The organism is Mesonia aquimarina, from assembly GCF_003667275.1.
GTDB lineage: Bacteria > Bacteroidota > Bacteroidia > Flavobacteriales > Flavobacteriaceae > Mesonia > Mesonia aquimarina.
In genome coordinates this window covers 115,343-173,013 of record NZ_RCNV01000006.1, presented here as the reverse complement: position 1 = coordinate 173,013, position 57,671 = coordinate 115,343, and the positions used below count along the sequence as shown (strand labels likewise).

Below are 57,671 nucleotides of genomic sequence, written 5' to 3'. Positions count from 1 at the left end.
TAAATCGGCGATATTAGTACCAATTGCTTTTTGAAAGGAATAAACCTGAGACGCTTGTGCAGCATCGTACGCTCGTTTATAAAACTCAAGTGCCTGTACATGATCACCATTTTTATTATGCAATAAACCAATATTACTCAATACCACAGCAGTATTTTTGGCTATTTCTTCATTATCTGATGCTGTAATTATTTCCAAAGCTTCCCGGTACTTTGTTAATGCTTCTCCGTAGTTGGATAAACTGGCGTAAATTAATCCAATCCCGTTTTTAAGATACCATAATTTATCAGGTAAATTTTCTTCTTCTGCAATAAGCGCTGCTTGTGTATAGATTTCTAAGGCTTGGGCATAATCTTGATCTGCCTTTGCTTGCATGCCTTTTTTAATAAGTGCCATACACTTTTTATCGGCTGTTAACTCTTCCTTTTCTTGTGCCACCACAGAAAGAGAACAAGCTATTAAAAAAAAGAATAATAAACATCTATAAATGTGAAGCATAAAAACACCTTGTGTGAAATTCAATAAGCTAAAAGTAACAAAAATACTTGTATAAATAAATTGTAGTACTAGATTTAAAAAGGTTCAAGTACTATTTATACATTTAATCATACATAGGACCATCCACTTTTTATACTTAAAAAAATTTGATTATCCGTAATTTGTAATAATTGTTATTATCGTCATTCCGGACTTAATCCGGAATCTCATATTACATTGAAAAACAAAATCTTGAGATGAGACCTTAAAATCGAAGATTCAACGGAGTTAATCAAGTTCAGGGTGACGAGACTTCATTATGATTCATTACGCATATTCAATAAAAAAATTTATAAATAATTATAGTATTGTAAAAAATATGCTTATGTTTGTCTCACTATGACACAAAAAAATTTACATCATCATTTTCATACTTGCACTCAAGCGAGGTGAAGATGTTATGACGTAACTTAATATCAGATACAAACCCGTTTGAGTAATTCAAACGGGTTTTTTGTTGCCCCCTTTTGGATTGCTCAAACATTTAATCAACGATTAATGAAACGATTAAAAATTGCAATTCAAAAATCAGGAAGGTTGCATGAAGCTTCCTTACAAATGCTTGCTAAAGCAGGAATCAGAGTAGACAACGGAAATGATCGCCTAAAAGTTGCCGTTAAAAATTTTCCTATTGAAATTCTTTATTTACGCAATGGCGATATTCCGCATTATTTAGCAGACGGAACTATTGATGCAGCCATTATCGGTGAAAATGTCCTCATTGAACAAGATCTACAACAAAGTATTGTTCAACGTTTAAATTTCTCTAAATGTAGATTATCGATAGCGATCCCTAACGAGCTAACATATAATGGAATCAAAAGCCTTGAAGGGAAAAAAATCGCGACCTCCTATCCAAAAACGGTTCACAATTTTTTAACTCAAAAAAACATCAAAGCTGAATTGCACCAACTCAATGGCTCGGTAGAGATTGCTCCCAACATGGGTATGGCAGATGCAATTGTAGATATTGTATCGACAGGAAATACTTTATTTAAAAATAATTTAAAAGAAGTAGAGCAAGTTTTAACCAGTGAAGCTGTATTAAGTATTTCGCCAAAACTATCTCCAAAACTTCAAGATATAGTAGAAAAACTTCTTTTTAGATTACGAGCAGTCTTACAAGCTAAAAATACAAAATACATTCTGTTAAATGCTCCCAATGATAAAGTTCCGCTTATTATAAATGACTTACCCGGAATGAAAAGTCCTACTGTATTACCACTTGCTGAAAAAGGATGGAGCTCCATTCATTCGGTCATTCACGAAGAAACTTTTTGGGAGGTAATCGATCAACTTAAAAAGAAAGGTGCAGAAGGAATTCTAATTTGTCCTATTGAAAAAATGGTTTTATAAACTAAACACGATAACAATGAAAATATTCATAAATCCAAAACCGGAAAAATGGGAAGAGCTTTTAAGACGGCCTTATACCACAACTACTGAGATAGAGAACAATGTACAAATAATTTTTAATGAAGTACAGCACAAAGGGGATATTGCGGTTAAAAAATACACTTCTTTTTTTGATAAAGTAAAATTAGACCGTTTAGACCTTAGCTTACAAGAAGCTGATGAACTTTCTACAAAACTATCGCCTGAGCTCAAAAAAGCTATTCTACAAGCCTATACTAATATTTATAAATTTCATAAAGCACAAGAAGCAAAACCGTTTGAGGTTGAAACACAACCGGGAATTACATGTTGGTTAGAAAAAAAGCCTATCGCAAAAGTAGGTCTTTATATTCCTGGAGGATCAGCACCCTTGTTTTCTACCGTATTAATGTTGGGAGTGCCCGCACAATTAGCAGGTTGTCAAGAAATTGTATTATGTACACCTCCTAACCAAAATAAATCAATACATCCGGCTATACAGTTTGCCGCCAAATTATGCGGTATAACACGAATTGTTAAAGTAGGAGGAATTCAAGCAATTGCAGCCTTAACATTTGGAACAGAAACTATTCCGAAGGTATATAAAATTTTTGGTCCCGGAAATCAATTTGTGACCCAAGCAAAACTAAAAGCATTTCAAAATGGTATTGCAATCGATATGCCTGCAGGTCCATCAGAACTTATGATTGTAGCCGACAACACAGCTAATTCCAGTTTTGTAGCGGCAGATCTATTGTCTCAAGCAGAACATGGTCCTGATAGCCAAACCTTATTGGTAAGTAATTCTAACGATTTTATTCAGGAAGTAAAAAATGAAATTAACCGACAGTTAGCCTCCTTAAACCGAACAAATATTATTAGAAAAGCATTACAGCATACAAAGTTCATTTACCTAGAGAGCCCTCAAGCAAGTTTAAACCTTATTAATGTCTATGCGCCTGAGCACCTCATTATTGCAAGAAAAGATAAGGCGTTTTTCAAAGAGGGAGTACAAAATGCCGGATCGGTTTTCTTAGGAAACTACAGTCCGGAAAGTGTAGGTGATTACGCTACCGGAACTAATCATACCTTACCAACCAATGGTTTTGCGAAACAATATAGCGGAGTTTGTTTAGATAGTTTTTTAAAAAGTACAAGCTTTCAAGAACTCAGTTCTGAAGGACTTCAAAACATTGGTAATACAGTAGAGCTAATGGCGCAAGCAGAAGGACTTGAAGCACATAAAAATGCTGTAAGTATCCGTCTTAACAAATTAAAATCCTAAATATATGTCTTCTATCAATCTTCAACAATTAGTTCGGAAAAATATTCAGGAACTGACTCCTTATTCAGCTGCTAGAAATGAATATCAATCAACCTCCAACAGTACGCTTTTTTTGGATGCCAATGAAAATCCCTTTGAAACTGCTTTTAATCGATATCCGGACCCTAATCAAACTAAGCTAAAAAATAAACTTTCCCGTCTAAAAGGAGTCTGTACCGATCAAATTCTCTTAGGAAATGGCAGTGATGAATTATTGGATCTAATCATTAGAGCTTTTTGTGAACCCCAGCAAGATAACCTCATCATTACACCTCCTACCTATGGAATGTATGAAGTTTTAGCACGAATCAATAACGTTTTTGTAAAAGAAGTACCCCTAAACTCATCTTTTAAGTTAAAAACAGAAAAAATAATACAAGCTGCAACTCATCAAACAAAATTAACCATTTTATGTTCCCCTAATAATCCTACAGGAAATACCCTAGCTAAAGATGATATTGAAATACTCTTACAACAACAAAAGGGATTACTCATCATCGATGAGGCCTATATCGATTTTTCTGATAAAGAAAGTTGGTTAACAAAATTAAATGATTTTCCTAACTTAATTATCATTCAAACCTTATCAAAAGCTTATGGTATGGCCGGAATCAGGTTAGGGATTGCGTACGCTTCACCACAAATTATTGCAGTCTTACAAAAAATTAAGCCTCCATACAATGTAAATAGCTTAACTCAAAAAAAAGCCCAGAAAAAAATTATAGCACAACATAAATTAAAAAAAGAAATCTATTTACTCACAACTGAAAAGCAACAAATGATTGACCGATTAAAAGCAATCTCATTTGTGGATCATATCTATCCATCAGATACCAATTTTTTACTTGTAAGAGTAGACAATGCTGTCTTGCGATACCAGCAACTTATTAAGTACGGTATTGTAGTTCGCGATCGAAGTAAAGAAAAACATTGTAACAACTGTTTACGAGTAAGTATTGGAACCCCTAAAGAAAATGCATACCTCCTAAGTATTTTAAAAAATTTGCAGGAACAATTATGAAAAAGATATTATTTATAGATCGTGACGGAACCTTGATTAAAGAACCGAAAGATTATCAAGTAGATCATTTTAATAAACTCTCCTTCTATCCTTTTGTGATGACTTATTTGGCAAAAATAGTTTCAGAAATGGATTATGAACTCGTTATGGTTACGAACCAAGATGGTTTAGGTACAACGTCTTTTCCTGAAAATGATTTTTGGCCTATACAGAATTTTATTGTTGAATGCTTTAAAAACGAAGGAATCACGTTTAGGGATATTCTTATTGACAGCTCTTTTCCCAAAGATAATAAAATGACTCGTAAACCCAATACCGGAATGCTTACCGAATATTTAAATAATTCTGAATATGATCTCAAAAATTCCTTTGTTATTGGAGATCGCTTAAGTGATATGGAATTAGCGGGAAACATAGGTGCCAAAGGAATTTTACTAGATGGGCGTTGGACTAAAAATCAATCAAATAAGACTAAGCTTGATCCGAATATTATACTAAAAACCAGCTCTTGGAGAGCGATCTATGAAAAGCTTTGTAAAAAATTTAGAGAGGCCAGTATATCCCGCACTACTCACGAAACTAAAGTTTTAATAACGATAAACTTAGACGGAAAAGGTAAAGCTGACATCCACACGGGGATCTCCTTTTTTGACCATATGTTGGAACAATTAGCGCGCCATGCACAAATTGATTTAAAGATTGACGTTTGTGGTGATTTACATGTCGATGAACACCATACCATTGAAGACACGGCAATAGGATTAGGAGAAGCATTTCAGAAAGCTTTAGGTAACAAAATTGGCTTGGAACGTTATGGATTTATGCTCCCCATGGACGAATGCTTAGCACAAGTAGCCATTGATTTAGGAGGACGAAGTGATTTTGTTTGGAAAGCTGTGTTTAATCGAGAGATGATCGGAGGCATGCCTACAGAGATGTTTTCTCACTTTTTTAAATCATTTGCAGACGCTGCTAAAGCTACTATTCACATTAAAGCAGAAGGTACAAACGAACACCATAAAATTGAAAGCATATTTAAAGCCTTTGCCAGAGCTATAAAAAGTGCCATCCGTCGAGATTCTGAAAACATGATACTTCCTTCTACCAAAGGAATGTTATAACATAAAAACAAATGAACATTGTAATTATAGATTATGGAGCCGGAAATATTAAAAGTATTCAATTTGCTATCAGACGTTTAGGCTATAATGCGATATTAAGCAATAACACAAGCCTTATTCAACAAGCAGATAAAGTGATTTTCCCCGGTGTAGGGCACGCCAATAGTGCCATGAAAAAATTAAAAGACAGTAAACTAGACCAGATCATACCAAACTTAACTCAACCGGTTTTAGGTATCTGTTTAGGTATGCAGCTCATGTGTAAGTATACCGAGGAAGGAGCTGTAGATGGGTTGGGTATATTTCCTATTTCAGTGTACCGATTTCCCCAGAAAAGTAAAATTCCTCATACCGGATGGAATACTATAGAGAAACTTCGGTCACCCTTGTTTAATAGTATTCAAGAAAAAGAATATACATATTTTGTACACAGTTTTTATGCTCCTATTTCTGATTTTACCATAGCACAAACAGAATATATTATTCCTTTTTCAGCCGCCTTACAAAAAGGAAATTTTTTAGCTACTCAATTTCATCCGGAAAAAAGTAGTAGCCCCGGAGAACGCATTCTTAGTAATTTCTTAAACCTTAATAAATAATAGATATGAAAATAATTCCAGCAATTGATATTATAGCGGGCAAATGCATACGGCTTTCCCAAGGAGATTTCTCAAGCATTAAAACATATAACGAAAACCCTGTAGATTTTGCTAAAAAAATAGAAGACTGCGGTTTGACGCATTTGCATTTAGTAGACTTAGACGGAGCAAAAAGCGGTAGTGTAAAAAACATTGCTCTTTTAGAAAAAATAGCTACACAAACCAATCTTTCTATAGAGTTTGGCGGAGGTTTAAGCTCTGATAGCGATCTGGAAAGTGCTATGAATGCAGGAGCAAAACAACTGATAATAGGCAGTATGGCAGTAACTAAACCTAAAAAAGTACAAGATTGGATAACAAAATATGGTTCGGAAAAAATCATTCTAGCTGCTGATACGAAAAATGGAAAAATTGCTACCAGTGGATGGCAAAATCAAGCGGAACAGGAATTGCTGAATTTTATAAAAAGCTATATAAAAAAGGGCATCCATACCATTCTATGCACAGATATTGCTAAGGATGGCATGTTAAAAGGACCTTCTGTTTCTATATACAAAGAAATACTAAATACGTTTAGCAAGCCCGTAAATTTATTAGCTTCCGGTGGAATTTCAACCATCGCAGATCTTAACACATTAAAAAAAATAGGTTGTGCAGGAGCTATCGTAGGGAAGGCAATCTATGAGCAACACATCACTTTAAAAGAATTAAAAGAATTTCAACTACAAAACAATGCTTAGCAAACGTATTATACCTTGTTTAGATATAAAAAACGGAAGGACGGTTAAAGGCGTTCGTTTTCAAGAATTAAGGGATGCAGGAGATCCTATAGAGTTAGCTGAGTTTTATACAAAAAATGGAGCTGATGAATTAGTATTCTTAGATATTAGTGCTAGTGAGGAAAAACGAGCTACACTAGCTTCGCTTGTAGAACAAATAGCAGCCGCTATTAATATTCCATTTACAGTAGGAGGTGGTATTTCTAGTATACAAGATGTACAAAGTTTATTAAAGAACGGCGCTGATAAAGTATCTATTAATTCCGCGGCTATTCAAAACCCTGAACTCATAAAACACTTGGCTGATAAATTTGGTAGTCAATGCATTGTAGTTGCCATTGATGCTAAACAAATTAATGGAGAATGGTGGGTTTATTCATTAGGGGGAAAAATCAAAACGAGCTTAAATTTATATAAATGGGCTCAACAAGTTCAACAACTAGGAGCCGGAGAAATCCTGTTCACCTCCATGAACCATGATGGCACCAAAAATGGGTTTGCAAATGAAGCTCTACAGCAATTATCAAAAAAAGTTAGTATCCCGGTTATTGCCTCAGGAGGGGCCGGTACTCGTGAACATTTTTTAGAGGTATTTCAAAATGGAAAAGCTGACGCAGCTTTAGCTGCTAGTGTTTTCCATTTTAAAGAAATTGATTTACCCAATCTAAAATCATATTTACAAGAAAATAAGATAACAATCAGATAAAAACCATGAACGCTTCCGTTATGAATATAAACTTCAATAAAAATAAAGAATGTTTAATTCCTGCAATTATTCAGGATAAAACTACAAAAAATGTATTAATGCTCGGCTACATGAATAAAGAAGCTTATCAAAAGACGTTAACGACAAAACGTGTATGTTTCTATAGCCGAAGCAAAAAAAGACTATGGACAAAAGGAGAAGATAGTGGTAATTTTCTTATCCTGGATACTATAAAAGTGGATTGCGATAATGATGCTTTATTGCTTACAGTAAATCCAACTGGTCCTGTTTGCCATAAGGGAACCGATACGTGTTGGGGAGAACAAAATAAAGCAAAAGACGATTTCAATTTTATTAACACCATCGAAAAAATTATTTACAATCGTAAAGAAAGCTATGCTGTAAACTCTTATGTAAGTGGATTGTTTCAAAAGGGAATAAATAAAATCGCTCAAAAACTTGGCGAAGAAGCTGTTGAAGTGGTTATTGAAGCAAAAGATGATGATATAGAATTATTTAAAAATGAAGTTGCTGATTTATTTTTTCATTTGATGATTTTATTGGAAGCTAAAGAAGTTAGGTTTCAAGACGTTATAAATGTTTTAAAACAACGACATACACAAAGCTAAATAGATTACATCTATTCAATTACTTTCTTCTAGCTTTTAATCGGATAAGCTAAAAAAGGCTAGCACTTATAAATAAAAGTATTTTATTATTTATAACAACACAACTCCTTGTGCTAGCCCAAATTTTATTTAAAAAACCGCAGAAGCTATTTTTTGAATATTATCACTTTTTCCCATCGAGTAATAATGTAATACTGGAGCTCCGTATTGAATAAGTTCTTTACTCTGTTTTATACACCATTCAACCCCTACTTCACGTATTGCAGCTTTAGACTTACATTTTAAAACCTCTTGGGTTAATTCATCCGGCAAGTCTACATGAAAGCGATGTGGTAGCACCGATAATTGACGCTGAGAGGCAAGTGGTTTAAGCCCAGGAATAATGGGTACATTAATCCCCTCTTCCCTACACTGTTCTACAAATTGAAAATATTTTTGATTATCAAAAAACATTTGAGTCACCACATAAGAAGCTCCTGCTGCTATTTTTTTCTTTAATTGCTGAATATCCTGCATTAAGCTAGGTGCTTCCATGTGCTTTTCGGGATAACCGGCTACTCCAATACAGAAATCAGTTGAACAGTTGTTTTTTAAATCTTCATCAAGATATTCTCCTGCATTCATTCCGACAATTTGATTTACCAATTCTTTGGCGTAATGATGTCCTTCTTTTTCAGGATTAAAATAAATTTCATTTTTCACCGCATCCCCCCTTAAAGCAAGGACATTATCAATTTCAAGAAAATTTAAATCGATTAAAAAATTTTCAGTGTCTTCCTTGGTAAAACCACCACAAAGAATATGCGGGATAGCATCAACGCGATAGCGATTTTGGATTGCCGCACATATTCCAACCGTTCCCGGACGTTTGCGTACAATTTTCTTTTGAAGTAAGCCCCCAGGTTGTTCCTTATAAATATATTCTTCCCGATGATACGTTACATCAATAAAAGGAGGTGCAAAATCCATTAACGGATCAATATGATCAAACGTTGACTGTATACTTTGCCCTTTTAAAGGGGGTAAAATTTCAAAGGAAAACAAGCTAGTATTCTTAGCTTTTTTGATATGCTCTATAACTTTCATAAGCTTTTTTTAATTTTTATGATATTAAAGGACTAAGCCATTTTCTGGCTTCATCGATAGAAATTCTTCTTCGTTTCGCAAAATCGATTACTTGATCTTCTTTTATTTTCCCTAAGCCGAAATACCGAGAATCTTTATTTGCAAAATAATAGCCACTTACAGATGCTGCAGGCCACATAGCAAGACTATCTGTAAGTTCTACTCCAATTTTTTCTTTTACACCGAGTATCTCCCAAATCGTTAATTTTTCTAAGTGATCAGGACAAGCAGGGTATCCCGGAGCCGGACGAATGCCTTTATATTGTTCTTTGATTAATTCATTATTAGTTAAAAATTCATCGCTAGCATAGCCCCAGTCTTTTTTACGAATACGCTCATGCAAATATTCCGCAAAAGCTTCTGCAAACCGATCGGCCAAAGCTTTAACCATAATGCTGTTATAATCATCATGTACTTTTTCGTATTCCTCCGCCAACGCTTGGGTTCCAAAACCGGTACTCACACAAAAGCAGCCTATATAATCCTGTCTTCCTGTTTCTTTTGGAGCAATAAAATCTGCTAAAGCAATATTTGGTTTTCCCGATGCCTTTTTGCTTTGTTGACGTAAAGTCCTAAACACAAATCGATCACCCTGTTCAGAAAATACTTCAATATCATCATCATTAATTGTATTTGCCTTAAACAAGCCAAAAACGGCTTTAGCTTTTAATAACTTTTCGTCAAGAATTTTATTTAAAACAATCTTTGCATCAGCAAAAAGTTCTTTAGCTTGTGCTCCCACAACATCATCTTCTAAAATAGTTGGATATTTTCCATGTAGATCCCAACTTCTAAAAAATGGTGACCAATCTATATAATCTAAAAGTTGATGAAGATCAAAATCTTCAATAACCTGCACTCCTAATGCATTAGGTATAGAAATTTCAGCTTTATCCCAGTCTAATTTCCACCTATTCTCACGTGCTTGATCAATTGTTAGAAACTCACGCTTTTTACCTCGGGTTAAAAAGCGATCTCTAAAGTGTGTATAGTCGATTCTGATTTTCTCCTTATAAGCAGAAGCAGAAGTAGGGTTTAATAAATCACCTACTACCGTAACAGCACGAGATGCATCATTTACGTGAACTACGGTCTCGTGATATTCCGGTGCAATTTTTACTGCTGTATGCGCCTTACTAGTGGTAGCTCCTCCGATAAGTAAGGGGACACTAAAATTTTGCCGTTTCATTTCTTTGGCTAAAAACACCATCTCATCAAGAGAAGGCGTAATAAGTCCGCTCAAACCAATAATATCAACTTCACGTTCTATTGCCGTTGCGATTATTTTTTCAGGAGGCACCATCACTCCCAAATCTATAATCTCATAATTATTACAGGCTAGCACTACACTTACAATATTCTTTCCTATATCATGAACATCTCCTTTTACCGTAGCCATAAGTACAAGGTTGCTTTTAGCTTTTTCAGAAGCAGGAGGAGGGTTTTTCAACTTTTCTTCTTCTATATAAGGGAGTAAATAAGCCACTGCTTTTTTCATTACACGTGCCGATTTCACCACTTGAGGCAAGAACATTTTTCCACTGCCAAATAGATCGCCAACCACATTCATGCCTGTCATTAAAGGTCCTTCAATAACTTCAAGTGGTTTTTCGGCTGAAAGACGAGCCTCTTCTATATCTTCAAGAATATAACCATCTATTCCTTTTACTAAAGCTCGTGTTATTCGATCTTGTAAGGGTTCTTCTCGCCAAGACAAATCTACTTTTCTTTCTTTAGAGGATGTCTTTACATTCTCCGCAAAACTCAATAGGCGTTCGGTTGCATCATCCCTTCTATCCAAAATTACATCCTCTACATGATCCAGTAGTTCCTTAGGAATATCATCGTAGACTTCAAGTAAACTTGGATTAACAATTCCAATATTCATTCCGGCTTTAATCGCATAATATAGAAAAACAGAATGCATCGCTTCTCGAACAGTATTATTCCCTCTAAAACTAAAAGAGACATTACTAACCCCTCCACTAATACTAACATGAGGTAAGTTTTCTTTTACCCAGGTGGTAGCTTGTATAAAATCTAAAGCATTTCGTCGATGTTCTTCCATTCCGGTTGCGACAGGGAAAATATTCAAATCAAAAATGATATCTTCCGGAGGAAAATTGACTTTATTGAGTAGAATATCATAACTACGTTGAGCTATTTCAATTCTACGATCGTAATTATCAGCTTGTCCAACTTCATCAAAAGCCATGACAATTACTGCGGCTCCATAACGCTTTATTTTCTTTGCGTGCCTTATAAATTTTTCCTCTCCATCTTTTAAACTGATCGAATTTACCACAGATTTACCTTGAACAACCTGTAAGCCTGCTTCTATAATCTCCCATTTAGAACTATCTATCATAATAGGCACTCGAGCAATATCAGGCTCTGCAGCTATAAGATTTAAAAAAGTCACCATTGCCTTTTTTCCATCAATAAGACCATCATCCATATTGATATCAATCACTTGTGCTCCTCCTTCAACCTGATCTCGAGCAATACTTAGCGCTTCATCAAATTTCTCTTCATTAATTAATCGCAAAAACTTTCGAGAACCCGCTACATTTGTTCGTTCACCTACATTAATAAAATTACTTTCAGGAGTAATAACTAAAGGCTCTAAACCACTAATTTTTAAAACTTTACTTTCATTCATAATAATATATTATACGCTTGTTCCTTTTGCTAAAGGAGTGGAATACTTTCTAGGTTCATATTTTTCTACAAGTGTGGCTATAGCTTTAATATGTTCAGGCGTAGTACCACAACAACCTCCTATAATATTGATTAGACTTTTATCTAAATAAGTTTTAATTTGTGTTGCCATTTTTTCAGGACTTTCATCATATTCTCCAAACGCATTGGGTAAGCCTGCGTTTGGATATGCAGAAATCGCAAATTCAGATTTTGCTGATATGGCTTCCAAATGGGGTGTCAACTGATCCGCGCCTAAAGCACAATTAAAACCAACTGAGAGCAATGGAATATGAGAAATCGATATTAAAAAAGCTTCGGCAGTTTGCCCGGAAAGTGTTCGACCGGATGCATCTGTAATTGTTCCGCTTACCATTACGGGAACAGTTATATTACGTTCTTCTCTAATTTCATCAATAGCGAATAATGCAGCTTTAGCATTAAGCGTATCAAAAATTGTTTCTACCAATAATATATCAACCCCGCCATCTAACAATGCTTCGGCTTGTTGTTTATATGCTATACGTAACTCTTCGAAATTAATAGCGCGGTAACCAGGATCATTAACATCGGGAGACATGCTCGCGGTTTTATTAGTAGGCCCCATAGCCCCCGCAACAAAACGTGGTTTATTGGGGTTCTCCTTTGTAAATTCAAGCGCTACTTTTTTTGCAATCTTAGCTGATGCATAATTTAATTCATAAACCAATTCTTCCATAGCATAATCAGCCATAGCTATCGTAGTGCTGCTAAAGGTATTGGTCTCTACAATATCAGCTCCTGCTTCAAAATATTTTGCATGAATCGCGGAAATGGCTTGGGGTTGCGTTAGGCTTAACACATCATTATTACCTTGTAAAGCTGTTTCCCAATTCTTAAAACGTTCACCTCTAAAGTTTTCTTCTGTAAACTTATAGTCCTGAAGCATCGTTCCCATTGCTCCATCTAGTACCAAAATACGTTTTGATAATTCCTTGTGAATAGTCTGCATTTTTTAATTTTTTATTAAATTGGTTTTTGCTCTACTTCTTTTATCTCATTTAATTCAAGCGAATAATAAATTTTCGCTGTTTTTTTTAATATAGCTGCCGCTGAACAGTAGCGAGACAACGATAATTCTATTGCTCTTTTAACTTTTATAAGGGGGATATCCCCTTTGACTAAGATTAACAAATGAATTGAAGTAAATACATTTGGAATTGATGGAGAACTACGCATTCCTTTGACATGCATTTCCAAGTCATCTACCTCATAACGTTGTTTATGAAGAATAGAGGTAATATCAATCGCACAGCACCCGGCAATTCCTCTTAAAAAAAGACCCATTGGGCTAGACTGCTTCTCTTCTACTTCACGGTTATTAGAAACCCATACCTCATTTCCATATTCATCAAGTGTTTTAAAGTATCCCTCTTTTATCGATTTCTTTAATATAATTTGCATAATGGCTTGTATTAAGTATTTAACGCTTGTAATAAGTCCTCTTTTATATCATTAATATATTCTAAACCTACGGAGACCCTGATTAAACCGGGAGTAATTCCGGCATCTTGACGTTCTTCTTCTGAAAGTTTACTATGGGTGGTTGAAGCAGGGTGGGTAACTATTGTTCGCGTATCACCTAAGTTGGCACTTCGAGAACATAGCTTCAATGCATTTACAAACCGACGTCCTGCTTTTATGCCTCCTCTTATTTCAAAGGAAACGACACATCCTCCAAGTTTCATTTGCTTTTTTGCTAGCTGATAATTGGGATGTGAATTCAAAAAAGGATAACGTACCTGCGTTACTTTTTGATGTTTTTGTAAAAAATGCGCTATTTTTAATGCATTCTCACAATGCTTTTCTACACGTACCGATAAGGTTTCCATACTTTTTGATAAAACCCAAGCATTAAATGGAGACATAGCAGGTCCGGTGTTTCTTGAAAACAAGTAAATTTCACGAATAAGATCTTTTCTTCCTACACAAACTCCTCCTAAGACTCTTCCTTGTCCGTCAATTAACTTTGTAGCGGAATGAATAACCAAATCTGCTCCAAAAGCTATAGGCTGTTGTAAATAAGGAGTAGCAAAACAATTATCGACAATAAAGATTAACTGATGCTTTTTTGCTAATTGTCCTAAAGCAGATAAATCCAAAACTTCCAAGCCCGGATTGGTGGGGGTTTCCACAAAAAGCACTTTTGTTTTCGAGGTAATCATCTTTTCTATTTCATTCGGATCAGCAGTACTCGAGAAATAATTATGATGAATATTCCATTTTGGAAAAAACTTTGTAAAAAGACTATGCGTAGAACCAAATAATGATCTGGCGGCAAGTACATGATCTTCACTATCCAATAAAGCTGCCAGTGTAGAAAACACAGCAGCCATTCCGGATGCAAAAGCGTAGCCATCTTCTGCGCCTTCCATACGGGCTACTTTATTGATAAACTCAGTAGTATTAGGATTGGAAAAACGGCTGTAAATATTACGCTCCTTTTCTTCCGCGAAAGATGCACGCATGTCTTCAGCATCTTCAAAAACATAGCTGGAAGTTAAATAAAGTGGACTAGAATGTTCTTGATACTGCGTTCGCTCTAATTGTGTTCGTATCGCTTGAGTTTCAATATGATCTTTCATAAATTAGATGTTAATTCAAGTGTCCTGAAAGTTTTAATAAATCAGTATATATTCCGCGAGCGGTAACTTGTGCTCCGGCTCCGGCTCCTTGTATTACTAGAGGTAACTCGCCATAAGATTCCGTATAAATCTCAAATAAAGAATCTGCTCCCTTTAAAGCTCCTAAAGGACTATCTTTTTTAGCCTTAACGAGTTTTACTTGTAAACTGTTTGCACTTACATCTAATTCTCCTATATAACGTAATACTTCATCTGAAGCTAAAGATTGCTTCAATCCATAAAAAGTATCATCTAAGGAAGTTATTCTTTGTTGAAAACTTTGTAAAGAGGTTTTTCCATTTAAAGAAGAAGGAACTAAGCTTTCTACCGCTACATCTTCTAAATTTACACGAAGCTGTAGTTCTCTGGCTAAAATTAAAAGTTTACGCGCTACATCTGTACCGGAAAGATCTACTCTTGGATCAGGTTCGGTATATCCTTTTTTTTCAGCTTGCTCCAATACTTCACTAAAGCATTTATTTTCAATGGAAAAAACGTTAAACAGGTAACTCAAAGATCCCGAAAAAACCCCTCTTACTTTGTTGATTTTCTCTCCGGAATGATGTAATAGGCTCAAGGTTTCTACAACCGGTAGTCCAGCCCCTACATTAGTTTCATAATAAAATTTCTTCGCATGTATGCTAAGTTGTTTTCGTAAATTATCATAAAAAGACTGTTCTTTCGTATTCGCTACTTTATTCGCTGCAATCAAATGAAAGCCATTTTCAATAAGATACTCATATTCCAATACAAAATCTGAAGAAGCTGTGGCGTCTATAGCAATTAAATTTTTAAAATTCTTTGCATGGGTATATGCTATAATATCAGACAAGCGATAAGGAGTTCCTGATTTTTTAAATTCCTCTCTCCAATTTGTAGATAACCCTTCTGTAGGAAAATAGGCTGTACTTGAATTTAAAATAATTGGAATCTCTATTTCTACTCCGTACTCAGCTTTCAACTTTAGTTGAGTTTCTATTAATTGATCTAGTAATGCACTTCCTACATTACCAATTCCGAACAAGATGATGTGAATTCGTTTCATGATTTTTTTCTGTTTTAAAGATTGGTTTTAATAATTGTTCAAGTTGTTTATATTCCAGTAAAAAGGCATCATGCCCGTGTATAGATTTTAATTCCTTAATAGTAATGTCAGGCTTTAATGGTTTTAAGTTTACATAAGTTTCCCAATTTTCATCAGCTAAAAAAAGGCCATCATTAGGGATAGTTATCATTAGTATTTTAGCAGAAATACCTGCTGCTATTTCTAAAAAATTGTTTTGTCCTTGAGAAATATCAAGACTACTTAAAAGGTGATTCATTAATTTATAGGCTTGAAGCTGATAGCGCTTTTTTAAAGAATTGCCATGATAATTTAACCAAGAACAAATTTGATATTCTTGACTATCTTTTACTTTTTCTCTATTAAATTTATGATGAAGGGATGTAGGAGTTCTATAGCATAACATTGCATGTTTACGAGCATCCTCCACAGCACACTTAGAATTCGATAAAATTGCTCTTTGTACCTCACAAATTCCTAAAAGCCAGTCTGTCGCCTTATAATCTGTAGCAATGGGAATTAGATATTCAGTTAAATAAGGACGTAAAGCTGCAATTTGCCAGGCCAGCGCTCCTCCTATAGAACCTCCTATAATAGCATACAAATGGTCAATATTTAATTTTTCTAAGCTTTTTATAAAAACTTGAGCTATATCAAAAAGTGATAGATGAGTATAAACGATTGAGGAAAATTCATTGTAAGGGTATCCATTACCGGGGATGTTCAAAGCTAAAACAGTATATTTTTCTATATCAATAACCTTTTCTTTCCCTACAATTTCTTTCCACCAACCTTGCGATCCAGTAACTTCAGAATTTCCGGTAAGGGGATGATTTATCAATACAATAGGAGCCTCTCCCAAAGGAGGTCCAAAAAGCTGATAATACACCGTAAAATCACGTTTTTCTCCATGCTGAGTTTCTATATTCTCTACAAATAAGCTTTCCACAAGTTTCATAATCAGAGTCGTTTATGAGTTTCTAAATGCTAATTTGAGTTAAGGCCTGTTGTAAATCTTTCTTTAAATCCACCAAATTCTCTAACCCGACACTTAAACGAATTAAATCTTTGGTCACTCCTGCTTCCTCTTGTTGTTCATCTGTTAATTGTTGATGAGCAGTACTAGCCGGATGTAGAATCAAGGATTTGGTATCCCCTATATTTGCAAGAAGAGAAAACAATTTAGTAGCATCTACAAGTTTTTTTGCCGCTTCGTACCCTCCTTTTACTCCAAAGGTTACAATTCCACTTTGACCTTTAGGCAAGTACTTTTTACTCAATGAATAATAGGGACTATTAGACAGACCTGGATAATTCACCCAAGCAACTTGTGGTTGTTGTTGTAACCATTTTGCTAAAGAAAGTGCCTGCTCTGAATGCTTTATAATCCGAAGAGGTAAAGTTTCTAATCCTTGTAAAATTTGAAAAGCATTAAATGGACTTAACGCAGCTCCATAATCTCGAAGACCTTCTACTCGTGCTTTTATTATAAAAGCTGCTTCTCGAAAAGTTTCGTAATAGCATAAGCCATGATACCCTGGAGAAGGTTCGGTAAATTCAGGAAATTTACCATTTGCCCAATTAAAATTACCTGCATCAATTATAGCACCCCCTAAGGCTGTACCATTACCATTGATATATTTTGTTAACGAATGGATAACTATATTAGCCCCGTAATCTATAGGTCGAAGGAGGTAAGGTGTTGCTATTGTGTTATCAACAATAAAAGGAACTTGTGCTTGCTGAGCATACTTGCCGATGACGGAAAGATCAGGAATATCTAATTTCGGATTTCCTAACGATTCTATAAAAATTGCACGAGTATTTTCCTGAATAGCTTTTTTAACGTTTTCGGGTTCTCTTGGATCTACAAAACTAGTTTCAATACCTAAACGCTTTAAAGTTACATTCAATAAATTATAGGTTCCGCCATATAAACTACTAGAAGCTACTATGTGATCTCCTGTTTTTAATAAACTCAGCAAACAAGTATGAATAGCTGCAGTTCCTGAAGCGGTTACAACAGCTCCAACCCCATCCTCTAACTCGGTTAGACGTTGCTCTAAAACTGCATTGGTTGGATTATTTAGACGCCCATAAATAAAACCGGGTTCAGAAAGCTTGAATAAATTAGCCGCATGATCAGTATTCTTAAAAACATAAGAACTAGATTGATACAAAGGTACTGCCCTTGTTCCCCCATTTTCCTGTACTTGATGTCCAGCGTGTAATGCCTTAGTCGAAAATTGTAATCCACTCATAATTGATATTTTTAAATTAGTAAACAAAAAAAAGCCCCTTTGGAAACTATTACCAAAGGGGCTTTTTAATTAAATTATTATTTAGCTCACTTCCGGCAATAGCGTATTAGATGTCCCATCATCATGGTCATCATAGAGTTCATCATCATTACGTTATTACAAAAGTGTTGTATCAAAAATTTTTATTTTATAGTAAAAAAAAAAGAGCCGCTGTTTTCTAACAGCGGCTCTTCAAATTTATACATTTAAATTTATACAAAGCTAACCGCTGGGGAAACCCAAGGCATCATCATTAGCATTATGTACATTATTTTTTTCATAATTTTTATTCTATTCCAGAGCCAAATATATAAAACATTTTAAACTGATCCTAAAATTTTATTGTTTTTTATCTTTTTAGTGTAAAGTTCGCTTTAAACGTTCTTGGTTGTTGACTACCATCAGGTAAGGTTTCGATATACTCTACGCTGAACCAGTAGTCATTAGAAGGCACAGGGTTACCGTTATAGGTACCATCCCATCCCGGACCACTCGGACTTAACTGTTTAAGAAGTTTTCCATAGCGATCAAAGATAAACACCTTTGCCTGTGGCTGATCTTGTAAGCCAATGATGTTCCAAGTATCGTTATACCCGTCTTCATTAGGAGTGAAAAATTCAGGATAATCGATAAAAGAGATGGTTTTTATCGTCGTTCCACATCCGTTAAGATCTCGTCCGTAAACGATATGTTCTCCCGGATCCACACCTTCAAAAGTTAAGGTGCCATCCGCCTGAGCTGTTTGCCAAGGCCCATTGTCTAAACGGAATTCATAGTCTCCATCACCACTGATCATACTTACCATAATACCATGCTCTTCTTCAAAAGAAAGTGTTAATGGACTCAACTCAAACTCCGGAGGGTTAGCCTCTTCTATAGTTGCACTACTGCTCGTGCTACAAACTATATTTCCATCTTGATCGCTTACTGTCACTTGATAGGTTCCCGATTGGTTTGCTGATAAACTAGATCCCGTCTCGTTTAATGTTGACCCCTCTAAGGTCCATACAAAGTTATAATCAGATTCATTTAAGCCAGTATCTATTATAATAGGATCATAATTTCCGCCTTCTACAGGGGTTTGTAGATTACTGTCTTCACAGATATATAAACCGTCATAATCGCTAATGTCTACCAATGGACGGTCATTCACACTAATGGTGATCTCCGCTACACTTGGTGATTCACATAAAGTTGTGGTGTTGATCGTCTCTACAATCACCGTCTGTGGATTACTTACAGTAGTATAAAAACTAGGCTCTTGGATGGCTTCTCCATTTTCATAAGCCGTTTGATCGGCATAATAAACCACTGCGGTTCCTTGAGGACTGCCTGGGTTTACTTGCTCATCATACTGTGTTAAATCAAGACTTACACTGTCTCCGCCAGGCTCATCTGAACAGAACTCTTCTGCTATGGGTTGATCTACAATCGATGGACGCTCCTCTACTGTAATTTCTACTACTCCAATGGCATCGGTGTTAAAACAACCCGTATCAGCATACTCCACGCGAATATAATACAGGGTGCCATCTGTAGCTAACTCTCCATTATTCAAGGCATTTACACCATCCTCTGCATCTTCTTCAAACGCATAGTAAGTCACCGTATAATTATCAATATTCTGATCTTGATCGGTGGCCGGATCCAATAATGGAATAATCGTGGATGGATCTCCATCTACAGGATCATAAAGGTTTTCGGTAATATCATCAAAATTAACCGCTACCTCGCCACTGGTTCCATCCTCACACAGGGTATACCCAAAATTAGGATCGCCGGCAGGATTCAGCACTGGGGCTCCAATAACTTGCAACTCAAAAGGAACAATCACATAGCAGAAGTTACCATTGATACCGCTATCGACACGAGCATAAATAACCTGTACGCTTAATCCTTCTTCATTTTGCTCATTAAAACTTGGCTCATTCACATAAGCTGTCGGATTGGCTATAAACTCGGCTACTGTTTCATCGCCCTCTTCTGCTGCTAATTCAGTTTTATAATAACTGATCTCTACATTTTCTCCTCCGGCTATCAATTGACCGCTCTGGATTAGATTAAAAGGATCTACAGCTACTCCATCATTATCATCATCACAGCCTTGAAGACGCAGTGCTTCTAAATCAGTCTCACTTGGACTTGGCAGTGGTAATACCTCTATGGTTAGACTAATGACAGTACTACAGTTGTTTTCGGTAAGACTATTGGTTACCGCTACATAAACCGTCTGAGGGTTGGCTATGTTTTGATAAGCAGTAGGGTCCGCTATAGCTTGATCCGCCTCTAAATCGGATTGACTTGCATAATAGGTAAACACATAGCTATTAGGGGCTGGATCCTCATCGGCGATCTCGCCTTCTTTTACCGTTAAATCAAACTCAGCTTGAGCAAAAGGATCATTATCATAATCTGCTGCACAAAGCTGTAAAGGTTCTGGTTGGGTAAGCGCAGGTGTTGACTCTACATTCAAGCTGAAACTATTGTCATCGGTAAAATCAAAGCTATCTATACAACCGGTAGATTCATCTTCAATACGTACATAAATCAATTGACCGTTTGTTAAATTGGTATATTGACTTGGAACCGCTATAGGAGCATCGCCTGATTCGGCATCAGCTTGACTCTCGTGATAGGTAATGGTTAGCTCTGAAGGATCTTGGTTACCTAATACATTGTCCGTATTCTCGGTTAAATCAAATACCGCTATACCGCTCGCAGTGCCATCATCACATACATAAAGATCCTCTAATTCTTCTGATATCTCTGGACTTGGCACTACAATGAGTTCTAAACTACGAACTACATAACATCCGGTACCATTATCTCCTGAAGGACCCGTATTGGTTACTCTTACCCAAATCGTCTGAGCTAAATTACTCGTGCCATAAGGGGTGCTGGTATCTATAGGATTCACTCCTAAATCGGCTGCATCTTCGGTTAAGTGGTAACTTACACTCACATTGGGCTCTCCGTCTAAAATAACAGATTTGTAAGATTCCAAATCAAACTCCTCAAAGCCATCATTATCTATATCACACACCTCCAAAGCTGCTAATTCTTCTGCTATACTTGGGTTAGGAGTTACCACCAGGGTTAAACTGGTAAAAGACTCACAACCCGAAGCATTGCTTACTTTTACTTGAACCGTTTGTTCATTAGCAATATTCTCATAAGCTTCTGCTGAAGCGATTGCTTGGTCATTATCTAAGTCTTCCTGACTCTCATAATAGCTTACTGATAAACTGTTATCGCCTCCGGTAATCTCAGGAGTCTTACTGGTTAAATCAAATAATCCTACTTCATCATCTATTGCTCCTGCACTATCATCACAAGCGCTCAATGGACTTGGGTTGGTAATCGCCGGAGATTCGCCTACACGCAATTCAAAGCTTCCTATGCGCACACAACCACTATCCACATTTGCATAACGTACCCAAACCGTTAAAGGACTTACCCCTTGGTTAGAATACGCGGTGGGTACTCCTATTGGATCTGTCGATGTAAGAGCATCGGCTTCACTGGTGTAATAAGATAGTGTGTAAAGCGATGGATCTACATCTCCATAAATAGTTGATTCATTTTCGGTCAAATCAAATATAGCCGTACCATCTGCATCTACCCCATCACAAGAAAATAAATCTTCTAATTCTCCTGCAAAGTTAGGTAAACTACGCACCTCTAAGCTTAACTCTACATAACGATAACATCCTGTCTCGGTATTGGTAGAACGCGCATAGATTACTTGACTAAAGGCGGTGGTATTTCCATATAAACTAGGCAATTGATCTGATGTAAAACCTTCTTCAGCATCTTCGGCAGTCGCATAGTAACTGATCTCTACATCGGCTTCTTCATTAGCTATTAAATCATCTTGGGTGCTTAAATCAAATTCTGCAAAGCCATCATTATCATCATCGCACACAATATAAGGATCAAGCTCCGAAGTAGGAGTCGGTGAAGGAAGTGGATTAACTACTAAGGTTAAGGTAATAAGACGGCTACAATTGTATTGATTGCTTACTTCTGCAATCACATTTTCTTCATTGCCTGCGTTTGCATAACTTCCCGGGCTCATAATTAAAGTAGCCGGTCCTACTTCTCCAAAGCTATCAGTGGCATACCAATTAATGCTATAACTACTGTCTCCTCCCGTAATTTCTTGTTCTTTACTTGTTAAATCAAATACGCTTAACTCATCGGTATCACTGCCACTGGCTAGATCATCACAAACCGCTAAAGGTTCAGGCTGGTTGATAACCGGTAATGGATTTACCGCTAAGATTAGCTCAACTACACTATAACATCCTGTAGGGGTCGTGGTATCGGTTACTCGAATCCAAATGCTTTCAGGATTGGTCTGGTTTTCATAACTCCCCGGATTAGTGATCGCATTTACTCCGTCTTCGGCTTCTTGCTCATCAGTATGATAGGTAATCGAAAATGGAGCCGGGTCTTGACCGTCTAATACTTCCGCTTCTACTTGGGTTAAATCAAAAATGGCAAAGCCATCTGCATCATCATCACATTGAGATAATCCCGTAGGAGTCGATATCACTGGACGATCATAAACCTCTAAAGCCAATTCGGTCTGTAAAACACAGCCATTAACCGCATCTTCTACACGTACATAAATTACATCGTTATAAGCTGTAGTATTCGAGTAAGGAGAGCTCACTGCCGACACTCCTAAATTGGCATCACTAGAGGTCAAGTGATAACTTACTTCTAAATCTGCATTGCCTAAAGTAATCTCATCGGTCTTGCTCTCTAAATCAAATAAGGTGTAAAAACCATCGTTGTCCGTATCACAAGCTATTAAAGGACTTGGATCTGCGATAGGAGCCGAAGGCGTTGCTTCTATCATAAAGCTGGTCTCTGAAAAACAACTTCCTAAATCATCGGCACTTACCCGTACAAAAATCTCTTGGGGATTGCTCGTATTCTCATAAGCTGTTGGCACTGCTATGGCATTGTCATTATCTAAGTCTGTTTGACTGGCATAGTAACTTACACTATAATCTTGGGGACTTTGTCCCGATAAAGCTTCTTGGTCACTATCGGTTAAGTCAAAAGTTGCTGTCCCGGTAGTACCGCCATCACACTCAAATTTATCACTAACCACTCCCACCGTAACCGGAGTCGTCTCTAAAGTAAAGTCGGTTACATTATAACAGTCCCCATTGATCGCGTTTTCTATACGTACATAAATGGTCTGGCTATTACTACCGGCTGTATAGTTAGCAGGGTCTGCTATCGCATTGGTCGGTACATTAGCTTCCGCTATGGTCTCATAATAACTTACCGTGAAATCATTCGCATCTTGTGCGCCTAATAAAATAGGCGTATTTTGTGTTAAATCATATACTGCATCGCCATTGGTGTCGGTATCACAATAGCTTAAATCCGGAACAGGATTTGCGATTCCGCTTTCATAACTGGTAATCGTAAAACTATCTACGGCATAACAGCTGTTTAACGTATTGCTCTCTATACGTACCCAGATCGTCTGAGGACTTGAACTATTCTCATAAGCTGTTGGGGTGCCTATCGATGGAGTGCCTGCCTCGGCTGAAGCCTCGTCTTCATAATAGCTTACACTATAATCAGAAGCAGGCTGATCTGCGCCTAAAACTGCTGTATCGTTTACCGTTAAATCAAAAATAGCACTCCCATTATTATCCGAATCGCATTCTTCCAGGTTGGATACGGAAATAACCGAAACAGTAGACAGACAAACTTGAAAAGGCGATACATCAAAACAATCCTCATTTAAACTGTTTTCTATTCGAACATACAAAGTAGTGCAATCAGATTGAAGAGTAAAATTTTCAGGAGTGGTAATTTTATTTACACCTTGTTCAGCATCTGATTGAGATTCATAATAGGTGATTGAAAAATGTGGATTCGTTTGATTTCCTAAAACATTTGAATTACTTTCTGTTAAATCTATAGATTCTCCATCATTTTCTTCATCACAGAACCATAAATCATCTACAGGGACTGCCTGAGGTGTTTCATAAATAGTCACTTCTTTAGTTAAGTTCATTTCATATCCTAGATCTGTTCCAAGTGATAATGTAACCGTGTAGGTTCCTGGGGAACTGAATACATGTATTGGACTTTCTAAATTTGAAGTATTAGCTGTTCCACTAACAGGATCTCCGAAGTTCCAATCTGTTACTGTTAAATCAGCTTGAGTAAGAATACTAAATTTTGTTTCATCACCTTCACAAAATTGTTCTATTTCTATTTCGTATTGAAAATAACTTGCAATAAAAGGAGGAAGACCTATTAAACTTTTAAAATAATCTATCCAAGCAGGAGCCAAAGGATCTTTTAAATAAACTACATCTGCATTAAAATCACATGATGTACCTAATTGATTCGGAGAATTAATTACACTTAAATAAGAGCTTTCGAAATTAGCCACATAAATCTTTCCATCAATACCTAACTGTAAAGCTGAGGAGTACCCTGTGGTTATAGTCTGTTCAGAATTTTGAACATCTATTAAACTTGTTTGAGTAAGATCATATTGAAGTATTTTGGGGACGAAACTAGTATCAAAAGGTAATGATATGGTTGTAGCATATAAAAGTTGACTATCTGTAGAAAACTCGATTCCATAAGTTCCTTCTGTGCTTAATTTCATTTGATTAAATACTGTTCCATTCGCATTATTAAAATCAAACAACTCCAATCCCTGATTTATATAACTTTTTGCACATGCTAACCTTAAGCCATTTGGGGATGCTTTTAAATAACCTATAGCCCCCCAACCATTCATATCGTTAGACCCACTATTATGAACATCTCCAACAGGGCTAATAACTGGATTAATATTCACACCTGAAGATGTCACTAAGTAAGCAACAAATTCATTTGAATCTAACTTATGACTAATCACCCATACATCTTGTCCATTCTGATGATTAACAGCTGTTAATTTTTCAGAAACTGACCCTTCTAGTATTATATTTTTTTGATTAGAAATTATCCCTCCTAACCCTCCATCCAAATTCATGTCTATAACAGAATAAGCTAGTCCTCCATTATTCCCTTGATAATCTACAGTAAATAAATAATACTTATTATTATTTCCAGGGTCAGGAACGATTATTGCTGACTGACTGCTACTAAAATGTCCTAATAAGCCTGTCCCATTTTGAAGTATTTGATGATTGGCATTATAGACAATGGACCCATCGGTATAAAATAATAAATTCCCATTACTATCTGATACCGTAGCACATCCTTCTCTCGTATTAAGTTGACCATCATATTGAGCTACAGTAGTTCCGGTATCAAAATTTACACTTGCCCGGTTACCAAAATACCAGTTAGCGGCTTCCTTTTGAGAGTGAACTGTAAAACTCAACAAAATAAAGCATAGTGTACAAAAAAGACGAGTTAGATCTATGGAGGAACGTAAAAAAAGGATATTACTGGTCAATCGGTTTATCATAATTTTATAGTTACTACTTCTTAAAAAAATTCAAAATTATCCTATCAGATAAATCATTTTCATCATAATCTTTATGCTTGGCTAAGGGCCATTCTTGGTGGTCTCCTAAACATTCCACAGGGTTAGGAATATAGCACCAGCACTTCAGTAAAAATGAATCCGAGCCAAAATGATACCAACATTCATCTTCAAAATCAAAGTATCCTAATTCAATAAATTCAGTATTTTCACTATAAACCAATACAGTTTCACTAAAGCTTTCATCATTTTTATCAGGCATTGGGGGTTCTGACATTGGATGGAAAATAGCATATTTCATAATTATTCTTTTAAGTTATCTTTTTAAAGTGAAATTTGCTTTAAATACTCTTTCTTGAAAAGAGCCATTTGGTAAGGTTTCAGTATACTCTACCCTAAACCAATAATCATTAGAGGGCATTTGTTTGCCATTATATGTACCATCCCAGCTTCCTCGAGGAGAAAGGATAGTTAATAATTTTCCATAACGATCAAAAATATATGTTTGATTTATCTTAATTGAAGGGGAATTATTATGTATAGATATAAGACTCCAGTAATCATTAACTCCATCTTCATTAGGAGTGAAAAACTTTGGATAATCGATAAATGAAATGTTATGCTTTGTTACTCCACAACCATTTTTATCTCTACCATATACCATATGATCTCCAGCAGTAATATCTTTAAACCACAAACTTTGTTGATTATCTAAGCTAATCCAGGGACCATTGTCAACCTTAAATTCATAATTTCCACTACCACTAATATTATAAACCTTAATAATATGCTCTTCGTCAAAGGCTGAAGTGAAAGGAGCTACAATAAATTCTGGTGGATTACTTTGAATTAGCCTCGCACTACTATTACTAATACAGCCACTTGCTAAATGTATTACCTCTACTTCATATACTCCTGCAATGACAGCTTCAAGTATAGGGGTATCATTGACTAGAGGCACACCATCTAAAGTCCAATTAAAACTATAATTACCATTATTAGGTAATGCTGTATCAATAAAAATTGACTCAAAATTTCCTCCCTCTACAGGGGTTTGCGGATTACTATCTATACATATTACCATGCCATCATACATGTTAATATTTACCGTAGGATATTCCAAAGTATATATTGTAATGGTAGCTACCTCTATAGACTCACATAAAGTATTTATATTGATTACTTCGGCTATAATCGTTTGTGAAGAGCTATAAGTAGTATAATTACTGGGGTTGTCTATAATATCCCCATGTTGATAGGCATTGTCATCGGCGTAGTAAACTACTGCTGTATTGGTAGGTGATTCTGGATTAATTGTTGCATCGTACTGGGTTAAATCGATTGTTGTAGAGCCATTTTCAGTATATAAACAAAAATACTCATCAATATCTGTGGGAGCTATTGAAGGGCGTTCGTGAAGTATTAATTCTATTGAAGTAACTGAATAACAGCCTTCTTCATTTACTACACGAATCCAAATAATATCGCCTTCGCTAGGGTAATCATTAGGGCTTTGAATTTCATTTTCTTCAATATTATTTATGGCATCTTCTTCTGTCGTATAAAAAGAAAAGTAAAAGTTTTCTACATTTCCTTCCAGTAATAAATTATTTTTAACACTCAATAAATCAAACCTATTTTCTCCAGGACCATCATTGCAAGCTTTTATTTTTAAATTTTCTTTTAAAGATGGTTTTGGCAAAAACTCAACAATTATTTCATCTGTACCTGCACAATTTTCATCATAATATGCATACACACTGTAAACACCCGTTTCTGTGATTTCCAATGTTTCCTCTGTTTCATTTTCTAATAAAACACCATTTTTATACCATTTATAGATTAATCCAGCTATAGTTTGAACATTCTCAAAAGGATTAAGTATAATTGATTCCCCTTCACAAGGAATAGCTATGTTTTCATTAGTACTAACAATATCTTCTCCTAAATCAGGCCCTAATGTAAAACTTTCGCCTTTTAAAAATACGGCCGACTGATACCTGCGATCACCGTAATCTCCAACAACTAGCTTTATTGTATAGGTCTCGCCAGGAATTACTTGGGCAGTAGCAGTTAACGGAACAGTTTGCCCGTAAAAATCTATACCAGAAGTTCCGTTGCCATCTGCAGCATAATCATAATATACATCAGTATAAAATTCTCCTAAAGAATTTACGCTACAATTAGTTTGATGATGAATATTGGTTACACTTACAGGGGTATTGGTTTCTGGAATTAATGCGATGTTTAAGCCTCCTAAATCTAAATTTACATCAGGAGTATTAGGGTTAGCATCGTGATTATAAGCGTTTACATCATCAATTCCCGGGCCACTTAAAATAAAGGCAAATGTATCAGCAAAACTACATACATATTGAGGGTATTCATATGAAGTAAAAATATATTCAAAACTTATTTCACTTATATAAGGGGTAAATTCAAATATTATGCTAGTCGCATCGTAGGAAGGAGAGGCTATGGCGTCCAAATCTATATCTCCTTCCCAACCGCCTCCACTGTTTGGCCCTTCGGGGACATATTCAACAAACCCGGTAGTAAGAACAATTCCTTTTTCAAAATTAAAATCAGAAAAAGCGCGTTCAAAAAACCCTAAACTATTCATAGACCACTCTCCATTAAGCCCATTGGAAGGTGAGTGAATATTGGACACATTTCCACATTCCCCGGTAACAAAAATATCTTCAATTAGCTCTTCGACTGTATATGTGTCATTTACAATCACTCTATAATTTGTCACCTGTATTGTATATAAGAGGCTATAGTTACAACCAGTAGATGTGGTTATGATTAATTTCACATAATAAGTTCCGAATATTCCTCCTTGTGCTTCTTGAGGATTAGGGTTATAAACATGCGTTACGTTTTGACCAGATGCAGTAAAGCCATCTCCAAAGTCCCAATGGTGAATAGCATTTTCAATATTCGTTTCGAAATTTATTTCTATGCCTTTTTCTACCCTATAAAAATCATCTATACTTTCTGAAGGCGATATAGTGGTGTTAATTTCCAAAGTTGGACAATCTTGACAGCTTATTGACGCTTCCCATCCAGGTAAAACAGATACTTGTCCATCAGAAATAAATTCAAATGTTAGACATCCAGAAGTGTTCTCTATAGTGGCTAAAATTAATTCAGGGTTTTGATTTGTTGTATATTGTCCTATTAAAGCAGAATTTGTAGAATTACCATCATAGATTTTTAAAAAATCTCCTTGTGCTAATAAAAATTGGAAATCAGAAAAATCAACTTGTATAGTTTGTTCCGAGTTTTCTGGACATAGTGTAATGATTGCATCTTGTTCACTATATCCATTTTCCCCTCCATTATCATAAAAATTTCCGGAACACTGATAATGAATATCACCTGTTCCCATATATATGTTTTGTGCTCGTAAACCATTTACGTTAAGTAGCACAATTATGATTAGGTAAATATTTTGACTAAACTTCGATGCCATTACACTTTATATCCCCGTTTTGAAAAATTGGAAAGGAAAAGCATGTTCATTATAAAATAAATATGATTTCTTATATTGAACATTTACTTTACTACCTAACATTTTTACTTTTTTATTATCTTAAACACCGAACGTCTATTCTCTTGGTATTGCTCTTCGCTACAGTTGTCGCATTCTATTTTTGGTTTGGATTCACCAAAAGCCTCCCAGCTTATTCTTGATTTATCAATTCCTTGAGAAATCACATAATCAACTGTACTCTTTGCTCTTCGCTCTGATAGTTGTTGGTTATAACTCGCTGAACCTCGCTTATCGGTATGTGCTTCAACTTTAATAACCATCTCCGGGTGTTTTTTCATTACACCGACCAAACGATCAAGTTCTAATGCCGCTTTAGGTCTTATATCTGCCTTATCATAATCAAACAGAATTGGGTTTAAGACAATCTCTTCTTCTTCAACAATTGGCTTTATTGGGGTTAATTCTATCGTCACGCCTACTTCTCCGCGTTCTTCCGGACTTACTTGGACTAAACCACTTTTATATCCTGTAGCATTGGCTTGTAAACTATAAGCCTTATCTACTCTTAATCCTTGAAAAGCGGCTTGTCCTGACGCATCGGTTTGTTTCTTCCCTAGTTGAGATTTGTTTTCATTATAATTCAGTACTTCTGCCTGTGTGATTGGCGCTCCGGTCTCTGCATTGATTACCTTAACCATAATATCTAGCTCCTCGATAGGTTGTAATTGGACTACACGGTAAATATTGTCATTGGCCGTTTGTGCATCTTCTGCTAAACCACCTCGATTGGAACTTACATAACCTTTCTTTGCTGATGTACTAAAAGTGAAAGCAAAATCATCGCCATTACTATTAATAGGTTGTCCTATATTGTTAACCTCTCCAAAGCTACTCCCCTCAGCCTTCGCATAAAAAACATCTAATCCGCCTATGCCTAATTGGCCATCACTAGAAAAGTAAAGCGTTCCCTCTTCATCTATATAAGGAAAACTATCTCTTCCTTCCGTGTTTATTCCTGCTCCAAGATTTTGAGGCTCTCCTAAAGAACCGTCTTCAGACACAGACACTTTATACAAATCAGACTGTCCCATTCCTCCCGGCATATCACTAGAGAAATAAAGCGTCTTTCCATCAGCACTTAAGGCCGGATGTCCGGTAGAGTACGCTGAACTGTTAAACGGAACAGATTGAATATCATCCCACTCTCCATTAACTAATGTTGCACGGAATAATTTTAACTGACCAACTCCTTGTTCATCCTCTTCATAATCCCCATCTAAGTAATCATTACGAGTAAAATACATCGTGTTTCCATCTGGGGTGATCGCTACCGTTCCTTCATTAAACTTTGTATTTACCTCTCCTTCTAAAAGCTCCGGTGAAGAAAATCCTTCTCCCTCTCTAGTTGATACATAAACATCTAAAGTGGGTTGATCATTCCATCCATAATTCCTTCTTGATTTGTTTCGAGCAGATACAAAATAAAGCTTACCATCTTTTTCATAACCTCCAAAATCAATAAAATCTGTATTTAACGATAAACGCTCTACGCTAAATTTTGCCTGTTCATTTAAAATATCTGATAAGTAATTTTGATTAGATTTAAAGGCTTTGGCTCGCTGATCCTGTGGTGAACGAGAAGCAAACGCTTGCATCGCTGCATCAGACTCCTCATAATTACCATTAGCTTTCAACATCTGAGCATAACGATAATAAGCCTCTCCGGAAGCATCTGAAGCTCCATCTATATACATCGAATAATAACGTGCTGCCTCTTTGCTGTTATACAAATTGTAATAAGAATCTGCCAAGCGATGATAAACATAAGGAGTCGCATCACCATCTTCTACAATTTCTTTATATTCTTCTGCCGATTTTACATACTCCATACGATCGAAGTATTTATCGGCTTTCTTGGTAGCATTGCTTTGGGCAAAAACACTACTGCTACCCAAAAATGCTAATAAGGCTATTATATAATATCTTTTCATAATTATTTTCTCTTAAAATTAGATTTGGTTTAGAAATATCTTGGTGAACGATAAGACTTCTTACTAAAGAACACATCAAACAATACAAAAGCTTCATAAGAAGGTTCCTCTATATCTGATATCGTGTAATCATATGCAAAACCTAACTGCAACCAGTCTGTCGCTCGAACACTCACTAAACCACTTACCGCATCATCTAAACGATAAGAAGCGCCGATCTCAAATCGCTCGTAAAACAAAAAGTTAGCATTTACATCAAAAGACATAGGGGACTCAAAAGATGCCTTTACCAAAGTCGAAGGCTTAAATTTTAAATTCTCACTCAATTCAAACACATATCCTGCAGTAGCAAAATAGTGTTGCTCTTCTGTTCCAAATTCTCTCCCATCTACATCTAAATGTTTGGAATTTAAAAAGTTAGGAACCGATACGCCGATGTAATATTTATCAGTATAATACAAAAAACCGGCACCAAAATTTAAATAGGTTTCATTAATATTCTCGCTAAAAGCTACATCAAACTCATTCTGAAGACTTAAAGGTATTAAACCTACATCGTGAAAGGTTGCTCCGGCTTTTACTCCAAAGGCTAATTTATGATCCCCTCCTAAAGACAAAGTATAAGAAAAATCACCATACACATTGGTCTCTTTTACAGGACCATTCTCATCAGATATAGCCGAAAGACCTAAACCGGTCTTCTCCCCAATTGGAGAGTGAGCAAAAAATGTATAGCTCCGAGGAGCGCCTTCAAAGCCCGACCATTGATCACGATAAAGCAAACCGATAGACAAACTCTCCTTAGAGCCTGCATAAGCCGGATTAACTACGCTCATATTATACATATACTGTGTGTATTGTGGATCTTGTTGTGCCCAAACTTGATAACTACTGCCCAACAGGAATAGTGCAAATATGAATAGGTATAGGTTCTTCATCCTGTATTTTTTATATGAATTTTTCATCGTTTAAAATTTTATTGTATTTTAAAGGCTGTCTGTACATCTTTACTAGTAGGGTGTTTTTAATTGCCTATATGAAACATTATTGAAACTAGTACAGGGTGTTCGTACAGACAGGCCTTTGTTAATTTTACCTGCCCCGGAACAGTTACACTTCTACCGCTTACCCCTAATTGGTAAAAGCACGTTATCAGCTTAACTATAAAAACCTTATGGAAATCATTACAATTATCTTTCATTTGTTCCGGGAACAGGTTAACTAGGGTCCTTTTTTATAGAATACCTGTCTCGGAACATCTTGTGAGTACTTCTTTTTTAAACCATATGAAGAAAAAGTACTTTTGTTTAACTAAAAAACAAGATGACGGCCAATCGCCTTTTTATCCGAGAACAGGTATTTTTTATTTAAAGCTCCCGCTGTACATACACCCATTTCTTGATGGCTCCGCCATATTCCGGGTGGGGTTCAGCTAATTCCAGTACATAATAATAGGTGCCCGTCGGTAAATTATTTCCGTTGTTATCCTGACCAAACCATTGGTCACTATAATTATTTGTCTCATAAACCACACGGCCGTTTCTATTGAAAATCGAAATATGCTTTCCGCCATAGGTTGCTGTTAAAAAACTTAAATCAAAACTATCGTTCGCTCCATCACCATTGGGAGAGATCCCTTCGGGAATCTTACAATCTCCGGTTACTAGGATAAGCTCGACTACGCCCGCGCAGCCATTGCTATCGGTAAGACGGACATACACGCGTTCTTCTTGCCCGCTAGTAACATAAGCAGTTGGATCTTCTAATACATTTGTATTAGCCGTCGCATCAGCTTCACTGGCATAATAGTCCAAACTCAAATCACTATCCACTTCCGCTGCGATATCGGTTAAATCAAAGGGAGAACAGCCCATCAGCTCTAAACTAGCTCCAGTAAGGTTTGCAGCTTCTACCTCGATATCCAATAAAGCTACTGCATAGCAGTCCGGTAAGCTGCTGTTACTGATGCGCACATAAAGGCTTTGTGGATTACTGGTATTGGTATATGCTGTAGGGTCGGTGATTGCGTTAGTGTTGTTATCCGCATCTCCTTGGCTTTCAAAATAAGCTAAATCCGTATTGGGTTGGTTTTCTTGCAAGTCTGTCGCGCGTTGGGTCAGATCGATTGTTGTAATCCCATCCAAAGCCTCGGTATCGCAAGCAATAATCGGGGCGACACTCGGAGCTGCAGGTTGCGGGGTGGTCTCCAAAGCAACAGGCGTGACCGCATAACAGCCCGTATCTGTATTGGTAACGCGGGCATAGACCGTCCCGGTAGCAGATTCATAGCTATCGGCAGGGCTAATCACCGACACATCATTCTCAGCACCGTTTTCATCTTCGTGGTAGCTTACCGTATAAGTATTGCTATTTTGTCCGTCCAAAATATCTGCGTTAAGACTTGTTAAATCGAAAACCGCCGTAGTGGTTCCGCCGCAGCTTAAAAAAGCATCGGGCGTGGTAGCCTCGGCGCCTTGTAAAACAATTATTTCATCTTCCAACTGGATAAGGGTTCCAAATTGATTATATACCTCTGCGGTTACTGTATAAGTTCCGGGTTGGGTATAAACATGCGTGGGTGTTAATTCAGTAGAACTGTTTTCCGAACCACTATCAGGATCTCCAAAATCCCAAGTAACTGCATTAATACCTATATGACTCTCTATTTGAAATTGGGTTTGATCTCCCAGACAATAAAAATTACTCCTCATTTCATATTGAAAATTACCTGGCATAAATTGAGGAAGGTTATTACCTTGAGCCTTTTGAAACCCTAAAGGAGTTGATCCTAAGTTTAAGTCAAAACTATCTAACTGAAAATCACATGCCACTCCTAATCTATTAGGCTCTTCTATTGTACTTAAATAACCTGATCCATGTCTAGCTATGTATATTTTTCCATCTACAGCCAATTGTAAACCTCCAAGAGGACGATAAGGAAGTTGATCTAAATGCCAAAGTAAGGTTTTTGAATTGATAATATCTTGCGTAGCGGGTACGTCTAAGTTGTACTGAAATAGTTTAGCTCCTTCGGCTTCCCATTGCCCATTATTTTCCACGTAAGAATGTGGCATGGTAATGTATAAGCGTTTGCTATCCGGAGAAAACTCAACACCATATACTTGAGTTGCATTACCAGTTTGAGTGGCTGGCAATTGATATGGAGCTAATGCCATTAATTTTTGAGGATTAGAAATCTCTCCGGTAGCGGTATTAAAATCAAACAATGCAAATACACCAGCATCCTCGTTTTCATCATAATAAGTGGCCGCTATTTTTCTACCATTGGGAGATATTCTAAAATGGCCGCCAAATAGAGGAAATTCATCGGATACTACGGGGGTCGTTTGTACACCGTTTGCCGTTACCAAAAATGCAGCAAAATGTCCTTCGACATTTTCAAATCCCTCTGTATAATAATTATCATAATCATAATCCCCTCGATGTGTTAGCACCCATATATCTTGGTTATTGGCATGGTAAGTAGCAGTTACCTTTACAGTATGGTATTCATTTTCTCCTTCTCCATCTGAAGACAATGGCCAGACCCCATCTATAGGAATATTCTTTACACCATCAACTACCCCTCCTAAACCACCATCTAAGGTCATATCTACTAATGAACACAGCAACGGAACATTCACACTAGGTCCATTAGAGTGTATACCTGCAGCTCGAAAAACATAATACCGATCAGTATTTCCTGGATCGGGAATAGCAATAGATTGTTGAAGTGACTGACTTCTCCGTATATTAGACCCGTTTTGCATGACATCTCCATTAGCATTAATCAATGACATTGAATCAGGAGAGCCTACTCCATGAAAAAGTAAATCTCCATTTGAAGTAGATACACTCGTACCTCCATCGATGTCATAACTCCAAAGATAATCTGGTTTAGCTACAGGAACACCTGAAGAAAAATCAACACCTCCGTAATAAAAAAACCAATGAGCTGTTTCTAATTGAGCATAACTTGTTGATGCTATACATAATAACATAAATAGCATTATACAATGTAAATTTTTTTTCATTTTTTTAAATTTTAGATTATTTGGATAACACATAGCACTGTTATTCTTTTACAATTTTATGCGTAGAAAAAGTTCTGGAGTGACCCATTACTTGCATTAAATATATTCCAGAGGAAAAACTGGATAAATCTATATTTCCCAAAGTATCATTGAGCTTCTTTTTTATAAGTAGTTTTCCTTGTATATTATAGATTGATATTTCTTTTATTGTTTGAGGAGCATTTATTGTCAGTATATCTTTAACAGGATTAGGATAGTAACATAAACCATTCATACGGTTTAGATTTGACGTTGCTAAATTTGTCTGAAAGCTTTTAGGACTTGACCATTCACTAACAAGGTTAGTCGTACAAACGGAGCGTACGTAAACTTCGTATTCTACATTATTTGTTAATCCGGTCAATATTTCCCCTAAAACTCCATCAGTGTCCATTTTGGACTCTCCTTGGGTAGAGGGGTCAAAGCCCGTGCTCCCATATTTAATTTCCCACTCTGTTGCTATTCCGTTTTCAACCCAACTCAATTCGACACTATTTTCGGTTTCATTACTACTAACCACTATATCTGTAGGGGGGGAGCATTCAAGTGTATAAAAAGTAACTAGTTCTGTCCAATCTCCTTCATGACCGCCACATATACTTCTTAAATAAATATCATAGCCCTTTCCTGCTATTAAATTATCTATTATTAATCCAGGATTATTATCAACAACTATATACGTGCCACTAATAAATGGGCTATAACCTGTTTCTACATATAATACTTCCCATTCGTTAGCTGTTCCGTTTTCTGTCCAATTTATCTCTACGCTATTATAAGTTTCATTTGTAATTTGAATATTTGTAGGTAAGAAACATTCTAATGTTTCGAATGTTACCGGATCACTCCACTCACTGTTTATATTACCTGCCGGATTTGAACATTCTGATTCCACATAAACATCATATGACGTGTCAGGAATCAATCCTGATACAACAATCGAATTTGAAATCGTATTTCCTTGCAAAATAGGACTATCTGCATAAGGATCGCTTGGATCAACTATAGCTCCGCTTGAAAAAACATACCACTCGTAATTTAATGCAGTATCATTATCCCAACTAATTTCAGCTCCGTCAATTAAAATATTTGACACTTGAATATTTTCTATTGAATAGCAAGGATCTGTATTCTCTATTTCTAACGTATAAGATATAGATTGAGTAGAGACTGGAGCTACATTAACAGATGAAACAACAATATAGTAATCTGACCCTAAACTTACTTCTGTAATAGGAATACTTAAATTATCTGTCCCAAAAACATTTGTTTCCTCTTTTAATGGGCTAGTAGCATCTATTTCACTACAATTCTCATAAACAAATATTCCAGCGCCTGCATTATTTATATTTGAGAGCTTGATGAATATTGCCCCATCTGAAGGAGCTTGATAATGGTATATTACATCATTTCCAGTAAGCCACAATTCTTCATTGCCACTATAATTATTTCCAAAATTTGCCGTATCATCTGACGTGGTAAATGGTAAATTGTTAATTTCTATCGGACTATTACAGTTTTCACCTATTGTTTGAGCATTCATAAAAACACTACAGATTAAAGAAATAATAAGTATGGTAATTTTTTTCATATTTTTTATTTTAAGGTTAACGTACTTCTAATAAGATTAAAGTAAATCATAACAAGTGGATTTATAAAAATATTACACACCCACAAATTTTATCATTATCGCAATGATTTTACTTTATCTTTGTACAACTGATTACAAATATTGATTAAAACTGGTGTCTTATCAAAATTCTAGACACGAATAAATAGGACAGTTAACAGAAAAACTTGGACATATTGCTTTTTTGCTCTAAAAGCAAATAAAATTATAGGCTAACTATCAAGTAAGAATAAAATAAATACAATTAACCACACTTGGGGAGAAAAAAGGTTTAATATGTTAGTAAAACCATAAGAGTAAAAAAAACTTCGTAAAGGCATACATAAGATTGTAGCCCCAGCGTTACTCCTGAATGTTCAATACATAATAATGTAGTTTATCTACATTGATACCCATCTTTTTTGCTATACGCTGTTTTCGTTTTCGGCTGGCATCAATTGTTATATTAAGAATAAGACTAATTTCCTTAACATCTAAATTCATATATATATAACATAAAAAGCGAATATCATTTTCGCTAAGTTTAGCATGTTTTTGATTCAAAGTTTTTAGGAATTCTGGATTTACTTTTTCAAAATGTTCTATAAACTCATCCCATTCTGCATCCGCTTTTAAATGCTCTTTAAGAGAGCGAATATCATCATTTACCTCTTTATTTTTAACGATTTCAGGAATTTGAGTTAATGAATCAATAATGCCTTCAATTAATTTATCACGATCTGACAAATACAGCGCTTTAGCAGATAGTTTTCTATTTTTTTGACCAATTTTATTCTTCAATTGTTCTTGCTGTAAGAGTGACTGATCTTTTAAGGCTTGATGCTCACTTTTTTCTTTCTCGAGTTCTAATTTTATTATTTTTTGTTTGCTTTCAATAATAGTTTTTGCTTGTTTTTGTTTAGCTATTTTATTTTTAAAGCCTTTATAAATAATAAAACCTATGATAATGGCCAATAACACAATAAAAATAATGAGCAGAATAAACATTTTCCGCTCAGCTTTTTGTTTTTGAAGATTTGTTTTCAAGTCATTTTCATATTCCTGAACTTCTAATTTCACTTTATTTACAGCAAACAATTGTTTATTAATGCGTGCAGCCAATGAATCTTTAGCAAGCATAGCGGAATCTTTGTATTGCAGCGATTTTAAATAGCTTCCCTCTTCTTGATACAAATCAGCTAAATATTTATATTTTTCAATTTTAGACTTCCATTCTACTGTATACTGTAAAGCATCTTCTGTATAGGCAATAGCTTTTTTAGTGTCTTTTTGTTTTTCAGAAATTTTTGCCAATAACTCAAGTACACAGACGTGACATACATCTTTTTCTTTATTTTTCTCTAATAATTTTTCGGCAATATGTTTGGCATTCGTAATTTCTCCCCTATAATAAAAATTGTCAGCATAATTAACCTCCCATATACGTTGAAAAAAATCACTCTTATCTAAATTTTTTATTTCGTTTAGATATTTTAAAGCTTTATCAAGCTCGCCTTTTTTATTATATATATCAGCTATATTTAAGCCTGCAAAGACCTTATTGTAATCTGAATCTATTTTCTTAGCTAACTCATAAGCTTCCTCATAGTACATTAAAGCTTTTAGTTTTTCGTTTGTTTGATAATATAAGGCTCCAATGTTAGTTAATACTGTTGCCGTATTTTCATTTAATTCCGCTTCTTTTCTAGAATTTTCCAGTGCCTTTAAATAGTACTCTAAGCCTTCAGCATAGTTTGTGCTTATTTTGTAGACGTTACCAATAAAATTTTGAACGTACCATAATTCTTGATCACAACTTTTATTTTGTATAATGACTTCTGCTTTGGTTAATTTCTTTAAAGCTTCCGAATAATTGTGATCTTCATATGCTTTAATCCCTTGGTTAAGTAACTCTTGACATTCTTTTGAAGAGAATTTTTTTTCATCCTGAGAGTAGAAACAGAAACTGAAGAAGAAGAATATTAGAAATAATAGTAGCTTATATTTCATAGCTTTTGGGTGGTTTACTTTTATATGATGTTAAATACCAATAATTTTAATTAAATATATTCCTTCATCAGTCAATCGCTTAATTCTTACTTAAATAACCCCTTTGGAGCTTTATAAAAAATGGGATTATCAAGAAAAAAGGGAGTATAACTTTCATAAAACTAAGGAATAGCAAAATCATTCCTAAGATAATGGTTTATTCCTATTTATCAAAGGTCACCCATACCTAATTTAAGTACAAAGATGCTATTCTATATATAGGATATTTCTGTATCGTTTAAATCTACATACAAACGCAGTTCACTTGTCATTATCGGTATATAAATTTATTCCGTGCTGAATAAATCGTAGTAATAACAATAAAGGCTTTAAATTATACTGATCTCAGATGGAGGTAACGAAGCTTTAGTATTAATTTTAATACAACGTTTTTTAAGTTTAAGCTCCTTAACTTTTGAGATTGATCCAAAATCTTGAGTAGGTCTATATATGAACCCAATGCTTCTTGTTTTTTAAAACAAAAATCCAATTAATATTTCAATTCACACACAACTTTTGAGATTGATCCCTTTTGAGATTGATCCGTTTTAGAATTGCACACCTAAATGCACACCTAAATGCACACCTCAGAAACGAAAAAAAGTTGTTGTTATTTTCACAAATACATCTAAAAACAAAAAAAGCCTCTCCCTCTTACAGGAAAAGCTCTTCACTGGTTTAACACTACTTAAACCTTAAATACAAAGTAATTCAACTTTATATTCACAACACAACTTCGTAAAAAAAGCCTCAATTTTACAATTGAAGCTTTTCTATTTTGCGGTCTGGACGAGACTCGAACTCGCGACCTCCTGCGTGACAGGCAGGCATTCTAACCAACTGAACTACCAGACCGTTGCATAATTGCGAGTGCAAATATAATAGAGTTTACAGTTCTCACAAACTTTTTTTGTACTTTTTTTTAGCGTATTTTTTCAAATTCATACAAACTTTTGACGTTCAATTAAATAAGTAGTCAAAATTTTATTGAAATTTTCATGAATATCTACCGGCACGTATTTAATTTTATATTGCATACAACGCATATGCAAATGAGAAAAGTATTTCTGAACTTCTTTTTGATAGTTTTCTTTAATATTATCGGCATATAAATTTACGTGTTCACCTGTTTCTACATCTACAAAACGCGTGGGTGTGTTATCAAAATCGAACGTCAATTCTTTTTTACTATCATAGGTGTGAAAAAGAACCATTTCATGCTTATTATATTTCAAATGCCTCAAAGCTTCAATTAAGCGATCTTCCTCTTCTGAAGCCTGAAACATGTCAGTAAATAGAAAAATTAACGAACGCCTTTTTATCTTTTCTGCTATTTGGTGTAGATAGTTATAGGTTTCTGTAGAACGATTTTTAGAGGGTGTTTTCAGCATCTGTTCCAATTGATTTAATAACATTTGATGATGTCGCTCGCTTCCCTTTTCCGGAGCATAATAATCATATTTATCACTATAAAGACTTAACCCCACTGCATCACGTTGTTTTTTAAAAATCTGCATTAATGATGCTGCTGCTAAGGCTGAAAACCCTATTTTATTTAACTGATCAATCGATTGCTTTTTTAAGACTGGATAATGCATTGATGAAGAATTGTCTATAATTAAATGACAACGTAAATTGGTTTCTTCCTCATAGCGTTTAGTGTATAACTTATCGGTTTTTGCAAAAAGTTTCCAATCGATATGTTTGGTACTCTCTCCGTTATTATAGCTTTTATGCTCAGCAAACTCCGCAGAAAATCCGTGAAACGGACTCTTATGCAGCCCCGAAATCAATCCTTCAACAACTTGTTTTGCTAAGTGTTCTATATTTATAAACCCATCGGTTTTATGTACTTCTTCTCGTAACTTCATCATACTTAATTCTAATTAAATAACCTTGTTTTGAGGTAAGCCTACGATGTATTGAAAACAAATTTTCAATTTCCAGTCAAACTTTAGGCATAACTCTTTTTGGTAGTGCCAATAAACCTAAAGGTACTAAAATAAAAAAAGGTTTGACGAAAAACGCCAAACCTTCCTTTATAAATATATTTTATTACTACAACAATTCATCTATTGCTTTAGTATAAGCATCTTTAGGAGAAACACCTACTTGACGACCTACCAATTCACCTTTATTAAAAACTAAAACCGTTGGTATATTTCTTACTCCATATTTTGCAGCAAATTCTTGATTTGCATCTACATCTAACTTTCCTACTACCGCTTTTCCTTCGTAGTCTTTACTTATTTCATCGATAATTGGCCCAACCATTCTACAAGGTCCACACCAAGCTGCCCAAAAATCTACCAATACCGGTTTATCACTATTTAACACTTGCTCTTCAAATGTTGCGTCTGTTATTTCTAATGCCATAATTTTAATTTTTTATTACTACAAAAATAGACAAATATTTTGAGTTGAACGCATTGTATTAAATTACATTACCCTATACAAAAATCAATAAGTCTTATGTGGGCGTTCCCTACATTACATTTCGGGGCGGGCTATTCGTTTTTAGGCTTCGTCCTTTCAGTCCTGCAGGCTAACCACTACTATCCCTAACGCAACATTAACTCACTTTATAATGCAATTGTTGACCTTCTAATTCATCTAATAACTCTTGAGAGATTTTCACCTTTTGTCTTCTACTCGGCATATGCAATTTTATACGATCCTTTAATTCATAAACTACGAAATTCAACATGTGATCTCCCGGATGATACGTAAATAAATCTTGTAGCTTTTGGATGTGTTCTTCCTTTAAATCATCAATATCCAACTGAATAGTTAACTTTTTGGCATAGGTTTCCATGACATCTTGCAGCTGTTTAAAGGAATTAAACTGAATACGCGGATCACTCTTTTTACCGGTTTCTTTATTTGTCCAACCTTCTTTTACAAAAACTTTTAAATGAATAAAATTATTGGGCATTAAAAAGTGTCGGTATTTTAAATATTCTTCCCCAAAAATTTTAAAATCATAAGATTCAAAATAATCTTCTACAGTAAAAATAGCCCAGCCCTTTCCAGCTTTACTCACTCGATGTTGCACATCGCTTATCACTCCGCCTAAAGACATTTCTTTATTCACATGATTTTCAAGCTGACTAAAATCTGCTAAGGTACTATTACAAAAATATTTCATTTCGGCTTTAAAATCATCTAAAGGATGTCCTGAAATATAAATCCCTACAACTTCACGCTCTTTCCGAAGTTTTTCCATAGTCCCCCATTCTTCACAAGGCGGAACTTGTGGTTCAGGGATCTGAACATCGCTAGCCTCCCCAAATAAACTTACTTGCGAAGAGTTTTGACTCTCTTGAAATTTAGATGCAAACTTCATGACTTTTTCTAAAAAACTAATTCCGTCACCTTCATCATGAAAATATTGCGCTCGATGCGTTGGTTTAAAACTATCGAAGCCTCCGGCTAGGGCTAAGTTTTCAAAAGCCTTTTTGTTTGCAGCCCTCAAATCTATACGTTTTGCCATATCAAAAATTGAACGATAATGACCATCTTTTTTTCGATGTTCTACTATCGTATTTACGGCACCGCCGCCTACGCCTTTTATGGCTCCCATACCAAAACGAACAGCATTATTTTTGTTTACCGAAAATTTATAATAGGATTCATTTACATCAGGGCCAAGCACAGGAAGTTTCATACGCTTACATTCTTCCATAAAAAAAGTGACATTTTTGATGTTATTCATGTTATTTGATAACACCGCTGCCATATATTCTGCAGGGTAATGCGCTTTTAAATAAGCTGTCTGATAAGCAATCCATGCGTAACAAGTAGAATGCGACTTGTTGAAAGCGTAACTCGCAAAGGCTTCCCAATCTTTCCAAATTTTCTCTAAAGTTTCTCGATTATGGCCTCGTTGTTCACCACCATTTAAAAATTTTGGTTTTAAAGTTTCAAGCAAAGCAAATATCTTTTTCCCCATTGCTTTACGTAACATATCTGCTTCACCTTTAGAAAAGCCTGCTAATTTTTGCGAAAGCAACATCACTTGCTCCTGATAAACCGTAATTCCGTAAGTTTCTTGAAGATACTCCTCCATATCATCTAAATCATATGAAATTTCTTCTCGACCATGTTTACGAGCAATAAAACTAGGAATATATTCCATTGGTCCTGGTCTGTAGAGTGCATTCATTGCTATTAAGTCTTCAAAAACCGTGGGTTTTAAGGCTTGCATATGTTTCTGCATTCCGGGAGATTCGTATTGAAAAATACCAACTGTTTCTCCTCGTTGGAAAAGCTCGTAGGTTTTTTCATCATCAAGCGGAAAATTCTCCGGATCAAGATCTATATCATGACGTCCTTTAACAATTTTTACGGTATCTTTTATTAAGGTTAAGGTTTTTAAACCTAAAAAATCCATTTTTAATAAACCGGCATTTTCAACCACCGAATTATCAAATTGCGTAACATATAAATCAGAATCTTTTGCTACGGAAACAGGAACGTGTTCTGTAATATCGCTTGGTGTAATAATTACACCACAAGCATGAATTCCCGTGTTTCTAACCGAACCTTCTAATACCCTCGCCTGATTTACCGTTTCTGCTTCTAAATCGTCTCCTTCAGAAAGATTGAGTAATTCGTTAACTTTCTCTACTTCCTCACTTCTAAATTTCGCTTTAATTCCTTTTTCATCTAAGGCAAAGATTTTATGCAATTTAGACATGTCCGGAATCAGTTTTGCAATTCTATCTGCATCACTTAAAGGCAAGTCTAATACTCGAGCAGTATCACGAATAGAAGATTTAGCAGCCATGGTTCCGTAGGTAATAATTTGCGCAACTTGATTAGCTCCATATTTTTCAATTACATAATCCATCACTCGACTTCTCCCTTCATCATCAAAATCAATATCGATATCGGGCATACTTACACGATCTGGATTTAAGAAACGCTCAAAAAGCAAATCATATTTAATCGGGTCTATATTGGTAATCTTCAAACAATAAGCTACAGCACTTCCTGCGGCCGAGCCACGACCTGGCCCTACTGATACGTTCATTTTTCTAGCCTCGCGAATAAAGTCTTCCACGATTAAGAAATAACCCGGATAGCCGGTATTTTCTATAACAGAAAGTTCAAAGTTTAAGCGCTCAGCAATTGCTTCTGTTATTTCTCCATAACGTTCTTCTGCACCCTTAAAAGTCAAATATTTTAAATAAGCATTTTCACCGCGCTTCCCCCCATCATTTTCATCTTCTGGATCTTTAAATTTATCAGGAATACCAAAAGCCGGAAGCAAGACATCTCGTGCTAACTCAAATGCTTCAATTTTCTGAACAATTTCTTGAATATTGGTAATCGCCTCAGGAAGATCCTTAAATAGACCTTTCATTTCATCGGCAGATTTAAAATAGTATTCTTGATTGGGTAAGCCATAACGATAGCCTCTACCTCTGCCTATTGGGGTAGATTGCTTTTCACCGTCCTTGATACAAAGCAAAATATCATGTGCATTAGCATTTTCTTTGGCAATGTAATAGGTGTTATTGGTTGCAATTAGTTTAACATCATTTTTTTTTGCCAATCGGACTAAAGCTTCATTAACACGATCTTCATCTTCTTGCCCGTGACGCATCAATTCAATATAAAAGTCATCTTTAAAAGTTTCTTTCCACCACAATAGTGCTTCTTCAGCTTGATTTTCACCAATATTCAAAATCTTGCTTGGCACTTCTCCGTATAGGTTTCCACTTAAAACAATAATATCTTCTTTATACTTTTTGATGACTTCCTTATCGATCCGTGGCACATAATAAAAACCCTTTGTATAAGCAATAGAAGACATTTTGGCTAAATTATGATAGCCTTTTTTATTTTTAGCTAACAATACAATTTGATAGCCGTTATCTTTTCTACTTTTATCTGTATGGTTTTCGCACACAAAAAATTCGCAACCTACAATTGGAGTAATTGGTTTTTCTGGAAAGGTTTCTCCATTTTCTTCGGCCTCTTTTTTTCGCTCAGCAACTCCCTTATTGTGTTTACTAACTTCTGTTACAAAATGAAAGGCGCCCATCATATTCGCATGATCTGTTAAAGCAACTGCAGGCATATTTTCTTTGGCAGCAACTTTCACTAAATCGGGCACACTAATGGTTGATTGTAAAATGGAAAATTGACTATGATTATGTAAATGTGCAAAATCTTGCTCTTCTAAAACTTCAATATTTTCTTGAATCTCTTCATCAGAAATATCTTGTTCAGGCGCTTTTTTTGCCATTTGCTTCCGAATAGCATCGGAAGCTTTTTTTAAATTAATGTGTTTTAAGCCTATTAATTGAACGGGGTGCGGATTCTCTTCAGAGAAATTTTCAAAGTAATCAGGCGAAACATCTAATTCTTCAGCAGTAAAAACTTGCTTGCGAATCAACTCTAAAAAACAACGCGTGGTAGCCTCAACATCTGCAGTTGCATTATGCGCTTCGGCAAATGGTTCTCCAAATAATTTTTCGTGTAATTCGGTTAGTGTTGGTAATTTAAACTTCCCTCCACGACCTCCGGGAATTTGACAAAGTTGTGCGGTAACCTCTGTACATGTATCTAAAACCGGTAAATTAGTCAGTTCATTTTCTACTTCCCCCCTAAAAAACTCGGCACCCATAATGTTAACATCGAAGCCAACATTTTGCCCTACAATAAATTTTGTTTTTGCTAAAGCAGCATTAAATCGCTCTAAAGCTTCTTCTAATGAAATTCCGTCTTGCTGAGCCAATTCTGTAGATATCCCGTGAATGCGTTCTGCATCGTAAGGAATATTAAAACCTTCCGGCTTAATTAGAAAATCCTCATGCTCTACAAGTCGTCCCATTTCATCGTGCAATTGCCAAGCAATTTGTATTGCACGAGGCCAATTTTCTGTATCAGTAATTGGAGCGTCCCAACGCTTTGGAAGTCCGGTAGTTTCGGTGTCAAAAATTAGATACATAGGCTAGTTTTTTATTGAAGAATAGAACATCTAAAATTAGAAAAAGATAATAGTTTAGGAAAGCAAAGTTATCAACAAAAAAAACCACTTGATCAATTGCTCAAGTGGTTTTATAAACATTTTGAATTTGGGGCAAAATCAAGGTGTTTAGAAATTAATAAACGTTCATTTTTTTTTCTTATTGTTTTAAACACAAAAAAACTTCAACAAAAATGCTGAAGTTTTTTAAGTTAATCTTTTGGAAGATATTTTAATAACTCAAATCAAATGTTCCGCTGGTTAAACTTAAGTCGCCACCATCATCATTTTGTACTAAGCCTGAAAATGTTCCTATAATTGTACCTGCAGCATTTGTAGATACATTGTTATTAAAGTCATTTGGATCTGGCAAAGTTGAAGGATAATAAACAGAAATTAAACTGATTTCAAAATTTTGCATCATATCATCTCCTGTAATGTTTTCAGCAACTTCAAAATAAATATTGTAATCATTTTGTGCAGAAGTTTCTCCGGTTACTTTTACAAGCCCATCTTCTGTTACAATGCTTACTTCATCAAAATCTATCTCAAGTGTTCCTGCCGTCACTGAAATAACACCTTCTACACTATTTTCATTTGCACAAGGCAGCGCATCTAAAGCAGTTTGTAAATCTCCAGATTCATCGCCGCAGGCTTCTATTTGTTGATCTAATGCTGCTTTATAAGCCAAACATAAAGTTTCGTATTCTTCTTGATTGTCAGGATCTCCATTTGCAAAAGCTTGAGAAGCTTGTGCAGTTGCAGTTTGCGCTTCTTGACAAGTAATTGCTACTTCTCCTCCACTTCCTGGGTTTGTCAATGGCACTTCAAAAAAGAATCCTTTATTAAAGTTTAAGGTATCACCGGTTTCATCTTTTCTGGCATCAAAATAAAATTCTCCTGATAATTTACCGGCTTCTACTTTTGTAATTTCTATCTGACCGAAACCAGTAGATCCTGTGGTATAAAAATCACCCTCTACATTTTCAAAAGTGGCTTCGTTTATATTTCCGTTACCTAAAGCGTAGGTTCCTAAATCTATAGAAGCGGTGGTTAAACTAATAGTTTCTTCAGAAGAAGTTCCTACCATGGTTACCGATCCATCTTGATTAATAGTGGCCGAAGAATTTCTTGCTCTAAAAAATTCTCCATTTGCTTCACCTTGAATACTTGGGGTATTGCTTTCTATCTCATCACTACAACTTACTACTCCTAAGACGGCAATAAGGGTTAAAAGAAAAAGTTTTTTCATAAGTTTTTAGGGTCTCATTAACTAATTTTTCCTTTACAAATGTAAGAGAAAAAATAATAATCTTTTTATTATAGTTAAAAAAATATAACTTATCTTTGCAGACTTATTAATAATCGGGGTCGAGAACCCCAAAATTTAATTCATTATGCCTGTAAAAATTAGATTACAAAGACACGGAAAGAAAGGTAAACCTTTTTATTGGATTGTTGCTGCAGATGCACGCGCAAAAAGAGATGGTAAATTCTTAGAAAAACTAGGAATCTACAATCCAACAACTAATCCTGCAACTATTCAATTAGATGTAGATAGTTCTGTAAAGTGGTTACAAAATGGAGCGCAGCCAACAGATACGGCTCGTAACATTCTTTCTTACAAAGGTGCTTTGTTAAAAAATCACTTGGCTGGAGGTGTTCGTAAAGGAGCGTTAACAGAAGAGGAAGCTGAAAAGAAATTTAACGCTTGGTTAGAAGAAAAAGAATCTTCTATCGATTCTAAACGTGAAAACCTTACCAAAGCTGAAGAAGAAGCGAGAGCTAAAGCTTTAGCTGCTGAAAAAGAAGTGAACGAAAAACGTGAAGCAGAATACAAAGCGGCACAACAAGAAGCTGAAGCAGCTGCAGTAACCGAAGAAGGTGAGCCAGAAGCTGATGCTGAAAAAGAAGTAGACAACGAAACTGCTGAGGAAGCTAAAGCAGAAGAAAAAGAGTCTAAATCTAACTAAAAAAAAACTAACGAATGCGCAAAGAAGAATGTTTCTATCTTGGTAAAATCGTTAGTAAATTTAGCTTTAAAGGTGAGTTGCTTATCAAATTAGATACCGACGATCCTGAACATTATTTAAAAATGGAATCAGTTTTTGTTGAATATAACAAAAATTTGATTCCATTTTTTATTGAAAAAAGCTCACTACAACGCAGTCAATTATTACGCGTTCAATTTGAAGATGTAGAAAACGAAGATGATGCCGACGATCTTTTAAAATGTGAGGTATATCTGCCGTTATCTGAACTTCCACCACTAAGAGATGATCAATTTTACTTTCACGAGATCATTGACTTTTTGGTTATTGATAAAAATTTTGGCAAGGTGGGTAAAATTACCGGCGTTAACGATTCTTCTCCACAGACCTTATTTGAAATTGATCATCAAGGAAAACAAGTATTAATTCCGGTGAATGATGATTTTATTCAATCTATAGACAAAAAGAATAAGCAACTTTTTGTTGATGTTCCTGAAGGCCTTATTGAAATGTATCTTTAATTATTATCTAAGATTTATTGACTAATAGATCAAAATCTTTTATTTCAAAAAATACTGGAAAAATTTCATCAATTCTTTTTATTATAATTTTATGGCAGCACCTTTTCAATTTAAAGAATTTACGGTTCAGCAAGATCGTTGTGCGATGAAAATAGGTACTGATGGCGTTTTATTAGGAGCTTGGGCATCTATAAACCATCATCCATTTAGTGTTTTAGATATTGGCGCAGGCACCGGCGTTATTGCCTTAATGTTAGCCCAACGTTCTTCAGCAGAGCTTATTGATGCTGTAGAGATAGAACCCAATGCTTACGAGCAATGCGTAGAAAATTTTGAACAAAGTCCGTGGAACGATCGCTTGTTTTGCTATCACGCAAGTTTAGCTGAATTTGCAGAAGAAATAGACGACACCTACGATTGCATTATTAGCAATCCACCATTTTATGAAGATACATTTACGTCGCCCGAAGAAGATAGAAATACCGCTCGTTTTACAGAATCACTTCCTTTTAAAGAGCTTTTACAAGCAGTCAGCAAATTATTATCACCTCAAGGAAATTTTTCGGCAATCATTCCTTATAAAAATGAAGAAGAATTTTGTCAACTTGCCACTGCAGAAAATTTGTACCTTAATAAAGTTACGCATGTTCAAGGCAATAAAAAAGCACCAGTCAAAAGAAGTTTATTAGCTTTCTCCAAACAAAAATCTAGTCTTGAACAAACCAACTTAGTTATTGAAAAAGATCGTCACATTTATACAGAAGACTATAAAAAACTTGTTCAAGATTTTTATGTAAAGATGTAATGCTTATAAAAGATGAAACATAAAAAAAATAATTCTTTACTATTGGTAGCAGGAGTTTTAATCTGCCAATACTTTATTTTAAATTTATTATTTCCTGATATTTCTGAAGAATATATTAACCAACGTAATAATTCTCAAATAATAGATTCAGATTTAAGTTTGTGGATAGATGGTTTATTATTCCCGATCATAATTTTACCTATTATTGAAGAGTTGGGCAACAGAGGTTTTTTGGCAAAAAATAAAATCACTAAAATAGTAGGCTTTACAATTTTTTGCCTCTTAACTTTTTTGCTTTCAGCACCCAATTTAATTCTAAAATCTATATTTATTATTACGGGAATATTTATCTACTTTGTTCCTTATAAGTTTTTAAAAACCAAACACTCACTTTTATTTAGAGTCTCTATAAGCAGTATTGTTTTCTCATTTGGTCATACAGCAACATTTAATACAGCTATTCTCCCTTTTTTGATTACATCTGGTTATTACCTTGGCTTTGGCTTCTTTTTCTGTTGGTATGTAATAAATTATTCATTAAAAAAAGCGATTTTACTTCATATCGCTTTTAATGCGCTGGTGATTTTAGCAGTACAAGATTTCCCATATAAAGAAGGACAGCTACAACAAAAAAAATATCTTCAAGATAAAGTAAACGTGTCCTGGAAAACAAGAAGTTTTTTTAATAATGATGATTCTACACTAATGTTCTTAGAAAATGGTTACGAAATGAAAAATATTTTCCCCTATAAAACAACAATGAATATAATAAATAATCAAGACTCTTTAGAAAATTACGTCCCTGTAAAAGAAAATACAAGATATGACATAAAAATAACCTCAGACACCGTTATTACAGATTCTCTATATTTATCCATTATGAAAGATATTAATGTTTTAGAGAGAATTAAATAGCCCAAAAACGCAAAAAATTATTTTTAATACGGGTAATATAACTGTTAGATTCTACGGTGTTTAATTTTATGACCAATCCACTCCATTTTTGTTGAAATTCTTGCAGCGGTAACTTATACTTTTTTCCTTCGGCAGTTGTAAATTTTATGACCCGATTTTTTTTCATTCCAAAGACCAATCGGTAATCATCTTCTAGCAACACGTCTGCTATAAAATCACCTTGAAAAAATTCTAGCTGTTGATCTGTAAATTTTTCGATGTCATTTTTAAATTCAAAAAAAGATAGCGAATCTATCATGGCACTAAAACCGGGATATTCCGGATGTTCCATGTATGTTTTTCGCAAGCTGTTCATCAATTTTCTATTAGTTATTCTTTCTCCTTGGGGCATTTTCATAATTTTATTTTGATAAAAATTAAACAAAATCAATGTTAAATTATCACATATTAAACCACTATAATAATTATTTCGCAAATATTTGATTAAAGTCCTTTTTTATCTACGAAATGTTTTTCTGAAAATTTTCAAAATGAATTGCCAACTCTAATACCTTTCCTTAACTTTACTTAACCATTTTTTTGAAAACTTACTTTATGAAAACCGACTTATTTCAAGCTCCAGATTATTATAACATAGACGATTTACTTTCAGACGAACACAAAATGGTTCGTAATGCAGCTCGCGATTGGGTAAAACGTGAAATTTCTCCCATTATTGAAGAAGCTGCACAAAAGGCAGAGTTTCCTAAATCAATTATTAGCGGACTTGCAGAGATTGGTGCTTTTGGACCCTATATTCCACAAGAATATGGCGGCGCCGGACTCGATCAAATTTCTTACGGATTAATTATGCAAGAAATAGAACGTGGAGATAGCGGAGTTCGCTCTACTGCTTCGGTTCAATCTTCTTTGGTAATGTATCCTATTTGGAAATATGGAACCGAAGAACAGCGTAAAAAATTCTTACCAAAATTAGCTACCGGAGAATGGATGGGAAGTTTTGGGTTAACTGAACCTGATCACGGTTCAAATCCAAGTGGGATGACCACCAATTTTAAAGATAAAGGCGATCATTATTTACTGAATGGCGCCAAAATGTGGATTTCTAATTCTCCTTTTTGTGATGTTGCCGTAGTTTGGGCAAAAAATGAAGAAGGCAGAATTCACGGCTTATTAGTAGAGCGCGGCATGGAAGGCTTCACAACACCAGAAACTCACAATAAATGGTCGTTACGAGCATCAGCCACAGGCGAATTAATTTTTCAAGATGTAAAAGTTCCTAAAGATAATTTACTACCTAATAAAAGCGGACTCGGCGCGCCACTTGGTTGTTTAGATTCTGCACGCTATGGTATTTCTTGGGGTGCAATTGGCGCTGCGATGGATTGTTATGATACAGCGCTACGTTATGCAAAAGAACGCATTCAGTTTGATAAACCGATTGCAGGCTATCAACTTCAGCAAAAAAAACTAGCTGAAATGATTACTGAAATTACCAAAGCCCAATTACTAGCTTTCCGTTTGGGTCAACTAAAAAATGAAGGAAAAGCAACTACCGCTCAAATATCGATGGCAAAACGAAATAATGTTGATATGGCTATAAATATTGCCCGTGAAGCAAGACAAATTTTAGGAGGAATGGGAATTACTGGTGAATATAGTATTATGCGCCATATGATGAATTTAGAAAGTGTAATTACTTACGAGGGAACGCACGATATTCATTTACTGATTACCGGAGCAGATATTACGGGAATCCCTGCGTTTAAATAAATTAAAAATCAAGATCAAAGCAAGGGCAGCGTTTACAGCGTTTGCCCTTTTTATATTTTTCGCAACAGCTTTTTTTTAGCTTCACTTTTTTCATAGGAAAAACACCTTCTACCCGTAAATAATCTACCGATTTTTTTGAATAAAATATGAGTATATTGCAAAGCATATATAAAGTTAAGAATTGAATTATATATCTCCGGTTTTTTTTGACTTATGAAAGCGTTAAATTTTAAATATTACTTTAGTTTACCAGTCTTAGATGCTATTTTTGCAAAAAAAAATAAATGCGCTTAGCTACATTAGAAAAAGCTACTGAAGAACAACGTAAGCTTCTTTTAAATCACCCATTATATAAGAAAATAAAAACGCCACAAGATTTACAAATCTTTATGGAGCATCACGTTTTTGCGGTTTGGGATTTTATGTCGTTGTTAAAAGCGCTTCAAATCACATTAACCAACACAAAATTGCCTTGGTATCCTGTCGGCAATCCTGAAGTACGTTACTTAATTAATGAAATTGTATTGGCAGAAGAAACTGATGTAAATTATTTTGGTAAGCGTCAAAGTCATTTTGAAATGTACTTAGACGCTATGAAAAAAAGCGGAGCAAAATTAAATCAGATTGAAGATTTTATTCAACAAATAGAGCACGGTACCGACATTTATTTAGTGATTGCTTCAAGTGATTTTCCAATAAGCGTTAAAAAGTTTTTAAGCTTTACTTTTGATATTGTTTATAGCAATAAACCGCATCAAGTTGCAGCAGCGTTTACCTACGGAAGAGAAAATTTAATTCCTAAAATGTTTTCTTCCATCATAGAAAATGTTCAGCAAAATTTTCCGGAAGAAGATTTAAGTTTATTCAAATATTATTTTGATCGTCATATAGAGTTAGATGAAGATGAACACGGCCCGATGGCTTTAAAAATGGTTGAAGAGCTTTGTGGAAATGATGAAGACAAATGGCAAGAAGCCGAAGAAATTTCTTCGCAAGCTTTAAACGAGCGAATCATGTTATGGAATGGCATTGAAGAAGCAATTAACAAAAAACAAAACATTGCCTAAATTCACTTCAATAGCATTTACTTTTTTACATATGGTTGCAATGTTTCGGCCTGCAGAACCTGTTTTAGAATATATTATTAATTACGATTATATAGCTAATGTTCTTTGTATTAATAAAAACAAACCGTGCTTAAAATGTAACGGAAAGTGTTATTTAATGCAACAACTAAAAAAACAACAGGATTCAGAAACACCTTCAAGTCGTATTCAATTAGAAAACTATCCTATTGGTTTTATCGAAGTATTGGAACTTTCGCATCCTTCAAAACCAATCATAATCAAAAAATCTAAAAATAATCAGTATAAAAATTTATATGATTACTTAGCGGATTTATCTTTTTTTCACCCCCCAAGTGTTTAACTATTTTACTGCTTTTTTTAATTAAATTTTATACAATTGAAAATTGCTATGAAAAAAAATACCGATTCTAATCGATAAAAAATAGTATAACACAAACATAATTTAAATGAAAAATATAATAATAGCATGTGCAATCATGCTTTCTTTCATAACTTTTGCACAAGAAAATAAAACAACTAATAATCATTCAGAAAATGATTGGACAGCTAATAGACCAGATGGTCACGCTCCTATTGGTGTAATGGGTGACCACGTGCACCATCAAGGAGAATGGATGTTTTCGTACCGCTTTATGAATATGAGCATGAAACGTCTTAAACTAGACTCTGATAATGTTTCTAAAGATGAAGTTTTTAATCAATATATGGTCGCTCCACTAGAAATGACTATGCAAATGCATATGCTGGGAGCGATGTATGCTCCAACAGACAAACTCACGTTCATGGTGATGGGAAATTACATTAGTAACGATATGGATCTTCAAATGCGTATGATGCAAATGAATACTAACTTCAGTACGAACAGTAGTGGATTTGGAGATATTTCAGTAAGTGCATTGTATCAGTTTTTCAATAAAAATCATAAAAGCCTTCACGCAGAATTAGGTGTTGTGTTACCAACTGGTTCAATTGAAGAAAAAGATGAAACACCAATGTCTAACGGAGAAGAAATTTTATTACCGTACCCTATGCAAATAGGTAGCGGTTCTGTAAGTACGCGATTAGGGTTAACATACTTATGGCAAAACGAATTACTTTCTGGCGGTGTACAAGCAAGAAGTCTTATCCGTTTAAATGAAAACGATGATAACTACACCTTAGGAAATAAATATGAGTTGACTTCTTGGGTTGCTATTAGGACAACAGAATCTTTAAGTTTTTCTTTACGAGGTAAAGCTGAATATACCGACGCAATTAAAGGAGCTAATGAAAACTTAATGCCCATGATGGTTACGACCGCAGATACAAATAATTCTGGCGGATTCATTTTTTACGCTAATCCCGGAGCTAATTATTATATTTCAAAAGGAACTTTTAAAAATCTTAGGTTAGCAACAGAATTGATTCTACCTGTTTATCAAAAATTAGACGGATACCAACTCCATAATAACTATACGTTTACTTTAGGAGCGCAATATTCTTTTTAGGAAATAACAGAAAAAAGCCTCATCAAAAGTTGATGAGGCTTTTTATGGATTAATTTTTTTTAAGACTCAGGAGCTAATTTGACTATCAAGCCTTCTAACTCTTCAGTAATCGGAATTTGGCAACCTAAGCGGCTATTATCTTCAACATAAAAAGCTTCGGCTAACATCGCCTCTTCATCCATCTCCATTTCAGGCAAAGCGTGCCCAGAGACAACATAACATTGGCAAGAAGCACACATCGCCATTCCGCCGCAAACACCTATTGTACCTTCAGGAGCAAGCTCAAAAGAACGTACAATTTCCATTAGGTTCATCGCCATATCTGTTGGGGCGTCAACTTTATGTTCTACTCCTTCCCGATCTATTATTGTAATGCTTACTTCGTTTTCCATCAAAAATCTAGTCAATTGCTTTTACAATAGCTTTTGGCGCTTGCTTTTTAGTACCATCAAATCCGGTTACACCGCCAACTGTTGTATATTTCATGACATATTTTTTATCAGGAAAAATACGTTTATATGCACTTTGACACATCAAAGTTGCTTCATGAAACCCACAAAGAATTAACTTTAATTTACCAGGATAAGTATTTACATCTCCAATAGCGTAAACTCCAGGAATATTGGTTTGATAATCTAAGGTGTTATCAACTTTTATAGCATTTTTTTCTATCTCTAATCCCCAGTCTGCAATTGGACCTAACTTTGGAGAGAGTCCAAATAGAGGTATAAAATGATCCACTTCAAGCTTAATTTCTTCTGAAGCTTCGTTATTTTTTCTGATAAGAACAGATTCTAAATGGCCATTACCATTTAGTTGATCAATTTCAGCAGGCGTAATTAAATTAATTTTACCTAAATCTTTCAATTCTTTTACTTTATCAACAGAATCTAAAGCTCCTCTAAATTCATTTCTTCGATGAACTAAGGTTACATTTGAAGCAACATCAGCTAAGAAAATACTCCAATCTAATGCTGAGTCGCCACCACCTGCAATTACTACTTTTTTATCGCGATAAACCTCAGGATCTTTAACCATATAAGAAACGCCTCGATCTTCAAAATTCGAAATATTAGCAATAGGTGGTTTTCTAGGCTCAAAACTTCCTAATCCCCCGGCTATTGCTACAACAGACGCGTGATGTTTTGTACCTTTATTGGTGGTTACAATAAAAGTATCGTCTTCTAATTTTTCAATAGTTTCTGCTCTCTCGCCCAAGGTAAAACCAGGTTCGAAAGGCTTAATTTGTTCCATTAAATTATCTACCAAATCTCCCGCTAAAACTTCTGGAAATGCAGGAATATCATAAATTGGTTTTTTAGGATAAATTTCTGCACATTGACCGCCGGGTTGTGGCAAAGCATCAATAAGGTGACATTTTAATTTTAATAATCCAGCTTCAAAAACGGTAAACAAGCCTGTTGGACCTGCTCCGATTATCAATATATCTGTTTTAATCATACCTAATTATTCATCTAGAAAAACAACAATGAAATAAAAATAATTTGTGTAGCTAAACAATGACATTTGTCAGAAAGCCGACAAACTTAGTTTTCAATATTTACCACTTTTTGAATTTGTGGCGCATATTTTTTTATAGTCATTTCTACACCAGATTTTAAGGTCATCTGGTTAACGCTACAACCTACACAAGCTCCTTCTAACTGAACTTTAACGATGTTATGTTCTTCATCTATTTCTATTAAAGAAATATCTCCACCGTCGCCACGTAAAAAAGGTCTTATTTCTTCCAGAGCCTTTTCTACATTTAATCTCAACTCTTTACTCATTGTTGCCATAAGCTTTATTTTTTAATTGCACTACATCCTGCCATTGTTGTAATTTTTATAGCTTCGGTGGGTGGCAAGTTTTTATTTCTATTTACGGTTTCTTGAACCACATTTTTAGTAATTTCTTCTAAAGCATTAGAAATTGGCGTATCTTCCTGTAATGCTGCCGGACGACCAATATCTCCAGATTCTCTTATACTTTGCACCAAAGGCAGTTCACCCAAAAATGGAATTTCTAAATCTTCGGCTAAATTTTTAGCGCCCTTTTCTCCAAAAATATAATACTTATTATCCGGTAATTCAGCCGGTGTAAAATAAGCCATATTTTCTATAATCCCTACAATTGGCACGTTAATGCTTTCTTGTCTAAACATAGCAACTCCTTTTTTTGCATCAGCTAATGCTACATTTTGCGGAGTACTAACAATAACTGATCCGGTTATTGGAAGCGATTGCATAATAGAAAGATGAATGTCTCCTGTTCCCGGAGGAAGATCTACCAATAGAAAATCTAATTCTCCCCAATCGGCATCAAAAATCATTTGATTTAATGCCTTTGCGGCCATAGGTCCTCGCCAAATTACGGCTTGACTAGGTTTTGTAAAAAAACCGATCGATAAAATTTTAACACCGTAATTTTCGATAGGTTTCATCTTGGATTTACCATTAACATTTACAGAAAGTGGACGTTCTCTTTCCACATCGAACATCATCGTAGCCGATGGTCCGTAAATATCGGCATCTAATAACCCTACTTTGAAACCCATTTTTGACAAACTTACCGCTAAATTAGCAGTAACTGTAGATTTTCCTACGCCTCCTTTTCCTGATGCTACGGCAATAATATTTTTAATACCGGGAATTGGTTTCCCTTTTATTTCTTGCACTTTATCTTTTTTAGGAGCATCTACTTTTATATTGACTTTTACTTTTGCTTTTTCATAAACATGTTTATGAATAGCTTTTAAAACATCAACTTCTGCTCTTTTTTTGATATGAAGCGCCGGTGTAGCTAATTGCAAATCTACCTCTACTTCATCTCCAAAAATTACAATATTTTTTACTACCCCACTTTCTACCATATTTTGTCCTTCGCCAGATACACTAATGGTTTCAAGTGCTTTTAAGATATCCTTTTTTTCTAATTTCATATAGAAATTTATATTTTCGCTTACTTAGACTTATTCTAAAGTGCAAATATAAGGCTTAGACGCGGAATTAAGAAGGAGATTGATTGAATTTATTGATAGCAGCAAAAGCCTCACTAATTGTAAATTAGTCTTGGTATAAAGGTGGCTGCCAAAAGTGTTTTTCAAAATTTTGAATACAATTATTTTCTATTGAAATCTCTTCATTTTCTAATAATTGTTGCATTAAATTGGTTCCGGAAAAATGATGCTTCCCTGTTAACATCCCTTTTCTATTTACTACGCGATGAGCAGGAACATCTTCTAAAGCAGATGCATTATTCAAAGCATAACCTACCATTCTAGCGCTTTTGGCAGCTCCTATAGATTTGGCTATTGCTCCGTAGCTAGTTACTCTTCCGTAAGGAATTTGTCTAACTACTGCATAAACTCTTTCAAAAAAAATTGAGGAAGCCATTTTTAATAGCAATAAATTCTAATCAACGTTATGACAACTAAAATTAACATTAATACCGCCATAAAATAA

At 35.2% G+C, this 57,671-nt stretch carries 44 protein-coding genes and 1 tRNA gene (2 of these 45 running past the window's edge); 16 read left to right on the top strand and 29 right to left on the bottom strand.

Translation table 11 applies throughout. From position 1 onward, the window contains the following. Window positions 1-498, bottom strand: the beginning of a protein-coding gene (locus tag D9R05_RS09685) for a tetratricopeptide repeat protein (RefSeq protein ID WP_121667027.1). The gene continues 1,182 nt to the left of window position 1, outside the view; 498 of the gene's 1,680 nt are visible here — the first part of the coding sequence; it begins with the start codon at window positions 496-498; its stop codon lies beyond the left edge, outside the window. A gap of 537 nt (window positions 499-1,035) precedes the next feature. On the opposite strand from D9R05_RS09685, the gene hisG reads away from it, so the two are divergent. The 8 genes from hisG to hisIE are packed head-to-tail and all read left to right on the top strand — an operon-like array spanning window position 1,036 to window position 8,090. Continuing rightward, window positions 1,036-1,893 carry an ATP phosphoribosyltransferase gene (gene hisG / locus D9R05_RS09680; RefSeq protein WP_121667046.1) on the top strand — a complete coding sequence of 286 codons (858 nt, stop codon included), beginning with the start codon at window positions 1,036-1,038 and terminating at the stop codon, window positions 1,891-1,893. Window positions 1,894-1,909: 16 nt separating this feature from the next. Continuing rightward, window positions 1,910-3,196: a histidinol dehydrogenase gene (gene hisD / locus D9R05_RS09675; protein WP_121667045.1), complete on the top strand. Its 1,287-nt coding sequence runs from the start codon at window positions 1,910-1,912 to the stop codon at window positions 3,194-3,196. Window positions 3,197-3,200: 4 nt separating this feature from the next. Continuing rightward, window positions 3,201-4,256, top strand: a complete 1,056-nt coding sequence (gene hisC, locus D9R05_RS09670) for a histidinol-phosphate transaminase (RefSeq protein ID WP_121667026.1) — start codon at window positions 3,201-3,203, stop codon at window positions 4,254-4,256. Beyond that, complete coding sequence (gene hisB, locus D9R05_RS09665; protein WP_121667025.1) at window positions 4,253-5,377, top strand: bifunctional histidinol-phosphatase/imidazoleglycerol-phosphate dehydratase HisB; 1,125 nt, start codon at window positions 4,253-4,255, stop codon at window positions 5,375-5,377. Before hisC ends, hisB begins: the two co-directional genes overlap by 4 nt. 11 nt (window positions 5,378-5,388) lie before the next feature. Next, window positions 5,389-5,976: an imidazole glycerol phosphate synthase subunit HisH gene (gene hisH / locus D9R05_RS09660; protein ID WP_121667024.1), complete on the top strand. Its 588-nt coding sequence runs from the start codon at window positions 5,389-5,391 to the stop codon at window positions 5,974-5,976. A gap of 5 nt (window positions 5,977-5,981) precedes the next feature. Beyond that, window positions 5,982-6,716: a 1-(5-phosphoribosyl)-5-[(5-phosphoribosylamino)methylideneamino]imidazole-4-carboxamide isomerase gene (hisA, locus tag D9R05_RS09655; RefSeq protein ID WP_121667023.1), complete on the top strand. Its 735-nt coding sequence runs from the start codon at window positions 5,982-5,984 to the stop codon at window positions 6,714-6,716. Further along, window positions 6,709-7,461 carry an imidazole glycerol phosphate synthase subunit HisF gene (hisF, locus tag D9R05_RS09650; RefSeq protein WP_121667022.1) on the top strand — a complete coding sequence of 251 codons (753 nt, stop codon included), beginning with the start codon at window positions 6,709-6,711 and terminating at the stop codon, window positions 7,459-7,461. The genes hisA and hisF overlap by 8 nt, the downstream gene beginning before the upstream one ends. A 5-nt stretch (window positions 7,462-7,466) precedes the next feature. Next, entirely contained in the window at window positions 7,467-8,090 is a 624-nt protein-coding gene (gene hisIE / locus D9R05_RS09645; RefSeq protein ID WP_262696571.1) for a bifunctional phosphoribosyl-AMP cyclohydrolase/phosphoribosyl-ATP diphosphatase HisIE, read from the top strand. Window positions 8,091-8,219: 129 nt separating this feature from the next. On the opposite strand, the gene metF is transcribed toward hisIE, so the two are convergent. The 21 genes from metF to D9R05_RS09540 all read right to left on the bottom strand — a co-directional run bounded on the left by metF (window position 8,220) and on the right by D9R05_RS09540 (window position 46,879). Then, on the bottom strand, window positions 8,220-9,176 hold the full coding sequence (gene metF, locus D9R05_RS09640; protein ID WP_121667021.1) for a methylenetetrahydrofolate reductase [NAD(P)H]: 957 nt from the start codon (window positions 9,174-9,176) through the stop codon (window positions 8,220-8,222). A gap of 16 nt (window positions 9,177-9,192) precedes the next feature. Beyond that, the gene (metH, locus tag D9R05_RS09635) at window positions 9,193-11,877 is read right to left on the bottom strand and encodes a methionine synthase (RefSeq protein ID WP_121667020.1); all 2,685 of its coding nucleotides are present in this window, start codon (window positions 11,875-11,877) and stop codon (window positions 9,193-9,195) included. 9 nt (window positions 11,878-11,886) lie between these two features. Next, window positions 11,887-12,906, bottom strand: coding sequence for a homocysteine S-methyltransferase family protein (locus D9R05_RS09630; protein WP_121667019.1), 1,020 nt, complete (start codon window positions 12,904-12,906; stop codon window positions 11,887-11,889). Window positions 12,907-12,920: 14 nt separating this feature from the next. Next, window positions 12,921-13,358, bottom strand: coding sequence for an OsmC family protein (locus tag D9R05_RS09625; RefSeq protein ID WP_121667018.1), 438 nt, complete (start codon window positions 13,356-13,358; stop codon window positions 12,921-12,923). An 11-nt stretch (window positions 13,359-13,369) separates the two neighbouring features. Further along, on the bottom strand, window positions 13,370-14,539 hold the full coding sequence (locus D9R05_RS09620; RefSeq protein WP_121667017.1) for a trans-sulfuration enzyme family protein: 1,170 nt from the start codon (window positions 14,537-14,539) through the stop codon (window positions 13,370-13,372). A 10-nt stretch (window positions 14,540-14,549) separates the two neighbouring features. Next, the gene (locus D9R05_RS09615; protein ID WP_121667016.1) at window positions 14,550-15,623 is read right to left on the bottom strand and encodes a homoserine dehydrogenase family protein; all 1,074 of its coding nucleotides are present in this window, start codon (window positions 15,621-15,623) and stop codon (window positions 14,550-14,552) included. Further along, window positions 15,586-16,599, bottom strand: a complete 1,014-nt coding sequence (locus D9R05_RS09610) for an alpha/beta fold hydrolase (protein ID WP_121667015.1) — start codon at window positions 16,597-16,599, stop codon at window positions 15,586-15,588. The genes D9R05_RS09615 and D9R05_RS09610 overlap by 38 nt, the downstream gene beginning before the upstream one ends. 22 nt (window positions 16,600-16,621) lie before the next feature. After that, complete coding sequence (locus tag D9R05_RS09605; protein ID WP_121667014.1) at window positions 16,622-17,902, bottom strand: O-acetylhomoserine aminocarboxypropyltransferase/cysteine synthase family protein; 1,281 nt, start codon at window positions 17,900-17,902, stop codon at window positions 16,622-16,624. Window positions 17,903-18,290: 388 nt separating this feature from the next. Next, window positions 18,291-25,409 (bottom strand): T9SS type B sorting domain-containing protein, encoded by a 7,119-nt coding sequence (locus D9R05_RS09600; protein WP_121667013.1) that lies wholly within the window; start codon window positions 25,407-25,409, stop codon window positions 18,291-18,293. A gap of 13 nt (window positions 25,410-25,422) precedes the next feature. Further along, complete coding sequence (locus D9R05_RS09595; RefSeq protein ID WP_121667012.1) at window positions 25,423-25,728, bottom strand: hypothetical protein; 306 nt, start codon at window positions 25,726-25,728, stop codon at window positions 25,423-25,425. Between the two features lie 15 nt (window positions 25,729-25,743). Then, window positions 25,744-28,863: a choice-of-anchor L domain-containing protein gene (locus D9R05_RS09590; RefSeq protein ID WP_205589282.1), complete on the bottom strand. Its 3,120-nt coding sequence runs from the start codon at window positions 28,861-28,863 to the stop codon at window positions 25,744-25,746. Between the two features lie 146 nt (window positions 28,864-29,009). Then, window positions 29,010-30,917, bottom strand: a complete 1,908-nt coding sequence (locus D9R05_RS09585) for an OmpA family protein (protein WP_121667010.1) — start codon at window positions 30,915-30,917, stop codon at window positions 29,010-29,012. Between the two features lie 29 nt (window positions 30,918-30,946). After that, window positions 30,947-31,855 carry a PorP/SprF family type IX secretion system membrane protein gene (locus tag D9R05_RS09580; RefSeq protein ID WP_121667009.1) on the bottom strand — a complete coding sequence of 303 codons (909 nt, stop codon included), beginning with the start codon at window positions 31,853-31,855 and terminating at the stop codon, window positions 30,947-30,949. Window positions 31,856-32,284: 429 nt separating this feature from the next. Next, on the bottom strand, window positions 32,285-34,951 hold the full coding sequence (locus tag D9R05_RS09575) for a T9SS type B sorting domain-containing protein (protein ID WP_162984937.1): 2,667 nt from the start codon (window positions 34,949-34,951) through the stop codon (window positions 32,285-32,287). 40 nt (window positions 34,952-34,991) lie between these two features. Next, window positions 34,992-36,581 carry a fibronectin type III domain-containing protein gene (locus D9R05_RS09570; protein WP_121667007.1) on the bottom strand — a complete coding sequence of 530 codons (1,590 nt, stop codon included), beginning with the start codon at window positions 36,579-36,581 and terminating at the stop codon, window positions 34,992-34,994. Between the two features lie 381 nt (window positions 36,582-36,962). Then, complete coding sequence (locus D9R05_RS09565; RefSeq protein ID WP_121667006.1) at window positions 36,963-38,609, bottom strand: tetratricopeptide repeat protein; 1,647 nt, start codon at window positions 38,607-38,609, stop codon at window positions 36,963-36,965. Window positions 38,610-39,429: 820 nt separating this feature from the next. Next, window positions 39,430-39,503 (bottom strand) — tRNA-Asp (locus D9R05_RS09560). Window positions 39,504-39,589: 86 nt separating this feature from the next. Next, window positions 39,590-40,519: a DUF58 domain-containing protein gene (locus D9R05_RS09555; RefSeq protein WP_121667005.1), complete on the bottom strand. Its 930-nt coding sequence runs from the start codon at window positions 40,517-40,519 to the stop codon at window positions 39,590-39,592. A 187-nt stretch (window positions 40,520-40,706) separates the two neighbouring features. Then, a complete protein-coding gene (gene trxA, locus D9R05_RS09550) occupies window positions 40,707-41,024 on the bottom strand; it encodes a thioredoxin (RefSeq protein WP_121667004.1) in 318 nt (105 codons plus the stop codon). Between the two features lie 196 nt (window positions 41,025-41,220). Further along, the gene (gene dnaE / locus D9R05_RS09545) at window positions 41,221-45,609 is read right to left on the bottom strand and encodes a DNA polymerase III subunit alpha (RefSeq protein ID WP_121667003.1); all 4,389 of its coding nucleotides are present in this window, start codon (window positions 45,607-45,609) and stop codon (window positions 41,221-41,223) included. 250 nt (window positions 45,610-45,859) lie between these two features. Further along, entirely contained in the window at window positions 45,860-46,879 is a 1,020-nt protein-coding gene (locus D9R05_RS09540; protein WP_121667002.1) for a DUF6252 family protein, read from the bottom strand. A 145-nt stretch (window positions 46,880-47,024) separates the two neighbouring features. On the opposite strand from D9R05_RS09540, the gene D9R05_RS09535 reads away from it, so the two are divergent. The 4 genes from D9R05_RS09535 (at window position 47,025) to D9R05_RS09520 (ending at window position 49,859) form a co-directional block, all read left to right on the top strand. Then, window positions 47,025-47,600: a 30S ribosomal protein S16 gene (locus tag D9R05_RS09535; protein ID WP_121667001.1), complete on the top strand. Its 576-nt coding sequence runs from the start codon at window positions 47,025-47,027 to the stop codon at window positions 47,598-47,600. 14 nt (window positions 47,601-47,614) lie between these two features. Continuing rightward, window positions 47,615-48,139 carry a ribosome maturation factor RimM gene (gene rimM, locus D9R05_RS09530; RefSeq protein WP_121667000.1) on the top strand — a complete coding sequence of 175 codons (525 nt, stop codon included), beginning with the start codon at window positions 47,615-47,617 and terminating at the stop codon, window positions 48,137-48,139. 91 nt (window positions 48,140-48,230) lie between these two features. Further along, window positions 48,231-48,944 (top strand): tRNA1(Val) (adenine(37)-N6)-methyltransferase, encoded by a 714-nt coding sequence (locus D9R05_RS09525; protein ID WP_121666999.1) that lies wholly within the window; start codon window positions 48,231-48,233, stop codon window positions 48,942-48,944. A gap of 12 nt (window positions 48,945-48,956) precedes the next feature. Next, window positions 48,957-49,859, top strand: a complete 903-nt coding sequence (locus D9R05_RS09520) for a CPBP family intramembrane glutamic endopeptidase (protein WP_121666998.1) — start codon at window positions 48,957-48,959, stop codon at window positions 49,857-49,859. Here the strand turns inward: D9R05_RS09520 and D9R05_RS09515 are convergent. Further along, on the bottom strand, window positions 49,852-50,250 hold the full coding sequence (locus tag D9R05_RS09515) for a cysteine peptidase family C39 domain-containing protein (RefSeq protein WP_162984936.1): 399 nt from the start codon (window positions 50,248-50,250) through the stop codon (window positions 49,852-49,854). The genes D9R05_RS09520 and D9R05_RS09515 overlap by 8 nt on opposite strands. A gap of 203 nt (window positions 50,251-50,453) precedes the next feature. Between D9R05_RS09515 and D9R05_RS09510 the strand changes: the two genes are divergently transcribed. The 4 genes from D9R05_RS09510 to D9R05_RS09495 all read left to right on the top strand — a co-directional run bounded on the left by D9R05_RS09510 (window position 50,454) and on the right by D9R05_RS09495 (window position 54,207). Beyond that, window positions 50,454-51,632 carry an acyl-CoA dehydrogenase family protein gene (locus D9R05_RS09510; RefSeq protein WP_121666996.1) on the top strand — a complete coding sequence of 393 codons (1,179 nt, stop codon included), beginning with the start codon at window positions 50,454-50,456 and terminating at the stop codon, window positions 51,630-51,632. A gap of 284 nt (window positions 51,633-51,916) precedes the next feature. Then, window positions 51,917-52,699 (top strand): DUF3050 domain-containing protein, encoded by a 783-nt coding sequence (locus tag D9R05_RS09505; RefSeq protein WP_121666995.1) that lies wholly within the window; start codon window positions 51,917-51,919, stop codon window positions 52,697-52,699. Next, a complete protein-coding gene (locus tag D9R05_RS15560; RefSeq protein ID WP_205589283.1) occupies window positions 52,662-53,060 on the top strand; it encodes a hypothetical protein in 399 nt (132 codons plus the stop codon). Before D9R05_RS09505 ends, D9R05_RS15560 begins: the two co-directional genes overlap by 38 nt. Before the next feature lie 106 nt (window positions 53,061-53,166). Next, window positions 53,167-54,207 carry a transporter gene (locus D9R05_RS09495; protein ID WP_121666993.1) on the top strand — a complete coding sequence of 347 codons (1,041 nt, stop codon included), beginning with the start codon at window positions 53,167-53,169 and terminating at the stop codon, window positions 54,205-54,207. Between the two features lie 59 nt (window positions 54,208-54,266). On the opposite strand, the gene D9R05_RS09490 is transcribed toward D9R05_RS09495, so the two are convergent. The 6 genes from D9R05_RS09490 to D9R05_RS09465 all read right to left on the bottom strand — a co-directional run. Continuing rightward, the gene (locus tag D9R05_RS09490; protein WP_121666992.1) at window positions 54,267-54,599 is read right to left on the bottom strand and encodes a 2Fe-2S iron-sulfur cluster-binding protein; all 333 of its coding nucleotides are present in this window, start codon (window positions 54,597-54,599) and stop codon (window positions 54,267-54,269) included. Between the two features lie 7 nt (window positions 54,600-54,606). Further along, entirely contained in the window at window positions 54,607-55,668 is a 1,062-nt protein-coding gene (locus D9R05_RS09485; RefSeq protein WP_121666991.1) for an NAD(P)/FAD-dependent oxidoreductase, read from the bottom strand. A gap of 86 nt (window positions 55,669-55,754) precedes the next feature. Then, window positions 55,755-56,006, bottom strand: coding sequence for a NifU family protein (locus D9R05_RS09480; RefSeq protein WP_240463012.1), 252 nt, complete (start codon window positions 56,004-56,006; stop codon window positions 55,755-55,757). Between the two features lie 5 nt (window positions 56,007-56,011). Next, a complete protein-coding gene (locus D9R05_RS09475) occupies window positions 56,012-57,148 on the bottom strand; it encodes an Mrp/NBP35 family ATP-binding protein (protein WP_121666990.1) in 1,137 nt (378 codons plus the stop codon). 124 nt (window positions 57,149-57,272) lie between these two features. Further along, window positions 57,273-57,602: an MGMT family protein gene (locus D9R05_RS09470; RefSeq protein ID WP_121666989.1), complete on the bottom strand. Its 330-nt coding sequence runs from the start codon at window positions 57,600-57,602 to the stop codon at window positions 57,273-57,275. Between the two features lie 2 nt (window positions 57,603-57,604). After that, window positions 57,605-57,671: the end of a LysE family transporter gene (locus D9R05_RS09465; RefSeq protein WP_121666988.1), read on the bottom strand. Its footprint extends 560 nt past the window's final position; the window shows 67 of its 627 coding nt (coding positions 561-627); the start codon falls outside the window, past its right edge; it ends in the stop codon at window positions 57,605-57,607.

What these genes read in the sequence shown, in the direction of transcription:
- D9R05_RS09600 (WP_121667013.1), bottom strand. Translation starts at nt 25,409, where the DNA reads ATGATAAACCGATTGACCAGTAATATCCTTTTTTTACGTTCCTCCATA.
- hisIE (WP_262696571.1), top strand. Translation starts at nt 7,467, where the DNA reads ATGAACGCTTCCGTTATGAATATAAACTTCAATAAAAATAAAGAATGT.
- hisA (WP_121667023.1), top strand. Translation starts at nt 5,982, where the DNA reads ATGAAAATAATTCCAGCAATTGATATTATAGCGGGCAAATGCATACGG.
- trxA (WP_121667004.1), bottom strand. Translation starts at nt 41,024, where the DNA reads ATGGCATTAGAAATAACAGACGCAACATTTGAAGAGCAAGTGTTAAAT.
- hisG (WP_121667046.1), top strand. Translation starts at nt 1,036, where the DNA reads ATGAAACGATTAAAAATTGCAATTCAAAAATCAGGAAGGTTGCATGAA.
- D9R05_RS09475 (WP_121666990.1), bottom strand. Translation starts at nt 57,148, where the DNA reads ATGAAATTAGAAAAAAAGGATATCTTAAAAGCACTTGAAACCATTAGT.
- D9R05_RS09625 (WP_121667018.1), bottom strand. Translation starts at nt 13,358, where the DNA reads ATGCAAATTATATTAAAGAAATCGATAAAAGAGGGATACTTTAAAACA.
- D9R05_RS09630 (WP_121667019.1), bottom strand. Translation starts at nt 12,906, where the DNA reads ATGCAGACTATTCACAAGGAATTATCAAAACGTATTTTGGTACTAGAT.
- D9R05_RS09615 (WP_121667016.1), bottom strand. Translation starts at nt 15,623, where the DNA reads ATGAAACGAATTCACATCATCTTGTTCGGAATTGGTAATGTAGGAAGT.
- D9R05_RS09595 (WP_121667012.1), bottom strand. Translation starts at nt 25,728, where the DNA reads ATGAAATATGCTATTTTCCATCCAATGTCAGAACCCCCAATGCCTGAT.
- D9R05_RS09570 (WP_121667007.1), bottom strand. Translation starts at nt 36,581, where the DNA reads ATGAAAAAAATTACCATACTTATTATTTCTTTAATCTGTAGTGTTTTT.
- D9R05_RS09540 (WP_121667002.1), bottom strand. Translation starts at nt 46,879, where the DNA reads ATGAAAAAACTTTTTCTTTTAACCCTTATTGCCGTCTTAGGAGTAGTA.
- hisF (WP_121667022.1), top strand. Translation starts at nt 6,709, where the DNA reads ATGCTTAGCAAACGTATTATACCTTGTTTAGATATAAAAAACGGAAGG.
- D9R05_RS09505 (WP_121666995.1), top strand. Translation starts at nt 51,917, where the DNA reads ATGCGCTTAGCTACATTAGAAAAAGCTACTGAAGAACAACGTAAGCTT.
- D9R05_RS09515 (WP_162984936.1), bottom strand. Translation starts at nt 50,250, where the DNA reads ATGCCCCAAGGAGAAAGAATAACTAATAGAAAATTGATGAACAGCTTG.
- D9R05_RS09610 (WP_121667015.1), bottom strand. Translation starts at nt 16,599, where the DNA reads ATGAAACTTGTGGAAAGCTTATTTGTAGAGAATATAGAAACTCAGCAT.
- rimM (WP_121667000.1), top strand. Translation starts at nt 47,615, where the DNA reads ATGCGCAAAGAAGAATGTTTCTATCTTGGTAAAATCGTTAGTAAATTT.
- D9R05_RS09565 (WP_121667006.1), bottom strand. Translation starts at nt 38,609, where the DNA reads ATGAAATATAAGCTACTATTATTTCTAATATTCTTCTTCTTCAGTTTC.
- D9R05_RS09470 (WP_121666989.1), bottom strand. Translation starts at nt 57,602, where the DNA reads ATGGCTTCCTCAATTTTTTTTGAAAGAGTTTATGCAGTAGTTAGACAA.
- D9R05_RS09525 (WP_121666999.1), top strand. Translation starts at nt 48,231, where the DNA reads ATGGCAGCACCTTTTCAATTTAAAGAATTTACGGTTCAGCAAGATCGT.
- D9R05_RS09510 (WP_121666996.1), top strand. Translation starts at nt 50,454, where the DNA reads ATGAAAACCGACTTATTTCAAGCTCCAGATTATTATAACATAGACGAT.
- D9R05_RS09575 (WP_162984937.1), bottom strand. Translation starts at nt 34,951, where the DNA reads ATGAAAAAAAATTTACATTGTATAATGCTATTTATGTTATTATGTATA.
- D9R05_RS09555 (WP_121667005.1), bottom strand. Translation starts at nt 40,519, where the DNA reads ATGAAGTTACGAGAAGAAGTACATAAAACCGATGGGTTTATAAATATA.
- metH (WP_121667020.1), bottom strand. Translation starts at nt 11,877, where the DNA reads ATGAATGAAAGTAAAGTTTTAAAAATTAGTGGTTTAGAGCCTTTAGTT.
- metF (WP_121667021.1), bottom strand. Translation starts at nt 9,176, where the DNA reads ATGAAAGTTATAGAGCATATCAAAAAAGCTAAGAATACTAGCTTGTTT.
- D9R05_RS09580 (WP_121667009.1), bottom strand. Translation starts at nt 31,855, where the DNA reads ATGAAGAACCTATACCTATTCATATTTGCACTATTCCTGTTGGGCAGT.
- D9R05_RS09480 (WP_240463012.1), bottom strand. Translation starts at nt 56,006, where the DNA reads ATGGCAACAATGAGTAAAGAGTTGAGATTAAATGTAGAAAAGGCTCTG.
- hisC (WP_121667026.1), top strand. Translation starts at nt 3,201, where the DNA reads ATGTCTTCTATCAATCTTCAACAATTAGTTCGGAAAAATATTCAGGAA.
- D9R05_RS09585 (WP_121667010.1), bottom strand. Translation starts at nt 30,917, where the DNA reads ATGAAAAGATATTATATAATAGCCTTATTAGCATTTTTGGGTAGCAGT.
- hisB (WP_121667025.1), top strand. Translation starts at nt 4,253, where the DNA reads ATGAAAAAGATATTATTTATAGATCGTGACGGAACCTTGATTAAAGAA.
- D9R05_RS09490 (WP_121666992.1), bottom strand. Translation starts at nt 54,599, where the DNA reads ATGGAAAACGAAGTAAGCATTACAATAATAGATCGGGAAGGAGTAGAA.
- D9R05_RS09485 (WP_121666991.1), bottom strand. Translation starts at nt 55,668, where the DNA reads ATGATTAAAACAGATATATTGATAATCGGAGCAGGTCCAACAGGCTTG.
- hisH (WP_121667024.1), top strand. Translation starts at nt 5,389, where the DNA reads ATGAACATTGTAATTATAGATTATGGAGCCGGAAATATTAAAAGTATT.
- D9R05_RS09605 (WP_121667014.1), bottom strand. Translation starts at nt 17,902, where the DNA reads ATGAGTGGATTACAATTTTCGACTAAGGCATTACACGCTGGACATCAA.
- dnaE (WP_121667003.1), bottom strand. Translation starts at nt 45,609, where the DNA reads ATGTATCTAATTTTTGACACCGAAACTACCGGACTTCCAAAGCGTTGG.
- D9R05_RS09535 (WP_121667001.1), top strand. Translation starts at nt 47,025, where the DNA reads ATGCCTGTAAAAATTAGATTACAAAGACACGGAAAGAAAGGTAAACCT.
- D9R05_RS09495 (WP_121666993.1), top strand. Translation starts at nt 53,167, where the DNA reads ATGAAAAATATAATAATAGCATGTGCAATCATGCTTTCTTTCATAACT.
- D9R05_RS09620 (WP_121667017.1), bottom strand. Translation starts at nt 14,539, where the DNA reads ATGAAAGATCATATTGAAACTCAAGCGATACGAACACAATTAGAGCGA.
- hisD (WP_121667045.1), top strand. Translation starts at nt 1,910, where the DNA reads ATGAAAATATTCATAAATCCAAAACCGGAAAAATGGGAAGAGCTTTTA.
- D9R05_RS09520 (WP_121666998.1), top strand. Translation starts at nt 48,957, where the DNA reads ATGAAACATAAAAAAAATAATTCTTTACTATTGGTAGCAGGAGTTTTA.